General features: G+C 49.5%; 47 protein-coding genes and 1 tRNA gene (2 of these 48 cut by a window edge). 24 read left to right on the top strand and 24 right to left on the bottom strand.

The window, feature by feature from the left end; translation table 11 throughout:
• On the bottom strand, window positions 1-112 hold the 5' portion of the coding sequence (locus tag E5331_RS05910; RefSeq protein WP_123483746.1) for a 2-isopropylmalate synthase. 1,382 nt of this gene lie to the left of the window's left edge; 112 of the gene's 1,494 nt are visible here — the first part of the coding sequence; the start codon lies at window positions 110-112; its stop codon lies beyond the left edge, outside the window.
• An 84-nt stretch (window positions 113-196) separates the two neighbouring features.
• Window positions 197-2,410, bottom strand: a complete 2,214-nt coding sequence (locus E5331_RS05905) for a family 20 glycosylhydrolase (RefSeq protein ID WP_135984237.1) — start codon at window positions 2,408-2,410, stop codon at window positions 197-199.
• A 223-nt stretch (window positions 2,411-2,633) separates the two neighbouring features.
• Between E5331_RS05905 and E5331_RS05900 the strand changes: the two genes are divergently transcribed.
• From E5331_RS05900 to metG, 3 genes are all read left to right on the top strand, one after another.
• On the top strand, window positions 2,634-3,692 hold the full coding sequence (locus E5331_RS05900; protein WP_168355161.1) for a transposase: 1,059 nt from the start codon (window positions 2,634-2,636) through the stop codon (window positions 3,690-3,692).
• A gap of 220 nt (window positions 3,693-3,912) precedes the next feature.
• Entirely contained in the window at window positions 3,913-4,044 is a 132-nt protein-coding gene (locus tag E5331_RS20625; RefSeq protein WP_275441100.1) for a hypothetical protein, read from the top strand.
• Between the two features lie 38 nt (window positions 4,045-4,082).
• A complete protein-coding gene (metG, locus tag E5331_RS05890) occupies window positions 4,083-6,122 on the top strand; it encodes a methionine--tRNA ligase (RefSeq protein WP_123483742.1) in 2,040 nt (679 codons plus the stop codon).
• On the opposite strand, the gene E5331_RS05885 is transcribed toward metG, so the two are convergent.
• A complete protein-coding gene (locus E5331_RS05885) occupies window positions 6,085-6,801 on the bottom strand; it encodes a SprT-like domain-containing protein (protein WP_168355160.1) in 717 nt (238 codons plus the stop codon). The genes metG and E5331_RS05885 overlap by 38 nt on opposite strands.
• Window positions 6,802-7,134: 333 nt before the next feature.
• Between E5331_RS05885 and E5331_RS05880 the strand changes: the two genes are divergently transcribed.
• The 4 genes from E5331_RS05880 to E5331_RS05865 all read left to right on the top strand — a co-directional run bounded on the left by E5331_RS05880 (window position 7,135) and on the right by E5331_RS05865 (window position 12,318).
• Window positions 7,135-7,923: a glycosyltransferase family 2 protein gene (locus E5331_RS05880; RefSeq protein WP_135984231.1), complete on the top strand. Its 789-nt coding sequence runs from the start codon at window positions 7,135-7,137 to the stop codon at window positions 7,921-7,923.
• Window positions 7,924-7,995: 72 nt separating this feature from the next.
• Window positions 7,996-8,958 (top strand): M28 family peptidase, encoded by a 963-nt coding sequence (locus E5331_RS05875; protein WP_123483739.1) that lies wholly within the window; start codon window positions 7,996-7,998, stop codon window positions 8,956-8,958.
• Window positions 8,959-8,973: 15 nt separating this feature from the next.
• Window positions 8,974-10,266: a tyrosine--tRNA ligase gene (gene tyrS, locus E5331_RS05870; protein ID WP_123483738.1), complete on the top strand. Its 1,293-nt coding sequence runs from the start codon at window positions 8,974-8,976 to the stop codon at window positions 10,264-10,266.
• A gap of 84 nt (window positions 10,267-10,350) precedes the next feature.
• Window positions 10,351-12,318, top strand: a complete 1,968-nt coding sequence (locus E5331_RS05865) for a hypothetical protein (protein WP_135984229.1) — start codon at window positions 10,351-10,353, stop codon at window positions 12,316-12,318.
• 63 nt (window positions 12,319-12,381) lie between these two features.
• On the opposite strand, the gene pckA is transcribed toward E5331_RS05865, so the two are convergent.
• The 10 genes from pckA to E5331_RS05815 form a co-directional block, all read right to left on the bottom strand.
• Entirely contained in the window at window positions 12,382-13,989 is a 1,608-nt protein-coding gene (gene pckA, locus E5331_RS05860) for a phosphoenolpyruvate carboxykinase (ATP) (protein ID WP_123483736.1), read from the bottom strand.
• A gap of 367 nt (window positions 13,990-14,356) precedes the next feature.
• Entirely contained in the window at window positions 14,357-17,707 is a 3,351-nt protein-coding gene (locus E5331_RS05855; protein WP_135984227.1) for a hypothetical protein, read from the bottom strand.
• A 31-nt stretch (window positions 17,708-17,738) separates the two neighbouring features.
• Window positions 17,739-19,760, bottom strand: a complete 2,022-nt coding sequence (locus E5331_RS05850) for a hypothetical protein (RefSeq protein WP_136013225.1) — start codon at window positions 19,758-19,760, stop codon at window positions 17,739-17,741.
• A 15-nt stretch (window positions 19,761-19,775) separates the two neighbouring features.
• A complete protein-coding gene (locus E5331_RS05845) occupies window positions 19,776-20,849 on the bottom strand; it encodes a FimB/Mfa2 family fimbrial subunit (RefSeq protein WP_135984223.1) in 1,074 nt (357 codons plus the stop codon).
• Between the two features lie 397 nt (window positions 20,850-21,246).
• Entirely contained in the window at window positions 21,247-23,208 is a 1,962-nt protein-coding gene (locus E5331_RS05840; RefSeq protein ID WP_168355159.1) for an Mfa1 family fimbria major subunit, read from the bottom strand.
• A gap of 50 nt (window positions 23,209-23,258) precedes the next feature.
• The gene (locus tag E5331_RS05835; RefSeq protein WP_169477645.1) at window positions 23,259-24,704 is read right to left on the bottom strand and encodes a DUF3868 domain-containing protein; all 1,446 of its coding nucleotides are present in this window, start codon (window positions 24,702-24,704) and stop codon (window positions 23,259-23,261) included.
• 46 nt (window positions 24,705-24,750) lie between these two features.
• Window positions 24,751-25,335: a DUF3575 domain-containing protein gene (locus E5331_RS05830; protein ID WP_135984217.1), complete on the bottom strand. Its 585-nt coding sequence runs from the start codon at window positions 25,333-25,335 to the stop codon at window positions 24,751-24,753.
• Window positions 25,336-26,241: 906 nt separating this feature from the next.
• Entirely contained in the window at window positions 26,242-26,688 is a 447-nt protein-coding gene (locus E5331_RS05825; RefSeq protein WP_123483588.1) for a hypothetical protein, read from the bottom strand.
• 130 nt (window positions 26,689-26,818) lie between these two features.
• Window positions 26,819-27,313 (bottom strand): hypothetical protein, encoded by a 495-nt coding sequence (locus tag E5331_RS05820; RefSeq protein WP_135984215.1) that lies wholly within the window; start codon window positions 27,311-27,313, stop codon window positions 26,819-26,821.
• The gene (locus E5331_RS05815; RefSeq protein ID WP_123483590.1) at window positions 27,310-27,765 is read right to left on the bottom strand and encodes a hypothetical protein; all 456 of its coding nucleotides are present in this window, start codon (window positions 27,763-27,765) and stop codon (window positions 27,310-27,312) included. Before E5331_RS05815 ends, E5331_RS05820 begins: the two co-directional genes overlap by 4 nt.
• A gap of 136 nt (window positions 27,766-27,901) precedes the next feature.
• Here E5331_RS05815 and E5331_RS05810 point away from each other — a divergent pair, with 136 nt between their 5' ends.
• Window positions 27,902-28,561, top strand: a complete 660-nt coding sequence (locus E5331_RS05810; RefSeq protein WP_168355158.1) for a LexA family transcriptional regulator — start codon at window positions 27,902-27,904, stop codon at window positions 28,559-28,561.
• On the opposite strand, the gene E5331_RS05805 is transcribed toward E5331_RS05810, so the two are convergent.
• The 4 genes from E5331_RS05805 to E5331_RS05790 all read right to left on the bottom strand — a co-directional run bounded on the left by E5331_RS05805 (window position 28,539) and on the right by E5331_RS05790 (window position 31,739).
• The gene (locus E5331_RS05805) at window positions 28,539-29,111 is read right to left on the bottom strand and encodes a hypothetical protein (RefSeq protein WP_123483592.1); all 573 of its coding nucleotides are present in this window, start codon (window positions 29,109-29,111) and stop codon (window positions 28,539-28,541) included. The two genes, E5331_RS05810 and E5331_RS05805, sit on opposite strands and share 23 nt — an antisense overlap.
• Window positions 29,108-29,356 carry a hypothetical protein gene (locus E5331_RS05800; RefSeq protein WP_123483593.1) on the bottom strand — a complete coding sequence of 83 codons (249 nt, stop codon included), beginning with the start codon at window positions 29,354-29,356 and terminating at the stop codon, window positions 29,108-29,110. The genes E5331_RS05805 and E5331_RS05800 overlap by 4 nt, the downstream gene beginning before the upstream one ends.
• A 91-nt stretch (window positions 29,357-29,447) precedes the next feature.
• Window positions 29,448-30,962 carry a hypothetical protein gene (locus E5331_RS05795; RefSeq protein WP_136013224.1) on the bottom strand — a complete coding sequence of 505 codons (1,515 nt, stop codon included), beginning with the start codon at window positions 30,960-30,962 and terminating at the stop codon, window positions 29,448-29,450.
• Window positions 30,963-31,091: 129 nt separating this feature from the next.
• Window positions 31,092-31,739, bottom strand: a complete 648-nt coding sequence (locus E5331_RS05790; RefSeq protein ID WP_136013223.1) for a hypothetical protein — start codon at window positions 31,737-31,739, stop codon at window positions 31,092-31,094.
• A gap of 156 nt (window positions 31,740-31,895) precedes the next feature.
• Between E5331_RS05790 and E5331_RS05785 the strand changes: the two genes are divergently transcribed.
• A complete protein-coding gene (locus tag E5331_RS05785) occupies window positions 31,896-32,327 on the top strand; it encodes a hypothetical protein (RefSeq protein WP_136013222.1) in 432 nt (143 codons plus the stop codon).
• Window positions 32,327-34,390 (top strand): terminase large subunit, encoded by a 2,064-nt coding sequence (locus E5331_RS05780; RefSeq protein ID WP_275441099.1) that lies wholly within the window; start codon window positions 32,327-32,329, stop codon window positions 34,388-34,390. The genes E5331_RS05785 and E5331_RS05780 overlap by 1 nt, the downstream gene beginning before the upstream one ends.
• A 155-nt stretch (window positions 34,391-34,545) precedes the next feature.
• Here E5331_RS05780 and E5331_RS05775 read toward each other — a convergent pair whose 3' ends face one another.
• From E5331_RS05775 to E5331_RS05760, 4 genes are all read right to left on the bottom strand, one after another.
• Window positions 34,546-35,844, bottom strand: a complete 1,299-nt coding sequence (locus E5331_RS05775) for a portal protein (protein WP_136013220.1) — start codon at window positions 35,842-35,844, stop codon at window positions 34,546-34,548.
• Between the two features lie 204 nt (window positions 35,845-36,048).
• Window positions 36,049-38,466, bottom strand: a complete 2,418-nt coding sequence (locus E5331_RS05770) for a glycoside hydrolase family 31 protein (RefSeq protein WP_136013219.1) — start codon at window positions 38,464-38,466, stop codon at window positions 36,049-36,051.
• A 159-nt stretch (window positions 38,467-38,625) separates the two neighbouring features.
• On the bottom strand, window positions 38,626-39,822 hold the full coding sequence (locus E5331_RS05765; RefSeq protein ID WP_123483601.1) for a saccharopine dehydrogenase family protein: 1,197 nt from the start codon (window positions 39,820-39,822) through the stop codon (window positions 38,626-38,628).
• 216 nt (window positions 39,823-40,038) lie between these two features.
• Complete coding sequence (locus E5331_RS05760; RefSeq protein ID WP_135984201.1) at window positions 40,039-40,254, bottom strand: hypothetical protein; 216 nt, start codon at window positions 40,252-40,254, stop codon at window positions 40,039-40,041.
• 252 nt (window positions 40,255-40,506) lie between these two features.
• Between E5331_RS05760 and tsaE the strand changes: the two genes are divergently transcribed.
• The 7 genes from tsaE to E5331_RS05725 all read left to right on the top strand — a co-directional run bounded on the left by tsaE (window position 40,507) and on the right by E5331_RS05725 (window position 44,319).
• Window positions 40,507-40,914: a tRNA (adenosine(37)-N6)-threonylcarbamoyltransferase complex ATPase subunit type 1 TsaE gene (gene tsaE / locus E5331_RS05755; protein ID WP_135984199.1), complete on the top strand. Its 408-nt coding sequence runs from the start codon at window positions 40,507-40,509 to the stop codon at window positions 40,912-40,914.
• A 9-nt stretch (window positions 40,915-40,923) separates the two neighbouring features.
• The gene (locus E5331_RS05750) at window positions 40,924-41,652 is read left to right on the top strand and encodes a biotin--[acetyl-CoA-carboxylase] ligase (RefSeq protein ID WP_135984197.1); all 729 of its coding nucleotides are present in this window, start codon (window positions 40,924-40,926) and stop codon (window positions 41,650-41,652) included.
• Between the two features lie 107 nt (window positions 41,653-41,759).
• A complete protein-coding gene (locus tag E5331_RS05745) occupies window positions 41,760-42,794 on the top strand; it encodes a lysylphosphatidylglycerol synthase transmembrane domain-containing protein (RefSeq protein WP_123483605.1) in 1,035 nt (344 codons plus the stop codon).
• 152 nt (window positions 42,795-42,946) lie between these two features.
• Window positions 42,947-43,528, top strand: a complete 582-nt coding sequence (locus E5331_RS05740; protein ID WP_123483606.1) for a hypothetical protein — start codon at window positions 42,947-42,949, stop codon at window positions 43,526-43,528.
• A gap of 158 nt (window positions 43,529-43,686) precedes the next feature.
• Window positions 43,687-43,760: transfer RNA gene (locus E5331_RS05735), tRNA-Arg, on the top strand.
• A 74-nt stretch (window positions 43,761-43,834) separates the two neighbouring features.
• Window positions 43,835-44,032, top strand: a complete 198-nt coding sequence (locus E5331_RS05730) for a hypothetical protein (RefSeq protein ID WP_135984195.1) — start codon at window positions 43,835-43,837, stop codon at window positions 44,030-44,032.
• Window positions 44,033-44,034: 2 nt separating this feature from the next.
• Window positions 44,035-44,319, top strand: a complete 285-nt coding sequence (locus E5331_RS05725; RefSeq protein WP_169477643.1) for a type II toxin-antitoxin system YafQ family toxin — start codon at window positions 44,035-44,037, stop codon at window positions 44,317-44,319.
• Window positions 44,320-44,447: 128 nt separating this feature from the next.
• Here the strand turns inward: E5331_RS05725 and E5331_RS05720 are convergent, their stop codons facing one another.
• Both E5331_RS05720 and E5331_RS05715 read right to left on the bottom strand, forming a co-directional pair.
• A complete protein-coding gene (locus tag E5331_RS05720) occupies window positions 44,448-45,050 on the bottom strand; it encodes a TetR/AcrR family transcriptional regulator (RefSeq protein ID WP_123483609.1) in 603 nt (200 codons plus the stop codon).
• A 124-nt stretch (window positions 45,051-45,174) separates the two neighbouring features.
• Window positions 45,175-47,160, bottom strand: a complete 1,986-nt coding sequence (locus tag E5331_RS05715) for an Ig-like domain-containing domain (RefSeq protein WP_123483610.1) — start codon at window positions 47,158-47,160, stop codon at window positions 45,175-45,177.
• 231 nt (window positions 47,161-47,391) lie between these two features.
• Here E5331_RS05715 and secD point away from each other — a divergent pair, with 231 nt between their 5' ends.
• From secD to E5331_RS05680, 7 genes are all read left to right on the top strand, one after another.
• Window positions 47,392-50,361: a protein translocase subunit SecD gene (secD, locus tag E5331_RS05710; protein ID WP_135984193.1), complete on the top strand. Its 2,970-nt coding sequence runs from the start codon at window positions 47,392-47,394 to the stop codon at window positions 50,359-50,361.
• A 328-nt stretch (window positions 50,362-50,689) separates the two neighbouring features.
• The gene (locus E5331_RS05705) at window positions 50,690-51,472 is read left to right on the top strand and encodes a pyrroline-5-carboxylate reductase family protein (RefSeq protein WP_123483612.1); all 783 of its coding nucleotides are present in this window, start codon (window positions 50,690-50,692) and stop codon (window positions 51,470-51,472) included.
• A 59-nt stretch (window positions 51,473-51,531) separates the two neighbouring features.
• A complete protein-coding gene (proB, locus tag E5331_RS05700) occupies window positions 51,532-52,605 on the top strand; it encodes a glutamate 5-kinase (protein ID WP_123483613.1) in 1,074 nt (357 codons plus the stop codon).
• 17 nt (window positions 52,606-52,622) lie between these two features.
• A complete protein-coding gene (locus E5331_RS05695; protein WP_123483614.1) occupies window positions 52,623-53,867 on the top strand; it encodes a glutamate-5-semialdehyde dehydrogenase in 1,245 nt (414 codons plus the stop codon).
• A gap of 49 nt (window positions 53,868-53,916) precedes the next feature.
• The gene (locus E5331_RS05690; protein ID WP_123483615.1) at window positions 53,917-55,284 is read left to right on the top strand and encodes a UDP binding domain-containing protein; all 1,368 of its coding nucleotides are present in this window, start codon (window positions 53,917-53,919) and stop codon (window positions 55,282-55,284) included.
• A gap of 9 nt (window positions 55,285-55,293) precedes the next feature.
• Complete coding sequence (gmd, locus tag E5331_RS05685) at window positions 55,294-56,388, top strand: GDP-mannose 4,6-dehydratase (RefSeq protein ID WP_123483616.1); 1,095 nt, start codon at window positions 55,294-55,296, stop codon at window positions 56,386-56,388.
• The gene (locus E5331_RS05680; RefSeq protein WP_135984191.1) at window positions 56,385-57,209 is read left to right on the top strand and encodes a leucine-rich repeat domain-containing protein; all 825 of its coding nucleotides are present in this window, start codon (window positions 56,385-56,387) and stop codon (window positions 57,207-57,209) included. Before gmd ends, E5331_RS05680 begins: the two co-directional genes overlap by 4 nt.
• Before the next feature lie 17 nt (window positions 57,210-57,226).
• On the opposite strand, the gene E5331_RS05675 is transcribed toward E5331_RS05680, so the two are convergent.
• On the bottom strand, window positions 57,227-57,671 hold the 3' portion of the coding sequence (locus tag E5331_RS05675; RefSeq protein WP_123483618.1) for a two-component regulator propeller domain-containing protein. It continues 3,665 nt past the right edge of the window; the window shows 445 of its 4,110 coding nt (coding positions 3,666-4,110); its start codon lies beyond the right edge, outside the window — the gene reads right to left on this strand; it ends in the stop codon at window positions 57,227-57,229.

Below are 57,671 nucleotides of genomic sequence, written 5' to 3'. Positions count from 1 at the left end.
GTTCTTCAAGGGCTTTTGCCACCTCAATCTTCTCAACCGTGTTGAGCTGGCACCCCGGAACCTGTTCGCCGTCGCGGAGGGTTGTGTCAAAAATGTACAGTCTGTCGCTCATATTGTGTAGAAACTTGTTTTAAAACCGAAATTAAGTCGCAAATTTACAAATATTTTGTGTTTATGACAAAATATTGGCAATTTTTTATCTTTTCAGCAACGTTGTGACCGACCTGTATCCGTTTTTGTAGATTGCGGCACGTATTTCCTTCTCGCTGTCGTGCAATGTCAGACTGCCCGTATAGAGTGGGGAGGATTCTGTCGGGGTGCTTCCGTCGAGGGTATAGTGTATCTCCGCATCGGGATATGGGCTGTTGATGTAGGCTTTCCCGTCTTTTATCATGATGCCGGGAGCACGAACATGGAGGGTGACTCCAAGTCGTTCAAGACGGGGTAACTCCTTATCCCCTATAAGGATATTGAAATCGGCGGGGGTATATGTCGGAGTGCCGTTCCATCCGCGTTCGGCAAGTCCGAGCGACTTGGGGAAAAGTAGTTTCTCCATCTGTTCTTTGCTCAGGATAGTCTCTGCGAAGAGTTGCCCCGACACTCCGATAATTCTCCCTTTCGGATCTTTCTGCGGAGGGCAAAGTTTGTCGGGATAGCCGGAGAGTGCCTGCAATTCATCTACAAATCCGCCCCAATAGAGACCGCGCTCTTCGGGATGGGGCATGTAGAGCATATCCATATAGAAATAATCCACATTACTTAAAATCACAGGATAACCGGAGTTTATCCCTTTGATTGCCACATTCTTCTCCGGATCAAGGGAGCTTACCCAACAGTTGACCCCACCCACAAGCGGCGAGATCTCCGTATGGTATTCATCGTCATATCCGGTGTATATGTCTTGCCATCCGAAGATGGGGATATTCCTGTCGCGCATTATCCTCCCTACTTTCCTGACAAATTCTCCGTGCAGACCGTGCCGCCCGCTTACTCCACGTTCTTTTGCCATCTTCATGGCGGATGTGGAGCCGTCCCATGCGCCGTCGGGCACCTCATCGCCGCCGATGTGTATGCCGGGTAGCTTTACGCCTGCCTCATGATACATCGCCTCTACTTCATCCACTACCTTGGCAATGAATGAGTAGGTCGATGGGAGTGCCGGATTCATCAGATTGTCATGATATAGCTGCGCGGAGGTGTAGACGGATGTATCTCCCGGCTCGATGAGGCGATACGTGTCATCACCGGTGTTGCGGTAGCGTGCTTCCATGGCTTTTATTGCGGCGCGGGCATGTCCGGGTGATTCGATTTCCGGAATCACCTGTATGCCGATTGAATCGCAGTGACGGATGAAATCGATAAATTGTCGGCGAGTGAAGAAACCGTCGGCAGTGGTGGGATTATCGGAGAATATATGCGGCAGACGGTCGTGGCTGTCGGTGGTGTATCCACGTCGGCTTCCGATTTCCGTCAGTTCCGGCAGACCTGGAATCTCCAGCCTCCATCCTTCATCATCTGTGATGTGGAAATGTAGGGTATTCAGCCGATAATCAGCCATGAGTTCCGTAAGAGTGTGCATGGTTTCCGGAGTCTGGTAATTGCGGGCAATGTCAATCATAAGGGCACGGTAAGGATAGTCGGGCCAGTCCTCGATTACGGCGCAAGGTATAGTGCCGCCGTTCGGTTCGAGCAGACGACGGGTCAGGGTGCGCTTCGCCATATTTATGGCTTTCTGTGAGGCACCCTCAATAAGAGCCTTCCCCGGTTTGAGAGTGATGCGGTAATATTCCGGATTCTCATGCTTCACAATCACGGTGCTGATTTTGTCGCCGGATTTGAATGTACCCTTCGTCAGCTTCACCCTCTTGAATGAGGGAGCTATGTCAAACGGACCGGGCTTTCTGCCGGAAGCGAGGATTTCGTTGAGGCGATACAGCGAATCGGGGGCAATTGTCCATTCGCTCCATTCCGGATTGGATAACGAGGATTCGAGTATCGGGCTAAGGGATGCCTCTACGGGTATTATCCGGTTGCCCGGGGTGAGGGCATGGAAAGATACGGGCTGTTCGGCATCCGCGTTTATGTCCCAGGTATATTCCACGTCAATGATTGCCTGTGGAGAATTGGTGCCGAATTTTGGCGAAGTGAGATAGTAATAGCCGGCATTTAGCTCCACGATGGAATCACCTGCGGAGAGGGTTCTCATTCCGCGAGGTAATTGCGTGAAACATAGACGTGAGATTGAGTCAAGACCGTTTACGGTGAATCTACCCACCGATTTCCCGGTGCCGTAGATGTCGGGCGATAGTAATTCCCATTTCACGGAAGGGTTGGAGGCAGATACGTTTACACATGCCGAAGAGATCAGCGAAGAAGCCAGTAGAAAAGATATTGGTAATTTGAAGATCATAATAATCCGGATAAGATATAATAAGCAAAATTAGATAAAAATACTGAGATTTTAATCTTTCAGGATGAAAAAGGGATTCTGTCTGAGGAAAATTGATGAAAATTAGCGAAATAAAGCGAAAATGACCCCGTTAAGATTAAAGAGGCTTGCTTCGAAAGAAGCAAGATTGCGCTTCCATTTGCTTCGCGCTTCGCGCTCACACCCGGATCAAAACTGCTACGCCATGAAAGAAACTGCCAAAGATCAAAATAAAGACAGAGAGGCTTGTGATAACTGTGCTGATAACTGGAATCAAGACGGAGAGGCTTGTGAAAATCAGGCTGCTCACCGGAATCAAGACGGAGAGGCATGTGTCAAGAGAGATGAGTCATTGGATCGATATACACGCCGGAAGAAAGGACATGATTATCATGCGCCCTGTATCTATCATCTCATACTGAAGAAGAGGGAGGATGCCCAGGTTTTCGGTCATCTTACCGGAAGTCCATATATCCAGTCAGGTATGGAAGGTTGCGTCAAGATTGAAAAGACTGTCATAGGCACAGTAATTTCAAGATTCATATATAATCTGCCGAAACGTTACCCGATATTGAGACTACATCAATATATGGTAATGCCGGATCACGTCCACATTCTCTTGCAGGTATTGGAAAGATCGGAAAAAGCGTTGGGCTACTATGTCGCGGCATTGAAGGGAGAAATAAAAAAAGAATTGGAGAGGAGGTTGGGTAATGGCGATGTCTTTCAGAAGAATTATACAGATAGGATCATCCATCCGAGGCGTTCGCTGGATACCGTTTATAAATACATAAAAGATAATCCATATCGTCTGGCAGTAAGAAAGGCTTGTCCCGGTTTTTTCAGGAAAGTAAGAGATTTTGAGATAGAAGGGGAGCGGTATAATGCCTACGGAAATCTGTTTCATCTGAGGAATCCGTTTAAATCGGCAGTCATAGTGCACCGTAAGGACACTGATGAAGAATTTGCAAGGAAACAGGAGGATTGGCTTGGCTCAGTTATAGAAGGTGGAGTATTAGTATCGCCATTTATATCAAAGAGAGAGAAGGAGATTCGGTGTACGGCAGAATCTCTTGGTGGGCGGATCATACTGGTCAGCTCGGAGCCCATGGGAGAGCGGTTCAAGCCGGCAGAGCATGATTTCAATCTTTGTGCAGAAGGGCGGTTGCTCATCATCGCTCCACAAAAGCCCCTGGGAGAAGGGCTGACAAGAGCCATCTGTTACCGTCTCAATGCCCTTGCTGAAGCGATAGCAAAGCTATGATAGCTTTGCCATCCGGCTCATTTTTCGATTCGATTCGATTCGCGCTTCGCGCTTCGCGCTCACACCGGGATCAAAACGGCTGCGCCTTCTTCCCTTCTTTCGCTCGCTCTTTTCCAATTTCTTGCCGTTTGGAGGGCATAGCGCAGCCGTTTTGTTCCCGGTGTGAGCGCGAAGCGCGAAAGGAGCGGCAGGGAGATTCGCAGGAGGAGCAGGCGCGAGAGTGGCAGGGAGATTCGAAGGAGGAGCCAGAAGCGGAAGAGGGAGCGGAAGCGAGGAGCGGATCGGAAAGGAGCGGAGGGCGGAAGGAGAGAAAGATGGTTTTGATTTTGCGAATGTTGGGGAGATTGTGTAATTTTGTGGAATTTACAAGAGAATCTTATAATATTGACAATGGATAAGAAATTTAAACGCACGCTGATTACATCGGCGCTTCCCTATGCGAATGGTCCGGTACATATCGGGCATCTTGCCGGTGTGTATGTGCCGGCAGATATCTATGCCCGCTATCTTCGTCTGAAGGGTGAGGAGGTGATGTTTGTCGGTGGCAGTGATGAGCATGGTGTGCCTATCACGATAAAGGCTAAGAAGGAGGGCGTTACCCCTCAGGATATCGTTGACCGATACCATAATATCATCAAGGATTCGTTTGCCGAACTTGGCATCTCATTTGATGTCTATGGCAGAACTACGTCGGAAACCCACCGTAAGACGGCTTCCGATTTCTTCCGCACTTTATATGATAAGGGTGAGTTTGTGGAGAAAACGTCAATGCAGCTTTATGATGAGGAGGCGGGTGAGTTCCTTGCCGACCGCTACGTCACCGGCACATGTCCCCACTGCGGCAAGGATGGCGCGTATGGCGACCAGTGCGAGGCTTGCGGCACATCCCTCAATGCCACTGATCTGATCAATCCGAAATCCACCCTATCCGGAAGTGTCCCCGTGCTGCGTGAGACTTCCCATTGGTATCTCCCTCTCGACAAATGGGAGCCTACGTTAAGAAAGTGGATTCTCGAAGACCATAAGGAATGGCGTCCTAATGTGTATGGGCAGTGCAAGTCATGGCTCGACATGGGGCTTCAGCCGCGTGCTGTGAGCCGTGACCTTAAATGGGGTATCCCCGTGCCTGTGGAGGGTGCCGAAGGGAAGGTGCTTTACGTATGGTTTGACGCACCGATCGGCTATATCTCCAACACCATCGACGCCGATCCCGAGGGATGGGAGAAATGGTGGAAAGATCCGGAGACACGCATGCTCCACTTCATCGGCAAGGATAATATAGTGTTCCACTGCATCGTCTTCCCCGCCATGCTTATGGCACACGGCGGCTATAACCTGCCTGATAATGTGCCGGCGAATGAGTTCCTGAATCTGGAAGACGACAAGATCTCCACATCGCGCAACTGGGCTGTATGGCTCCATGAATATCTCCGCGAGCTTCCCGGCAAGCAGGACGTGCTTCGCTACGTGCTCACTGCCAACGCTCCCGAGGCAAAAGATAACAATTTCACTTGGAAAGATTTCCAGGCCCGCAATAATAATGAGCTTGTGGCAATTCTCGGCAATTTCGTCAACCGCGCTATGGTGCTCGTGCATAAATACTATGGCGGTGTGGTGCCCGTAGCCGGGGAATACACCGATGCCGACAAGGCAGTCGTGGAGGAGGTGCAGGCATCTGTGGCTGCTCTTTCCGACAACCTTGACCATTTCAAATTCCGCGAGGGCTTGAAGGATGCGATGAATATCGCACGTATCGGCAATAAATATCTTGCTGACTCCGAGCCGTGGAAACTGATAAAGACCGATCCGGAGCGCACTGCCACCATATTGAATGTCGCGCTTCAGATTTGCGCCAACCTGGCAGTGGTGTTCGAGCCGTTCACCCCCTTCATGTCGGCGAAACTTGCATCGCAGCTTCGTCTATCATCTCTCAATTGGGATATGGCAGGGCGTTTCGACCTCGTGTCAGACGGCATGGAGATCGGCAAACCCGAACTGCTGTTTGAGAAGGTGGAGGATTCCGTTGTCGAGGCACAGGTGCGCAAGCTCCAGGAGGCAAAGGAGAAGAACCTTCTCGACCAGTGGAAGCCTGCTGAGGTGAAGGCTGAGGTGGATTTCCCCACATTCGAGAAGATGGATATCCGTGTGGGCAAGGTGCTTGAATGTGAGAAAGTGCCCAAGGCAGATAAATTGCTTAAATTCAAGATTGATGACGGCATGGGCGGACGCACCATCGTCAGCGGTATCGCCAAATACTACAATCCGGAGGATCTTGTGGGTAAGGAAGTATGCTTCATCGCCAACTTCGCACCGCGCAAGCTGAAGGGCGTGGTTTCGCAGGGAATGATACTCAGCGCAGAGAATCCAGACGGTTCGCTCGTGGTGATCGGTCCTACGGGAGAAGTTCGTCCGGGTAGCTGCGTCGGTTGACGGGTACAATCCTGTCGGCGGTGCGCTGCAACTCGACGCCCCCCTTCAGATGAGGGAGAAGAGTCTCCCTGTCCGTGAGATAGAGTTTCAGTTTCTGCACTCTCGGAAATCTGTTGAACCAAGGGTCGATGCTCCCTATCCATTTTACCGACACGACATTTTCAAAATTATGGAATCCCTCCCATAGGGAGAATATCCGAGACTTGGCGACGGGCGCAACTCCAATGCGTCCGTCGCTAAATTTTGCGATACAGATATAATGGGCACGTATCCGGTTGTCGACATTCTTCCTTTCGCAATCCGAGGCATCCCCGGAGATAGAGATATGCCTGTGGTGGTGACGGTTGATCTCCGCCATGATTCTGCGGAACGCATCGCCATGAGAGGAGGTGTCGGTAATCCCCTTATGGGCGATATGGAGATGTATCATCTCGTGGATCACTACATCCTCCCATTCCTCCTGAGAGAAATCGAATACGGTGCTTATCCTCATCTCAAAGTCGAAGGCTTTCCTGATGATTCCCACTCTCTTTATCCTGTAGCACATCTTTCCGGAGAAGGTGCGTGCTTTGGTTAGGGTGAAGATGGGAGTGGGTAGATCGCCATTAAATATCTCGTCGTTGAAACGTAGGAATGTGCTGCGTATGAATGGTATGTCAGGTATCATTTCTGTATACACGGAATTTTTGATAAAATTACTGTTTTCTACTTGTAATTCTATAAAATTAATGTTAATTTTGTAAAACAAATAAGAAATATTTTCCCGAAGCATAATATCGTACTTAAATATCTTCTTTTTTACACTTAATTAACTGAAGTTTCGCAAGCTGCACTTCAGTGGTTTAAAGTTTATAGTTTATAGTTTAAGGTTTAAGATTTACGAAAATCCACGAATCTTTTCATTATACAAAATTTAATGATCATAAACCATAAACATTAAACCTTAAATTAATTAACCAAACATCATGGGGGTGATGCATAATAGCCCTTCTTTTGTAAAACATTAAGAATTATGGGAGTTTCAGTAGTAATCAGTACTTACAACTCATCCAAGAATTTGCAGAAAACGCTTGACTCTGTAAAGTGTTTTGATGAGATTATTGTCTGTGATATGGAATCGACAGACAATACTGTAGAAATTGCGCGCAAAAATGGAGTTCGCGTCTTGCCTTTCAAACGTAAGGAGAGAAACGATTTCATCAATGCCAAGAAATATGCCATTGGTCATGCCCGTCAGGAATGGATCCTTCTGTTGCATCCTGATGAACTCGTCCCCTCGGAGTTGCGTATATGGATTCATAAGTTCATAAGCAATCCCGGCAATGTGAGTGGTGTGTATGTTCCGCGTAAGACTTTTATATTCAACAGATTCCGTGAGGATTTATACCCCGGTTATGTCATGCGGCTTTTTGCTCGCGACTGCGTCTTGTGGACAGAAGATCCCAATGAAGACCTGCAGATTGATGGTGAGATATTTAAGGTGCCGTCAAATAAGCAAAATCTTGCGCTGATTCATGTTGGCAATTCTGTCGACAGCGTGTTTGACAGGGTGATGGCTCCGATTCCGATGCTTCAGCCGGATGATGAGAAAGTGACCGGTATGCAGGTGCTGCTCAGACCGTTCGGGACGTTCTTCTCGGAATATTTCGGTAAGGGTTCATTCCGATATGGCACTGCCGGACTGATTGCCTCCCTCAATGAGTCGATGGGTGAATTTTATAGGCTTGCACTTAAGTTTGAGAGGAGCAATCCGATCGATAATGAAACTCAAGGGTCTTCAAAAAAAAGGCATGAATTGTGATACGGAGTCAAAATTTTCAATAAAATTAATCCGACCGCTTAATTATTAAGTAAAAAGCAGTAATTTTGCAGTATGCAAAAGACTGCGTTAATACTTACTTCGGTGCTCGCTCTAACGGCGTGTGCCGGGAAAAAGACGGAGGTGGCGGCGTCAGACGACGTTGCCCCTGAAGTCGTGGTGAATTTTGATGCCGACAGCGCATATTCTTACGTTGAGCGTCAGGTGGCGTTCGGTCCGCGTGTTCCAAACACCGAGGCTCACCGCCGTTGTGGAGAATGGCTTGCATCAGAACTTCGGCGTCGTGGTGCCGACGTGACGGAGCAGCGTTCCGATCTTACGGCTTTCGACGGGACCGTGCTTAAGGCTGTCAATATATTGGGGCGGTTCAACACTGAATCGCCCGACCGCCTGTTGCTCCTTGCCCACTGGGACTGCCGTCCGTGGGCGGATCAGGATCCGAACCCCGACAACCGTAAAAAACCGGTGGATGGCGCAAACGATGGTGCCAGCGGTGTCGGCGTGCTTCTTGAGATCGCGCGTCAGTTGTCGGAGAAAGCTCCGGGGAAGGGTGTCGATATCCTTTTCGTGGATGCCGAAGACTGGGGCACGGAGGGGAGTGAGGATTCATGGGCATTAGGCGCACGATATTTCATGGAGCATCCCCCCGTCGAAGGCTATCTGCCCGATGAGGCTATACTGCTTGATATGGTAGGTGGGAAAGGTGCCGTGTTCTGCCGCGAATATTTCTCCGAACAGGCTGCCCCGCGTCTCGCACAGTCATTGTGGGGTATTGCCGCATCAAGAGGATATGGCGATCTGTTTCTTAATAAACTGGGAGGGGCAGTCACTGACGACCATGTGCAGCTTATAGAGAAGGGAGTGCCCGCTGTGGATATAATAGAGTATCATCCGGAGCAGGAGAGCGGTTTTAATCCGCATTGGCACACCGTCTCCGACAACATGGAGAATATCGACCGCGCCACACTAAAGGCAGTCGGTGAGACTGTGATGCAATATCTGATTACAAATTACTAAATATAATAAAGATAAATGGATTTTATAGAGGAACTTACCTGGCGAGGCATGGTCCACACGATGATGCCCGGTACAGACGAATTGCTTAAGAAGGGTATGACAACGGCTTATCTCGGTATTGACCCGACTGCCGATAGCCTTCATATCGGTCATCTGTGTGGCGTGATGATGTTGCGTCATTTCCAGCGTTGTGGTCATAAGCCGTTGGCTCTCGTCGGGGGTGCCACTGGCATGATCGGCGACCCTTCCGGCAAGAGTGCGGAGCGCAACCTGCTTGATGAGGCTACATTGCGCCACAATCAGGAGGCTATCAAACGTCAGCTTTCAAAATTCCTTGACTTTGAGAGCGATGCGCCCAACAAGGCAGAGATGGTGAACAACTATGACTGGACGAAAGACGTCACTTTCCTTGATTTCGCACGCGAGATCGGAAAGCATATCACCGTCAACTATATGATGGCTAAGGAGAGTGTGCAGAAACGCCTTAACGGTGAGGCACGCGACGGTCTTAGTTTCACGGAATTTACCTATCAGCTTCTCCAGGGATTCGATTTCCTTACTCTATATAAGGACAAGGATTGCAAATTGCAGCTCGGCGGCTCGGATCAGTGGGGCAACATCACTACCGGCACAGAGCTTATACGCCGTAAACTCGGCGGCGAGGCGTATGCCCTTACATGTCCGCTGATCACTAAGGCAGATGGCGGCAAGTTCGGTAAGACGGAGAGTGGCAACGTATGGCTTGATCCCCGCTACACTTCCCCGTATAAGTTCTATCAGTTCTGGGTGAACGTCAGTGATGCCGATGCAGAGAAATATCTAAAGATCTTCACGGCTCTCACCAAGGAGGAGATTGAGGCTCTCGTGGCTGAGCATCAGCAGGATCCTGGTCAGCGTCCGATGCAGAAGCGTCTGGCAAAGGAGGTGACAGTTATGGTTCACAGTGAGGATGACTATAATGCGGCTGTAGAGGCAAGCCAGATTCTTTTCAGCAATAAGGCTGACGAGATTCTTCACAATATAGATGAGAAGACGCTCCTTGAGGTGTTTGAGGGTGTACCCACATTCTCATTGCCGAAGGCTGACCTTGAGGCAGGTGTGCCGGTGCTTGATCTTCTTGCCACAAAGACAGGTGTATTCGCTTCAAAAGGTGAGGCAAGGAAGATGGTGCAGCAGGGTGGTGTAAGCATCAACAAGAAGAAAGTGACCGACCCCAACGCTGTCATCAATGCCGACGAATTGCTCAACGGAAAATATCTTCTCGCCCAGCGTGGTAAGAAGAATTATTTCCTATTGATAGCAGAATAACCTACCGGCTGGGGCTGGATCGTATCAGAATAAAATAAAGGCGCAGAGATGCGCCTTTATTTTTGCATAAAAATTTATTCTGATATGAAAAGATACGCAATACCATTCCGCCCCGCATCATCACGGAGCGATTTCGCCTGTAATGACGGGGAAGTGTCGATCGCCGATAATCTGATTGCAGATTTCTCAGAGAGCTCAGAGAACTCAGAGAGCTCTGGCTGCTCTGAAAACTCCGGCAGCTCTGAAGACTCCGGCGGAGTCAGGATGACTATGCCGCCGGCACCGGAGGCGGAGTTCCGGCTGAAATATGATGTGCTCGACGGATGGCACATTCACCCCGACATGCTCCCGTCGCGCCTCATGCCGAAGGGGGAGGGATCGGAAGCCGGATGGGGGAAGATCGCTTCGGCTGTTCTCGACCGGTTCCGTAAGGATGCAAGGCGACAGAACCTGTTTACCGAGCCATTTTTCGTGATATGCGCATTGAGGCTGAAAGGTGGTGAGCGGATCATGCCGTCGCCCACTATGTTGATGATCCCAAATTCCGAATCGGCTCCCGTGGCAGGTTCTACCGACTTCTCCGCCGACGAGATGAGGATGAGCGTGGCGGCTGCCGTCTGTCGGCTGCAATGGCGTGTGAGGATTCCGGATACGTTGCGCGATTTTGAGGAGGTGACGCATGTAGATATCCTTGTAAGCGATGAGATGCCGTTGTCCGATCGCAAATCAGAATGGAAAAGCTATCATCGTCTCTCGTTTGGCGGTTTCACCCATTCCCTCAGTCCGGATGGGGGGTGCGGAGAGAGAAGGATTACGGAAGATGCGCTTGTGCAATGCTGGCGACAGGAGCCGATGGATGAGGCGGATATGCTTGCCGCCATGCTTACTGCAAAGGATTACCGCGTAATTATGGAGATACCGGTGGAGAATGCGCGTTCGGTCGAGGAATGGGAGGATGTGGTGTTCAATTGCGGAGGACTGTCAAGTCTGTCGGCAAAGACACCCTATCGTCCCGACTATGCCCATCTGTCGGAAGTCGAGGCTGCCGGAATGACGGATATCTCCGGACGTGCCACTCTCTATGATTTCTCCATGATTTCACCGCTCCCGTTCGCACTGAGCCAGACTGCCCCATACGCCGACACGTCAGGATATGCACCCCGTTGGGTGTTCCATCCCGATCCGGAGGCACGTCAATATCTGTTTGAGCGTGATGGAGTCGTGCGGACTCTTCCCCTTTGGCGGCATCCCCATCTATATGGTTCGTACTACTGGTGCGGACTCGACCGTGATTCTGATTCTGACGTGAGGGTGGTGGATGATGAGGAGTTGATTTCCGGTTCATTATCCATAGCTGCACGTCGCCGTAGCTATCCCGGTGGTATCTGGCGGTCGTCGGTGGGGAGCTGCCTGCATTTCCCTGATTCGCTGTCGATGCAACTGCATGTGGGAAGGATCATTACCCTCGTAAGGGCATTCCGGTCATCCGGACTTGTGGCTACGACTGCCCCTACCGTCTATGCCTTCACCACAGATGGCGTATTCCTGCTCAAAGAGATGGAGGATGCCACATTCCGTGATGCCGGATTGGTATGCGGCTACGTCCCGAAGGATGCCGGCGCTGTCGAGTCGTTGGGACGTGGTGTGCGGTTCACGACCGCGTCAGGCGAGGTGGTGACGATAGAGGGCACATCGGTAAGGTTAGGGAACGCCACGGATAGACTCACCGGTGGCAGTGCGATAGGCACGATAGCTTATAAGGCGATTGATACCGCGAAAGAATGTCGGCTTGTGACGCGACCATTGAAATTCGGTGATTCCTCACGCAGCAAATGGCTGTGGGGAGTGGAAGCGGATGGCGACTACGACAGAAGCCGCATGATGATGACCGTATGGGGGAGCGTGAATCTGCGCGACTGGTACTGGATTGGAAGCGGAAGAGGTGGCGCGATAGGGTTATACGGTGCAGGGAGTCGTTATTGGCGGGTAGAGATGCGCCTTATGCTCAATCCCGGTGATAACATTCAGGGACTGCGTTGCTCCCTTCGATAACAAAAAAAGCATGGAGCGGAAGCCCCATGCTTTTTTTATGCTATTCTAATAGAATGGATTCGATTAGAGTTTCGGACCTGCAGCCACGAGAGCCTTGCCGGCAGGATTGAACTCGAATTTCTTGAAGTTCTTGATGAACATCTCAGCGAGCTTAGTAGCCTTCTCATTCCAAACAGCAGCGTCAGCGTAAGTGTCGCGCGGATCAAGGATGTTGGGATCTACACCGGGAAGTTCAGTAGGAACAGTGAAATCGAAGATAGGAATCTGCTTGGTGGGAGCAGAAAGGATAGAACCGTCGAGGATAGCGTCGATGATGCCACGAGTGTCGCGGATAGAGATACGCTTGCCTGTACCGTTCCAGCCTGTGTTTACGAGATAAGCCTTAGCGTCGTTAGCCTGCATCTTCTTAACGAGCTCCTCAGCATACTTAGTCGGGTGGAGTTCGAGGAACGCCTGACCGAAGCAAGCAGAGAAAGTAGGAGTGGGCTCAGTGATGCCACGCTCTGTGCCGGCGAGCTTGGAAGTAAAGCCGGAGAGGAAGTAGTACTGAGTCTGCTCCGGAGTCAGGATAGACACGGGAGGCAATACGCCGAATGCGTCAGCAGAAAGGAAGATCACGTTCTTAGCGGCAGGACCTGCAGAGATCGGTTTAACGATGCTCTCGATGTGGTCGATAGGATAAGATACGCGAGTGTTCTCAGTCACGCTCTTGTCAGCGAAATCAATCTTGCCATTCTCGTCAACAGTGACGTTCTCGAGAAGAGCGTCACGACGGATAGCTTTGTAGATATCGGGCTCGCTCTCCTTGTCAAGGTTGATAACCTTAGCGTAGCAGCCACCCTCGAAGTTGAAGACGCCGTTATCGTCCCAGCCGTGCTCGTCGTCACCGATGAGAAGACGTTTCGGGTCAGTAGAGAGGGTAGTCTTGCCTGTGCCGGAGAGACCGAAGAAGATAGCAGTGTTCTTGCCCTCTTTGTCAGTGTTGGCAGAGCAGTGCATAGAAGCGATGCCCTGCTGGGGAAGATAGTAGTTCATCATGGAGAACATACCCTTCTTCATCTCACCGCCATACCAAGTGTTGATGATAACCTGCTCACGAGAAGTAGTGTTGAACACAACGGCAGTCTCAGAGTTAAGACCGAGCTCCTTGTAGTTCTCAACTTTAGCCTTTGAAGCGTTGTATACAACGAAGTCAGGCTTGAAGTTCTCGAGCTCCTCAGCAGTAGGAGCGATGAACATATTTGTCACGAAATGAGCCTGCCAAGCCACTTCCATGATGAAGCGCACAGCCATGCGGGTGTCTTTGTTTGCGCCGCAGAAACGGTCAACCACGTAAAGTTTCTTGCCGCTGAGCTCTTTGATGGCTATCTCTTTGACAGCTTTCCAGCACTCCTCGGAAGCCGGCTTGTTGTCATTCTTATATTCTTCTGTAGTCCACCATACTTTGTCCTTTGAGTTGTCGTCAAGTACGATGAATTTGTCTTTGGGTGAACGGCCTGTGTAGACGCCTGTCATCACGTTGACAGCACCGAGTTCAGTCACTGTGCCTTTCTCAAAGCCCTCGAGAGAGGGATCTTCGGTTTCAGCTTTGAAAAGCTCCTCGTATGAGGGGTTGTAGATTACCTCTTTGACATCTTTGATGCCATACTGAGCCAAATCTATCTGTGCCATAATTGAATATATAAATTAAGAGTTTGAAAATTGTCGTAATCTTCGGGCGCATGGCGCGTATTTTCCACGGCAAAATTAACTATTTTATTTGATAAAACCCTATTAATTGAAGAAAAATTTCAGTATTTAGTGTTAATTAGTGTGAAATAGGCAGAGTTAGGCAATCTCACGGATGCATCCTTCATCGCTTTTGGTGTATAGCATAAGCAAGAGACAGCCTTGGGGGTCCGTCTCTTGCCGTAGAACCTGATGCCGCAGATGTATCATACATGTTGAATCCGACGCGGTGTCTCACTGATGCTTGTCGGTTGCATGCTGTGTCTGCTTCTGCTTATGAAAGGATTATATGAAGCCCATGTATGTCTGATCAGTCATTTCCGCTTCGTGTGACTGTCCTGACAAAACAGGCGTCTTGCCCTCCGCCGGTGTTGGCATAGTATAGCACATTTACGTCAAATGTGAAGTAATTGAAGTCTAAGGCATAAGCGATGGCTCCGTCATTGGTATCGGTGGTTGCGTTCCATTGGAGGAATTCCCCGGGTTTAACCTTATTCCTTGCCCAATAGACTGCGCCTGTTTTACGGTATAGGGAAACAAAAAGAGGAGCGTCTTTTGAAAATAGAGATGACTTGGGCTCAAAGCTTGTGCTGGCATATCTGAGGATGCCCTTGTTTATATTCTTTTCATCCTCAAGATAATTTTTTGTTCCCCACACACTTATGTAATAACCTTGTTTCCTATGTCCGAATCCTGATCTGCCTATAGGAAAGAAGATGTTTCTTCCATTATATGAATCAGTAGGTTTGTCACGGTTCCAATAATATGCGAACACACCTCTCATCCCTTTCTCATTTGCCTCCGGGGATGTATCCCGTCTGTACCATCCGTATGCCATGTTTATGTCAGACTGTGTCTCTGTCGCTCCGTCTGCATACAGCACTCCGTATCCGAACTGCACATGATCTGAAAGATAGAGTTGTTCGAAATCCCTGACTGTCGCGGTCTTTGTGGTCTCATCAGTAAGGCCGTCACGGTCAAATCCATTGTCATTACTCTTTATTCCCGACCATGTTTTCTTGGTGCTTTTAAAATTCCCATTTTCATCAGTTATCTGAAATTCCTCCGGAGTCTGGTCAATGAATTCATTGTCCGTTGGAGTGGTGTAGAATTCTACTCCTCCATGGCTGTATGCATTGTTGATGGCATCTATCGGGTCTTCTGAGTTTCCGAACTTAAATAAGGAACCCTCATCTCTCGGATCACTCGCCATGAGATTTTTGCTGATCATGTTGAATGTGTTCCATTTGGTGGTTGTAGATGTCGTGGTCGGAATGGCATTTTCTCCTTCGCCGACCAGAGGATATTGTTTGCCTTCGTAGGCAATGTCTTGCGGGGCATATCCTTGTCTTACAAATATGAGGTGGGTGCAGGTGTAGTTATGATACTTTATTCTCACCACTGCGTTCTTATTACCGGTACTCATGCGGTTGAACCGGATATTGAAATCAATGTCACTGCCTGTTGAACCGGATGTGGTTTGTTTTCCATCAAGAGTTATGAAATTGGCATCACCGATAATCTCGGCTTTCCAGGGTCCGCGTGATTTGATTATTTCGAACTTTGCGTCCGCCTCATCGCTTGAGAGATACATCATTCTGACGTGGAATGGAGCGAAGTTGCCGTTTTTGCGATATACCCCTTTCGGATTAACCACACGCCGTACCTGTACTACGTTTATATCTGCATCTTTCGTGAGCGTTTCTGTACCTCCTATTTTCCGGATAGTGGCGGTGATTTTCACGCGGGCCACACGCTGATATCCGACAAATGGATTATTGCCTGAATATCCGGTCTGTTTCACCATTATCTTGGGACGTGTGAAGAGAGGAATTGAAAAACTATACTTCTCTCCATCTTTTTTATAAGAGAATTTGTCAATTTCACCTTGCGCATCATCCTTAATGATTTTGTCTTCCATATATATGCGCCGGTCGCGGGCCATACCTCCGTTTGCGCCTGTATAATACTGGTTGTTGATATTATGTGCGCCTTTGTTATATCCCGGAAATGTATTTCCGGAAGCATCGATGTCGGTAATTACAATCTTGTCTGTCTGTCGCAAGGAAAGGAACCCATTACCGGGGTCTCTATTGTCCGGATCTTTATATGGATCGGGATTGTCCCCGCTCGGCGTGGTTGAGGTTAGAGGCTTTTTGCTATCGTTTAGATCCTCAACGCCCAGGCCTGTAGGATACCACGGATTTTCGGTGATTTCAGCCTTCATCCCGGTGACTTCATACCCTTCCGGTGGAATATATTTGAATGGAAGGGTTGCATCATGATTATATAGATATGATACATACCAAGGATTGGGCACATCAAAACCGGGCTCTTCGTTATAGTCGATATGCCAGTCGTAGTCGTTGCCGTTGCCACGGAGTCTCAGTGTGAGTTTGTAGTGATAATTGCGTTCTGCATCACAATTTACAGTGACATCCTTACCGATCATGAATCGGTATTTGATATCATAGTCAGCAAGATTGGAATTGTCGTTGGATTTGTAATGTGCTACAACTTCAATATATGTTCCGAATTCCTTGCCATCTTTTTTTATATCGGCTCCGGCAACACTTCCTGTGTTTATATCAAAATGAGGGATCTTGCTTTCGCCTTCAGGCAGATCTCCTTGCATGTTTTCATAAAAGTAGAGGGCGTTGGCATCTTCATTATGGAAATTTTCCTGACCGTTCAGATACGGATCACCCTTTGTGATGCATGGCCATGAAATATATTCAATATTTTTGGATTCGGTGTCAGGGTTTTCTTTATCTGTCAGATATGATATCGACTGATTGTTGCTTTCATTTTCCAGTAGATCCTCTTTTTTTTTGGCGGAATTATTATAGTCGGTCTCGTTTTCATTGTTGGAGGAGGCTGCTCCGAAACCGAGCGTGCAATTCTTGGTTATATCATAAATTCGTGCTTCCTTTATATACACATATATGTTTTCGCGTAAGCCGCTGCCATCAAAATCTATTGTAATTTTTGATGCACACCGACGAAGCCATGCACGCAGTTTGATGCCGGGACGGTTTATTTGTACCTTTTGGAAGGAAGAGGAACTCCTTGGAGGGTCTGCATTTTCCGATGCAAAATATCCGAGCATCTCTCCATTATTGGCGATGTCGGAACTGTCCCATTCCATTTTCATGCCTCGCAATCCATCAAGAGTATTGCAATCGGTTTTGTTATTCTGAAGGAATTCCATTGTGCCACCCTTGATATTGGCTACAGCTACGATATAGTATTCTCCAAATGGAAGGGTGAGACTGATGCCGTTGACGGATTTTGTCGTTGTTTCGGCAGATGCGCCGTTGCTGGCATTTGTGTCATCTCTTTCTACATCAGCAACTGTATAATCATTTAAATTTATCTCGTTTATGTATTCCTTTCCATCTCTGTCTTTAAGCAGAATACCATCCTTGTCATAGACGAGGATACAGAGGTCGTTAAGTTTGTCAAGAATTTTTCCATCAGTTCCTGAGGCACGGGTGAGGTCTCCTTCCGAAAATGGGGAGAAAGAGGCTTCAAGCGAGACAGTTGTTTCACCATCACGGAAGTTGTCTGAAAATCCGAGTCCGTCATCCACACATCCGTGAAATACAATTGTCATGAATACGAGAAGCAATGGATATGTATGTTTTATATATCGTGTCATATTAAAGATTTATAATCTTTTTTGATTCTTATTATTCAGAGGGTTGGGTTGTGTCTTTCTCTATAAATTTACTTACAGAGTCTATCCCGGAACAGTTTTTGCCTGTATGGTCAGCTTTCTGATAAGTGAGGACAATCACATCCTGACCTATGAGACGTTTATCTTCTGTAGTAGGCTCTTTGCCTAATTCCTTTCTGATCTGTTCTTCTGTTATTTTTTTTATTTCTTTCCGTGATTTCTCATACCAGAATGTTTTGGATTCCTCATCCCATGATTCTACCAAAAGTCGATTGGTGTTGTCGCCTTGTTTGAAAATCATTCTTCCTTCCGGATCTATTACAACAGAGGAGTGGTCATGATTGTGTTGCAGACGACGGTCATTATACTTGTCTTTATGATATGTGATGGATGTCAGACCGGAATAATCGGTCACTTCCCTTGTGCTGCAGTTTTCAGAATTGTCATCCTTTTCTGCATAATTTGTCAGAATTTTGCATCCTTGTGCATCCTTTAGCCATATCTCCGCATTTTTAATGTCGCCGTCATTGCCTAATACGATTGCATAATAGTCATTTTTTTCAGTTTTCAGTTTGTTGCCATCCTTGTCTTTCGGCCATTCCTTATCTTTCATATAATCAAGGAAAAAGTCAGGAAGATTACCTTCGTTGTTGGGATATAGTTCTTTATCCGGGAGGACCATGAGGTCGCCGCGTTCGTCGCGCATCAGTCCGAGGTCATAACTGAGCGACACTGAGGCGTAGGGCTGCACATCTACCCGGCAGTCCATTGAAGCCGTCATGCCGGTGATGGTGAAGCGGTAGATGTTGTTGCGCTCTATGTTGTAGCGGCCGGGTTTATCTTTTTCTGCCTGAGCATCGTTTTTATTTGCCGCTTCTGATCCGTTGGTGGAGAAGTAGATGTTGCGCTCTTTCTGTGCCATTTCCCATTCTTGCTCTCCATCTTGGGAAAAACCTTCCGGTTTCTTTAACTTCACAGAGATGAAAGTGACATCATATTCTGATATATTATTTTGCTCATCACTGATATTCCGGTATTCCGGCACGTAGGCAATCCAGCGTTTCGTGTATTTGCCATCTGTCCCTTTGGTTCTTCTCATAGGAATGGAGATATAGTCATAGTCGTCTTTCCTGTCGGGAAGGTGCAATTTGTGGATAAAATCTTTATCCCAGTCATAATCATGAAAATAGTCGGAGTGCTGCAACGCATCCGGTGCGCAGAAGCCTTTGTAATTGACCTTATCAATTATGACGGTATCGAAGTCGGCAACCGGATTGTCAAGTATTACCTCCACCTTCGCCATAGCACGCAGGAGAGGTAGGGGTGTGGGTTTGGTTGCGTTGTTCTTGCTCAGGTCAATGCGGATATTGCCGTGTATCTTGCCATCCTTTATGTCGGAGGGATCCACATAATCGGTCAGGTCATAGCTCCTGACACCATAGAATGGCATCAGTTGTTTATGTTCTATACTTAGCCATGTGCCGTCGTCAAGAGAGGTGATTTTGTCGAACTGTGCATAGGCATGATTGCAGATGTCGGAGATGGTGGTCTTCTCTTTCACGAGCTGATATTCTCCGGTGGTGACTTCCGCAGCTACTTCCGGATATTTAGGCCAGTTGGCGAGCACAACTATCTTGAATTTCAGCGGAAGACCTGCGGGTGCCTCGCCGAGCAGTGAGTAGGTGTAATTTATGGCAGAACCATTGCTCTCCGTTGATGAGAACAAGGGGCGGGTCATCGGTTTGAATGTGGCTATGTATGTGTTGTCCTTATCCTGCTCGCCTGTCTTGTCAGCTGTGAAGAAATATATCCGGTAGTTGTCATTCGGGATGTCGATATAATTCTCCAGCCCCTCGCCTGACTGGAATGTACCGGCATCTGTGCCGTCTGCGGCACGGGAGGCACCCTCCAGCCCTATAGTTATGCTAAGTGTAGGCATGACGTCATGCTCCGGTTCCGGATTGTCAAACCGGTCGGAGGCACATCCCGCCATCATCAAGGCAGCTACAGGTAATATAAATTTTCTCGGATTCATTTCATTGATGATTCATTAATTCAGGTCGGTGGGGTTGAGCACCACGCGCCATGAGTTGATGATGATTGTTGTTGCGAGCCAGCGGTTGTTCTCGTCGAGGAAGAATGTCATGTTGTATTCATCCTGACGGTCGAGATATTCCTGGTCGCTCATCTCACGGTTGTAGTTACCTTTCACGAGCAGGGCGTAGTCGATTATGGGGATACGAGCCACGAGATTGTCCTCACCCGCTTTGGGGTGGGTCTTGCGGATTACGAGCACCGGCTTCGCATCCTTCGTCCAGTCGCGCTGCATGAGCCGGCTCACGGTCAACTCCGCCACAGCCACCTTCACGTCGGTAATGGCGCGTGAGCCGTCGCCGTTCTCCGGGAGGTCTACACCGGCGGAGCCGGAATACTTGCTCCATGCGTGATAAGTGATCTTCTCATCCTGCCGCATTGAGTTGTCGTGGTTCAGCCAGCCGTTGTTGTCCTCGATTTTGAAGGAGAAGTCGTCGGCATCAATATCCTCACCGGAGAGGTGCTGGAGCACGATGCGGAATACGTTGGTATCCTTCATAAGGGGCATTATATAGGTGTAGTCGCCGCCGTCGGGATTCTCCGGTAGCGAGACGTTGAGGGTGCCATGGAAGAGATGGTGTAGGTCATCGGTGGATACGGCACCATCCTCGGGATGGGATGTGCGGTTTAGGCGGCAGTGGAGCAGTTCGGGTGTCTCGCCGTTGGAGATCTCCGGTACGGTGAACGACTCACCGTTGTCGAGACCGCACCAAGCCATGAGGCTGTAGTCGCCGGCTTCGAGAGGGAGTATTATCTCATATCCCTCCTGAGCGAGATGGTCGCCGCTGTCGGTGGTCTGCCAAACGAGTTTCCCCTCGTCGGAGAATACGTATAGATGCACTGACTTCACCTCATGGGGGAATGCATCGGCGAATTTCATGTTCATGTCATAACGGAAACGGAGATGGTATCTGACTTCGCAGTCCCCCTCCTCGTCATATATGGCATTGTCGCATGATGCGAGGGTCATGCTTGCCACGATAAAGGTGGCAGCCGCCATGAAACGTTTGATGTAGGTTCTTATGTTCATTTTGCTGTATCTTTTTCCTGTTGTTTTTCTTTCCCCGGCTTTTGGCGGGGTGATTCAGTGAGGGGAGGGGATATATGGTGAGGCGGGAGAGCCGCCGTTGATTTCAGATTTGGGGACCGTAAGGCTATTCTTACAGGCTGGATTTAGAATCGAACCTTTGGTCCGATCACTCAACACAAAAAGCATTTGTATCGGCTGTATCGGTTGAAACAGTTGAAACAGCTGAAACAGTTGAAACAGCTGTTGCGGTTGTAGTTTTTAAAGAGCGGGTCGCTCTATGGTTGTGTGGGAGAGGGGAGGTAAGCCGACGGGGACAGGCGGAGCGAGTCTCCGCCGGCTTCTGTTGGTTAGATTACCGGTTGCCATCGGCAATCGGTAAGGAGAGTTTCAATGATGATTACCAATCGAGAGAGACATTATCATTTTTGACAATACGCCAAGAGAGAATGTTGAGGCGTGCACCAAGGAAATAGGCTGTTGGTGATGGTTTCTGAGGAATGATATTTTCCCAATCCTTGTGGTCTTCATCAAACTCGTATGAAAGAACAGGTGTGCCAAGACCATATACGGTGTTGAGAGAAACTTCATATATATGATTACGGACTACACCGTATTTAAATGGCGTCTCATCTGCTGATACACCGGTTTTCCCGAGATGATCAAGTTCGTGATAGTAGTAGGTGTCGCCACCATCCCATACTTTTGTTCCACCAATAGATTCAAGAGCGTCATTTACTCCTTTTTGATCAACCGGGACATAGACGTTATTCCCTTCATCATTTTTCATTTGCTTGTAGAGCTGCTTTCCGTCCGTTTCATCGTACTTCCCTGGAAGCAAATTTACATAACTGAGGTATCTGGGACTTGTTTCTGCTGTTGTATCTGCCATGTCAGCCACAAGTGCAGGGACAAGTTCCAAGTCTGCTGTTGTGAGAGGGTTGAATTTGTAGGCGGTTGATTCAGATTCAATTATGCTTCCGTCATCAGGGTTTACAACGGGAGGATTCTCTGTATCAGTTATCTCCAAAAAGAAGAACTGATTTACATTGGGTTCGAACATGGCTGTAAGCACATTAGACTTAGTGTATTTCCTACCTCCCCATTCAGCAAGGTCAACGGGAGTAGCAGTAGCATTGTCTGCTTCATTGTCAAGGGTGACAAGTTTTGCCTTTAGATATACGAGTGTGCGGTTTGATGTTTTTGTATTAGGATCATAGTCATTCTTGAAACCTTTAAGATTGTCGGAATCGCCTGCATTTTCAAGACAGTATGCCGTATATTCTTTATAATCCTGTTTTTCTCCTTTACCATCACCAAATTTGCGGCTCGGATAATCATGTCTGTGTTTAGCAAGATTAACGTTTGTAGGATTAACTGCCCAGTATGAACGATGATTAAGCTGATCATTCCAACCTGTGAATATCTCAGTCCAGTTGTCAACTTTCTTGAAAAGATAGCTCTTGTCTGCTGTCCACCAAAGATCCCAGTTTTGGAATATTACATATATCTGCTTAGCATCATCCTTGTCACTTTCGAGAAGAGGCTTTTTAGTGTTCTTATCTGTAAGTGCCACTGCAATGTATCCTGTTTCTTTTGTAATATTGCCGTCGTTATCTTTATATTGTAGAGTTATGTCGTTGAAAAATTTCATGCTACTGCTATCCCAATCTTGGGTGACACGGACTTTAGCGACAACTCTCTCTACATATACATCTACAGGATGGGTTTCCGCAAGCTCTCTGGTGCTTTGAATGTCAGTGTCTTTGATATCTACAGCTACACCTTGGTTTTTGTCAAAGCCATCATTGTAGAAGGCAGAACTTGTCATTAGGAACCCATTTTGAGTTGCAGCAGCCTCTTTGTTTACAATACCTGTAAGTTCATGGAGTGAAAAATTTTTCTCATTTTTCAGGTCTTCTATCCCATCGAAATTGACAATAGCAACCATTTTCTTGATCTTGTCTGGTGAACCATTTTCAAGATTGGTGTTGATGACGATAACAGCGTTAAGAATCTTTTCAACATTAGGCATATTGACGGAATCTTTTGGAACAGAGATATCATTCCCTTCGCAGTTGTAATAGTTCTTTCCTCCAAAAGTGATAGGAGCCGGGTTTCCTTCTTCATCGAAGAAGTAGAAACGGAGGGATTTTACATTGTTCTCTCCATAGTATCCCTCTTCAAAATCACCGTTTTGATCACCGGCAGCACGGGTGCTGGGAGAGACATTCCGGATTGAGACCGACATGTAGCGGGGATCACCCTCTTCTGGAGTGAGTGGTTTGTCGGGTATCACCTCCTCAGAGGAGCAGGCGGTGAGGGCGAGTGCGCCCATTATACCCATGAATAATTTTTTCATTTTCATGTTGTTTGTGTTATTTGTTATTTTTATTTATTATTCTCTTTCGTTTATTTTAATTCTATCTTTGTTACCTTTTGTTGTTTGTTGGCGCGTATGCGTGCGATCTCATCGAGGGTGGCACGGGAAGCGGGTATGGAGGAGGCGTCCTGCATCAGCTGCTCGGCACGGTCGTAGTCTCCCTGTATGAAGGCGAGAGATCCGCGTGCGTAGATGGCTTCGGGTGAGTTGCCTGCGCGGCTGAGATACTGTTCCGCAGTGGTGTAGTCCCCGCGTTGGAGTGCGGCATTGGCGGCGTTGATGTTGGCGGTCTCGTTGTCAGGGTACATCCTTACGGCTGTCTCAAACACCTCGTTGAACTCGTCGCTGCCGGGCTGGCAGGCGTTGCCGAGGAGAAGGAACTCGCGGAGCGTCAGCCTGCTGGGCTTGGTGCGCATCGTCTCTCGTATCTTATTGATGTCGTCGGTGCGGTTTATCTCGTATGTCACGCGGTATTCCGTGTGGCGGAGTGCCGGATAGTAGGTCTGGAGCATGAAGCGGTATTCCTCCGGATATCTTTTCTTGATGAGAGCCTCCTTGGGGTCGGGTTCCATGTCGGAGTCTATGAGCGCGAGTATCTCGCTCTTGTGGTCAATGTTTGATCTCTCCACGAATCGTCGGAGTCCCTCCCAGTCCTCCGGCTCATAGTCGGTGGATATTATGTCGCCCTTGAAATTGTAGAGCTGGTTGAGATACTTCTTCAGAGCGGCGGTACGTCCGATCGCGAGGTCTGTATTGTGAGAATAGGGGCTCTCCGGTGAAGCGAAGCCCTTCAGCCACACTCCTGTGATTGTCACGTCCTTGTCGTTGAGCACGGTGTCGATAGACGACTGTATCTTCAGCAACTCCTGCGGGTTGCGGCGGTAGTTGGGCTCGATGTTGGTCTTGTCGACGATGAAGTCGATGTATGCTGCGCCCTCGAGGGTCTCCACCACCGGACCGGTGTCCTTCGCCTCGAAATATATGATCTCCGGGATACCGGGCATCGGCTGGAAGTATGTGGTCACGGGATCGACACGTTCCTCTATCAGGCAGTCGGCACATCCGTATAGACGGCGGCGCAGCACGAGCTGCGAGTTTGCCATCCAGTCCTGATAGGGGGTGAGTGTGTGATATGGCAGGTCGGCGGGACGGTTTCCGGATCTGATTATCTCCTCCACTCCACGGCTGAGGGGCTGGCGGTCATGGCGCAGGTACTGGAGGTAACGCTGACGTCCGTAGACGCCGACGGAGGGTAGGAAGATGGTATCCCCCTGCTCTGAGAGTATCATGGGGGTAAGGATCTGGGCGCGTGCGCTCTGCACGTCGGTGGGTGTCAGGTCGAGTTTCATGTCAACGGCGATGTAGTCGCCGTGACGGTCGAAGGATATGCTGTCGACTCCGACAGGCGATATCCCCTTCGCGGAAGCCGTGCAGATGCATGCCGCCGCAGATAGTGTTATGATGGCCTTGTTCATTTCTGTCAGTGATTGGGATGGTTGCGAGGTTATCAGACGTTTTCAATCAGAAAAGGTATACGAGGTTGATTGCAGCCTTAGTCACGCCGAAATAATTGTGGGGCTTGTTCTCCTCGATCTTCTTTCCGCATCCGGAGCAACGGAAGCGGTCGAAACGGGTGTAGGTCCAACCTATTCCGATCTCCCCCTCTATGTTCCAGTGTTCGGCTATTGCCCATGCATATCCGTAGGCGACACCGAGACCTCCGAACCATCCCTGGTAGCGGGTATCCTTAAGTTTCTTGAAGTCTGTTCCCAGGAAAGAGAAAGGGATGTCGATACCGCCGACGTTATACTGTCCGCCGAGCAGGTGCGCACCGACGAAGTGTCCGGCGAATCGGTCGCAGAACCAGTATCTGATTTCCGGCTGCACGACCCAATGCTTCCACTTGCGGTCGTGTGAGAGGTTCCAGGTGTTGAATTGTCCGGATACGTCAATTGTCCAGCGTGGCGCGAGTGCCACTTCTGCCGCAAGGTTAGGGTTTAAGAAGGCATCGCTAAGGAGGTTTGTCTTCAGGGCTACCTCTTGTGCCTTTGCTCCGCATATCCCGCAACAGAGGAATAATAGGAATGTTAAAAATTTGAATTTCATCGGGGATGGTTATTTGTCAGAAAAGTGTCGACAATATGTATCGTAGAAATCGTCAATATAGTGTGCCGACATTGGATGCCGGGAAGTGCTATGTGAGGATGGAGTATATATATGAAGTATCGGCTTGCGGTGTGTGAATCGCAAACAGATTGACGTTGAATTGATAACTGCTTGATTTATAACAAATTGATAGTCGGGGGGGGGTAAAGCAGGATTTTCCCTCCGATCGCCGATTGATGGATGTCGGTTTGTGTGCTAAAAATGTCATAACCCCTTTTATCTGTATGGATGTAAGCAAGTGATATCTTATAATTTTACATTATTTAAGTTTCGCAAGTTTTTCAACTTGCTTTACTTAAATGGTTTAAGGTTTAATGTTTATGGTTTAAGATCATTAAATTTTGTATAATGAAAAGATTCGTAGATTTTCGAGAATCTTAAACCTTAAACTGTAAACTTTAAACCACTGAAGTGCAGCTTGCGAAACTTCAGTTACATTATAAGTTAATCTCAGAAGACTTGCAAGATGTGCAATAAATCCGGTGCAAAGGTAGTGATAATTTCGTTCCTGAGCAAATAAAATTATAAATTTATTTAAAATTTTTTAATCTTTGCCATAGAAGTCACTTAAATGGTTTATGGTTTAAGGTTTAAGGTTTATGGTTTAGGGTTTAGGGTTTAGGGTTTAGGGTTTAAGGTTTATGGTTTAAGGTTTAAGGTTTATGGTTTAAGGTTTAGGGTTTATGGTTTATGGTTTAAGGTTTAGGGTTTATGGTTTAGGGTTTATGATCATTAAATTTTGTATAATGAAAAGATTCGTGGATTTTCGAGAATCTTAAACCTTAAACTATAAACTTTAACCCACTGAAGTGCCGCTTGCGAAACTTCAGTAAGATTGTGGTGGGGTCAGAATGGGGAGATACGCCGGATGCCGACAGAGAGAGGAGGAGAGGAGTTGAGGTCGGAAAGGAGCAGATCGGCGCGTTGCCGCCATGTGGGTGCGGCTGCCGGAAGGGTTACGGATAACCAGCCGTGGAGCACACGGCAGATTATGTATTCCCTGGCAGTCTCCTGTATGCGAAGTATGGCGGCGGAGTGCAGTCGCTTGTCGGTGATGTGCAGCGTGGGATCGATGGCTGCGATGGGTTGTGCAACGGCTGCCAGACTGCCGGCGACCTCACTGAAGGCAAGGTCGATCAGGTTGTTCACCCGATGGATGTTCTCTCCTTCGCAGATGTCGAATGTCTGGTGGAGCCTGTGATCGGCTCCTTCTTCTGATGCTACATCGGCTGCTATGTATGCAATTTCTGCGATTGCAAGATGCAGCGATTTTCGTGGGAATAGGATTTTCATGATTTTTTTTTGATTATAAGTAGTCTTAGTGGTCCAAGAAGTCTTAGTGGTCTTGGGACTTCTTGGACCTCTTGGACTACTTGGACTTCTTGGGCTTCTTGGACTTCTTGGACCTCTTGGACTTCTTGGACTACTTGGGCTCTGCGATGATTCTCACGGGGCGGAGTCGCTTGTTGATTGCTTCGGAGATTACTTTCAGGCAGACGTCGGCAAGAGCGGTGTATTGCTGGCTGTCGGGCTTGTTGGTTATCGCAAACCATTCTGCCACGGTTGTGCTGACGATGTACTGGTGGGCTGCCGAGGCGATCGTGTCGGTGGTGGCGTTGTTGTAGTTGGAGGGCATCTGGAGGGCTATCGCCAGGGTGCTGTCGCGGGTCAGTAGCTCATTGTTGCCGGAGAGCACGTTGTTGTCGATATATTCGCCCAGTTTTGTCTTCAGGGTGTTGAATGCTATCGAGACGCTGCGCAGGATCTGGTTTGCGCTTTCTTCGTCGTCGTTCGCCTGCATGTTGGCGACTTGCTCATGATTTGTGCCGTCGTGGCGGCTTCGACCTGTAAGATAGGTCTTGTTCTGGATGTCGTATATGATCTCGTTGAGATCGAGTGTGATGCTGATTGTCTTCATGATTTTCTTAATCTAATGGGTGGACGGTGATAAAGTAGCTTGGCTGTCACTTCCGATATGTGGCGCATGGCGTCGGCTTCGTAGCCGGCGGCGCGTTGCTGCCACGTGATGCCAAACCATCGGGCTGCCATGACTGATATTATATAGGAGAAGATATCGGTCTGTATGGAGGCTATGAGGGAATCGTCGGAGGAGGTGCCTGCCGCGAGGGTCAGGCATATATCCTCTTCAGAAACGTCGAATGTGACCAAGAAACGGCGCAGCCGTTCGAGAAGTCGGGAGAGGGCGATGTCGCGGTAGCGCGACAGTAGCGGAAGGTCTGCCTCTACGGTCGCCACGCGATCAAGGCAGTCGTTGCTATCCTGCTCGTTTTTGATACCGGCATACGCCGTTATCTTCTGCAACTCGCGGAAAAGATCCGCGCTGCGGATGGAAATTTTAATTGTTTTCATAATTTTGCTTGCGGTAGATTGAAATTATTTATAACTTTGCTATAATTTTGTAGTAGACTTCCACTTTACCCCCTGAATGTGGGAGCTGAAGATTCATATTAAACCTCCCCATCAGGGGGCGGGGGATAACGTTATTATGACAGTAAAAGATCGTCTGCTGAGTTTTCTTCGGGCTGAGGGCATCAACAACAGTGAGTTTGCCCGAAGGATGGGTGTGTCGGTGGCATATCTTGGCGCGATGCGCAAGTCTATGCCGGAGGAGAAGGTGGCGAAACTCATGCAGGAGTTTCCGAAACTAAACCGCGACTGGCTGCTTTATGGTGAGGGGGAGATGCTTCTTCCTCATGATGATGCTCCGAAGGTGGCTACGGTTGAGAGACCCGGCATGGAGGATTATATGGTGCCGTTGCTGCCGGTGGAGGCGTTTGCCGGTAATCTGCAGGTGTGGTCGGAGGGGATATTGCCCGATGAATGCCGACGAGTGCTCGCGCCTCTGAAGGGGGCTGAGATGGCGATACAGGTGACGGGCGACAGCATGGAGCCTAACATACCCAACGGTGCGATGCTCTTCATAAAGCGTATCAACGACAGGGCATTCATCCCATGGGGACATCCGATGGTTATTGATACGGAGAACGGTGTGCTGGTTAAGGTGGTGCAACCCTCGGCAGAAGGTTCGTCCTATATTGAGGCACAGAGTTATAATGATAAGTATGCACCGATACAGATTCCAAAGGATTGCCTTTACGGTCTTTACCGGGTCATGGCGGTGCTCACCACGATGTGCACTCTCTGATTCTTTCGGCTATCAGGCGTAGCGTGCGGTGATAAGCGGCGGGTGGGATATCTATCTCGCCCGCTTTTATTTTCGGGGCTGGCATATACCATCCCTCTGTCATCCGGTCGTCGGCGGAAGCGGGAAGCATCCGCAGTGCGCGGTGTCCGTTTTCATCAAGACCCTCGATTATGATGGGACGGAGAGGCGTGGCGTAGATTCCCGACCACGGGGCGCGTATGTGGGTTGCCGAAGGATGATCTGCCGGGAGCGACGCTGTGACGTCGCGTTGCCATCCCGACAGGCGGAGTGAGAAAAGCATCAGAAAATCATCGGGTAGAGGCAGTAGTGCGGAGTTCCCGTCTATGGTCATACTGTCGTCGGGGAGCAGCCGCCAGCCTGTCAGCTGCATACGCGGGGTGGAGAGGATTGCCTCGGCGGCACACGATTCTATCTCAAGGAGGATATGCGCGGCAAGCGGCGACGTGACACCGGCGTTGCCGGGTGCCATCCCCTCGGGTGTTGTCCCGAGGAGAATGGCGGTGTCGGATATTATTCTGTCGGTGGTCATGATCGCGGTGCATGCTTGTCGTCGGAGAAGTCCTCTCTCAGAAGGATGATCCGTTTGTTTTTGTAATAACGGCAGTTCTCGATGATGTGCTGTAGGGCAGGGTTGGCTGTTGTGAGCCGGGCGGGCTGTATTCCGCCCGAACCCATCTTTCCGCCAGTGAATGTCAGAGTCACGAGCGCGTCCCCTACGGGAAGTGACAGGTGCCATTCAAGCATGCCACGCGCTCCGTATGTTTTTGTTGTCATGATTTTTTTTGTGATTTTTGGGGTTAAGGTCATTAAAGTCCTTAATGTCCTTAATGTCAATTTGTCAGTAATGACAGTAATGTCAATAGGGTCAGATTATGCCGGATGCTTGTGTCCATGTGCCGTCGGGTCCCGTCTTCCAGATCTGTCCGGCGCGTGCGAGGGGTGAGATTTCGGGACAATCTTTCGTGAGGTAGTAGTTGGTGCCTTCCACTGCATCTTCGGGAGCATTCTCCGATTCCCAGAGCACGATGCGCGATGTGCCGGTAGTGGCAGTCTCTTTCTCGCCGTCAATCCATACGTGGCATGTGCCTTTGAGTGCTACGGCATCCCAGATTAGAAGCCCGTTGCGGGTGGCTTCCTCCCCCTCCACGCGGTCTTCGAAGGAGTGCTCTGCGGAGTAGACGTAATGCACAAGTCGGTTCTCGCCTATCAATGCGCCGGAATTGCTCCATCCGAGACGGTCGAGGGTGGGCTCGCGCTTTATCTCTATGTCGCCGAAGACGGTATGGAAGTTGGTGACGGTCCAGCCTACGGAGTTTGTCTTCGTGGTGATGTGTATCTCCGGATGATTGGCATAGTTGATCTTCTGTATCGACTCCAGAAGGTTCTTTCCGGCGAGGAGTATTGCGCTTTTGGGGACATCCTCCCCCGTGAAGAACATTTTCGCGAGTGCGATGATCTTGTCGACGGTCCACTCGCCGCGCTCCTGTATCTCGCGCTTGAATTGCCAGCGCAGACCTTCGGTAGTGTAGACGTACTGCATACCCATCTTGGAAACGTTGATCTTGAACTTCCCGGCGCGCCCTGCCCAAAGGGTGCGGTTGCCTCTTACCTTGAAGTTGGCTATCGCCTGCTCAGCGATAACTGCCTTTGAGAAGGGGAGATGCTTGCGCTGGCTCTCGAAGTAGTCGCTGACCACCTGGTTCATGCCGCGCTTCTGAAGGAATATGCGCGACGGCTGGGGGAGGATGAGGTCGGGATCCACCTCTTTCTGGGTCTCATAGAGGGAGTTGGCGAGAATAACGATGGTCGTGCCTGCCGGGATTATTGGTATTGTGCCGAACTCATCCTCCGGAGTAGTTTTCTCCCCGTTGACGGCACGCACCACAGGATTTGTTGATGCCGGATCTTGTCCGGTGACGAACAGCATGAGGTCTTTTCCGGGAGTCTTCTCCTTGCCGTCGGCGTCATATCCGTCGATGCCTTTCACGAGGAGAGTGGTAAAGGGACGGATCACGTTGCCGTCGTTCTCTTCCAGGCTGAGCACGCAGTAAACTTTCCTGCCGCCTCCGCAGCTATCCGTAGTCACTACTGTTGAGCGTGCCTCGTCGATCATGTAATGGTCCACCTCCGGACTGTTGACGTTTACGCGCTTTGCACGTAGCATGAGGTTCATGAGGGGAGTGTCCTCACTGTTGAAGCGGAAAAGCTCATCGTCAACGGCTGCTCCAAGGAATGAGCCGGAACCAATGCCTCCGGTGGCTGCTGCTGCGTTGCTTACTGTGGTGGCGTGTCCGGGAAGCTGGGTCGATGCTCCGGATGTGTCGGGTTTCAGGGTCGGGGTCTTGATTCCCTCTACGTTGATTGTTTCGTTTGTTGCCATGTTTTTTGTGGGTTAAAGTTTTTAAAGTCTTTAAGGTCATTAAGGTCAATTTGTCGAGTTGTCAAATTGTCAATTTGTCAGTAATGTCATTATTGTCGGATTGTCAATATTGTCGGGATTGTCCTTGCGTCAGAGTAGAGGGGTGTCGGTGCCGGCGTCTTTGGCTATTGAGAAGATGCTTGTGGTGCCGGTGGCGGAGGTGGTGCCTCGCGTCAGGTGAGGGGGACGGGAGTCTTGTGCGGGGAAGTGTTCCTCTATTATGCGGGCATTTCTGCCGTCGAGTTCCCCTTGTCGGTATGCCTCTTCTCTCATGCGTTCGAAACTGAATATCTTCAGCAACGCTTCCAGAACGTTCTCGCTCACTTTACCTTTCAGCGTGCCGATTGCCATTTCCGCGAGAAGGGTGAGGAGGGCACGTATCATTGTGGCGGCGAGGTCATGTTTCTCTGCAAACCGGCGAATCTCCTGAAGGGATGCGACGATATTCCTCTTCATTGCGTAGGGACAGCATTCCTTTTTCTCCTTATTGTCATTATTGTCATTAATGACAGTATTGTCAGGATCGTCCTTGTTGGCTGGATTTCCGGCGGCGCGATTGATGAGCGTCGTCATGGTCTCCGGGGGCGGGATGGAGGGGAGTGGTGTCTTCTCGATCTCGTGGAGGTGGAGGATGTCGCGGATCCATGCCAGAATCCCTTTTCTGTCGGGAATCTCTTTCCTTTCGGAATTCCCGTTGCTGTCGGGAATCTTTTTTGTGTCGTTGTCTTTCTGTGTCATAACCATTTAGTTTTGGTGGTTTCGATTTTGATAGTGCAAAGTTATAAATTGTTTAAGCAATGCTATTGTTATTTTAAAACTTTTGCTTAAATTTGCTGTCGGGAATAATTCCTATATTTACGGGATTATAACCTTAAAATATTAAAAATCAAAGTTATGAAAAAGAAAAATTCAACAGCAGAATTTGGTAAGGAGAGGAACGAATTTCTCATCCGTGCTTTCAGGGAGTCGATTGCGGCACAATCGCGCATCTCAATCAACAATGCGTTCAAACAGGCGGCAGAGGCGCCTGCTCCACGTTTCTGGGTGAGTGAGGCTCGGGCTGCCGTAGTGCTCGGAAAGATAGCGGCGGGGGAGGATCCTACCGAGTCGATGTTTCCGGAGAAACGGGATATGTATCGCGAGATGTTTGCCCGTTTCTTGGAGTTGCGTGAGCAGTATCCCGATACGTCGGTAAATGAACTTGTGTTTCGAGTGGTGAATGATGAGGCACCGCGTTCATATCTGTCGTGGCATCGCGCACGCGTGATCATATTCTCTGAAATGAGTCGTCTGAAAAGGGAAAGGAGGAAGAGATGGTCGGAGTGATGGAATTGCTTAGAGAGAACAGGCGCAGGATGGAGGAGAGCACCGCACCATACGACCCCATTTCCGGACACGATGAACCGGGACGCTATTATTTCCCGGTGAAGGGGTTGGAATGTTGGTTGCCTCTGGAGATGAGGAGAGAAGAATTGGTGATTGAGCTAAGTCGCTTAGGGAGCCTTGATGAATATTTTGCGGAGATGGGAGGCGCGGGTAGCGACGAGATGCGGGAGAGGGTGATGGAGCAGTGGACCCGTCTGCGTTGCCGTCATGATTTCCCATTCTGGGCGGCTACCTTCGCCTATATAAAGAGGAAGGGTGGTGGCGACGATGTCCCCTTCATTCTCAATCGTCCGCAGCGGCGTCTTGTCGGGGTGTTGGAGGGGATGCGTCGCGCACAGCGTCCCATTCGCCTTATCCTGCTGAAGGCACGGCAGTGGGGAGGGAGCACGTGCGTGCAGCTATATATGGCATGGCTTCAGCTTGTGCATGAGAAGGGGTTGAACTCATTGATAGTGGCGCATCAGGGGACCGCCACCGATGAGATAATGGATATGTTTGACCGTATGCTCTCGCATTATCCTGCCAAATACCTTCATGAACAGGATGAGGATTACTCTGACGATGAGAAAAAATTGGTGCGGGCAGGTGGGTTCGGTTCAGCATTCCGTGTTGTGGCACGCAACTGCAAGGTGAAGGTCGGCACAGCCGAGCGTCCTAATTCCTGCCGTGGGGGCGACTACAACCTCGTACACTGTTCGGAGGTGGGCTTGTGGCCTTCGACGAAGCGTAAGACGCCGGAAGACTTGGCGCGAGCCGCCACTGCCGGAGTGCTATTGCGCCCTATGACAATGATTGTGTATGAATCGACGGCAAACGGCACCGGCAATTTCTTCCATACCGAATGGAATGCGGCGAAGAGTGGTGAGAGCCAGTTTGCACCGATGTTTGTGGCGTGGTATGAGATAGAGCAGAACTCACTCCCATTCTCATCGCCCGAAGAGGAGGAGAGGTTTGCGGCAGATCTTATCGCCGGACGTGAGGCGGAGCAGCCGTTGAGCAGTCGCCGTCAACCGGGGCAGTATCTATGGTGGCTCTGGGAGAAGGGTGCGACGCTTGAGGCGATACATTGGTACGTCAGCGAACGCGCAAAGTATTCCGACCACGGACAGATGGCGTCGGAATGTCCGTCGGACGACGTTGAGGCATTCGTGCATTCAGGTGCGCGGGTGTTCGACAAGTATAAGGTGGAGGCTTTGCGTGCGGGATGCTGTGCGCCGGCGATGCGCGGAGAGATAGATGGCGACAAACCATCGGGGGAGGGTTCGTTGAAGAACGTGAGATTCAATGCCGATCCGCATGGTGCGTTGGCAATGTGGCGCGACAGGGAGATCACGACGATGGAGCGCGTGACCGACAGGTATCTGGTCGTGGTAGACATTGGCGGACGTTCGCTGACGGCTGACTGGTCGGTGATCGTGGTGTTTGATCGCGCACCGATGGCACATGGCGAGGGTCCGGAGGTGGTGGCGCAATGGCGCGGACATACCGACTTTGATCTCCTGGCATGGAATGCCGCCAGGATTGCAAAATATTATGACAATGCACTCCTCGTCATAGAGAGCAACACGCTTGAGACGCATGATCCCGACAGGAGTGGGGGTAGTGAGCAATCATCCTTCATCCTCAATCGGTTGCGTGATGCCTATGATAATCTCTATGCACGTAAGCGGAACGAGGATGAGATACGTCAGGGCGCACCGGTGAGATACGGTTTCCATACGAATGTAAACACCAAGCCGATGGTCATATCGATGCTTGTGCAGGCGATACGCGAGGGGCAGTATGTGGAGCGTGACGAGGGTTGTCTTGCGGAATATATGGTATATGAGCAGCGGCAGAACGGAAGCTACGGTGCGTTGCCGGGACATCATGACGATATGCTGATGACGCGTGCCATAGGACTCCACATCTGTTATCAGGAGATGCCTACGCCGCGCATCGTCATGCGTACCTCCGGGGGCAATCCCTACTGCCCGCGTCCCGTCTCCGCCGCTGTCTTCTGACCCATAATCAAAACCACGGAGAACGCGGCTGTAATTTAAACCACTGATAGCGCGCTGTAATTTAAACCACGGAGAGCACAGAGAACACAGAGAATTTATTATATTAAGAATCAATTTTTAATAAAAATCTCCGCGCTCTCCGTGTTCTTCGTGGTTTATATTGTGAGTTTGGTGGTGATTTCGGAGATGAATGAGGCGAACGTGTCGAGCAGGTCACTGAGGGATATGAGCGCGTTCTGCGTCTGCTGGTTGTAGAGGGTGCCGCTTATGGAGTTGTTTGCGAGATTCCCTTGCAGAGCACCGTTGACCCCCGACACGTCTTCAAGCATCTTCAACTGGATATCGAGGAGTTCGCTGATTCCAATATTCGTAGCGTTGCCGCTCACTTGTTTGGGATCCGGATAACCGGGGCGTGGGCGATATACGATGACACCGTTGAAGCGGCTCCACTGGTCAACCACGTTCTGCATGTTCTCCGGGTCGACAGCACCCTCCGGCATAAGCAGCACACCCTTCGCCGAAGCCCGCATTATCCAGTCGTACATCGTGATAAGACGGTTTGTGTAACGTTGCTGGTCGATGATATCAGCCACGAAGCTATGTATCTCCCCATCGAGGAAGGGATAGCATTTGAATACGAAGGGGTGTCCGCCATCGGGTAGCGGACTGTCGCCCGACGATAGGATTCTCCCTTCCGAATCAATGAAATAGTATCGCCACACGTCGGCTATATGCCAGCTTGACGGGAGAGAGCGTATCTCGCGCGGGAGCTTAACCCCATCATCTGCTACTATTACAGAACCTTTACGGGAATCATGATACACGTGACGTCCCACGCGTTCATGCCGCCATATCTCCACCACTCGGATCGGTTCGCCGGAGTTGCAACGTGTGGCGATGCGTTCATAATCCTCCTGCGTCTGCACAAAGGCATCGCAATAATCGGGGAAGGAGAGATCGTGAAGCTGACCGACGAGATTAGCGTCACGTCCGCAGATGTCGCGTGCGCCCTTATCGAAAAAGAAGTCCTGTGGCGACACACTGTCGCATGCCACAGGCTTCCCATCCGAATGCCACACCTTATGCACCGCCATGCCGGATATCAGAAACTCCTCCATGGTGCGCGACAGAAGTTCATACATTCGGTTATGAGCGGCTATCTGCTGCAATGATTCGCTCCATCCCTCCATCTTCTCCGCAAGTTGACGTCGGAACACTCCCACCACATTACGCACGATACGGCGTATGAGATTATTCTTCAGGGGTAGACTACCCTCCGACACGATATAATCATACTCCGTCATCCGACGACCATTCACGGAGATGACGTCACACCATTGCCTGCCGAAAGTATAATTCTTATTACGAGTGCGTTCGCGGCGGAACTCCGACAGCGACTGCCAATTCTGCATCGCCTCCTCAAGAAGCGGTATGCCATAAAAAGAAAGTGCCATAGTTTTTTTCCTGCAAAACTACGGCACTTTCTCTTATTTGCTGCTTTATTCTGAAACTGAGTAGGAGGCTTAGGAATCCTAAGACTTCTTGGACTTCTTGGACTTCTTGGACAGCTTGGGCTGCTTGGACTTCTTGGACTTCTTGGACTTCTTGGACTTCTTGGACAGCTTGGACTTCTTGGACTTCTTGGACTTCTAATCTGCTCAATCTTTAATTGTGATTGATTGCTTGCTATAGTCCCAGGGGAGCCGCACGTAGAGGCTGCGTGATGCCTCGTCGTAGGCCCAGCCATATTGCCTGATTGCCATCACCGACATCTCCTCGTCGAGATTGGTGCCGTCGGAAAGGGTAACGCCCTTCGGTTTCTCCACACCGATTATGCGGAAGGTCATCATGCGTATTTCCGGCATATCGGCGTAGCTGCCTCCGTTTGTGCTCATATTGATTGTGAGCTTCCCGTCTGACGGGTCAGCGGAGAGATACGTGAGCTGATACTTGCCGTCGGAGAGCGACGTGGGGGAGAGACGGTTGTCGTCAAACATCGTATATTCCGATTTATCCTTTGATGGATAGTAGCTTATAGTGATAAACTGCGGGTCATACTGCATGACATTTTCTATCTCGGCATCATATAGAGGTATGAACGATCCGGCACGCACGAACATCGGCAATTCCTCAAGAGGAGCCTTAACCGTTGCTTCGCTGCCACCCTTATAGCGATTCTCCGGATGGTTATAGTCGATCCATTCTCCGGCAGGGAAGAGCACCTTACGTTCACGTGCGCCCTGCTCCATGACGGGAGCCACAAGCACCTCGTTGCCCCACATGTATTCATCTGTCAGCGACGCATACTTCTCACCGGGGTTCTCTCCGTTGAAGTTGAGCGGACGGGCAAGCGGACGACCGAAGGCAGAGTTCTCGTAGGCAAGCGTGTAGTTGTAGGGGAGCCACTGATAGCGCATCTTGACGAATCTCTTCAGAATCTCCTCGCTTCCCGGATAATGGTAAGGCTCAGGCTGCTGCTGGGCATGAGTGCGCATCACGGGAGTGAACGCGCCCATCTGCACCCAACGCACGTAAAGTTCCTCGTCGCGTGGATGCTCAGGATCTACGGCAAAGCCGCCGAGGTCAGAACTCATGTAGCCGAGTCCGGAGAGTCCGGAGTTGAGCATAAGGTTTACCTGTGGCTGAAGACCACCCCATGAGCGCGACACGTCGGTGGTCCATGGGAACACGCTGTAACGCTGAAGACCTGCTGTGCCGCCGCGCATCATGATGAGCGGACGCATCTCCGGGAAATCCTTTCGCAAGCCCTCATATATCAGGCGCGACCATTCATTACAGTAGGTGTTGTGGTATTGCGGTGCGGTCTCACCGTTGGCGTGCATGATGCTTCGCGGATGCACCTCAGGTTCGCCCAAGTCGCCCCACCATCCGGCGATACCCTCGGCAGTGAGTCCCTTCAGACGGTTCCAGAGCCATTCCCGCGTATCGGGATTGCTCACGTCAAACATTCCGGCGTCTCCCACCCATGTGGTGACGTCGTGTGTGCCGCCGGCAGAGTCGCGTGTCAGCATTTTCTTCTCTGCAAGGAGATTATAATTGTCGATTGCACCCTTTTTATTGATATACGGCTGATGGATAAGCACAAGGTTTACCCCCTGACGTTTCAGCGAATCGATCATGCTCTTATGGTCAGGCCATTGCTTCTTATCCCATTCAAGCCGCCCCATGTCGGTCTCCACACCATACCAGTAGAGGTCGAGCACCATGCCGTCTACAGGATAACCGCGGGTCTTTAGCGAGTCGATTGCTCCGAGAGCCTCACGCTGGTTGTGGTAGCCATATTTGGAGGTGATATATCCAAGGCTCCAGAAGGGTGGGAGGTCCTGACGTCCGGTCAGAAGCGTATAGCCCTCAGTGGTGCCCTCAAGAGAATGATTACCGTTGATGAAATAATAGGAGAGTGGAGCGGGTGTGTCGGAGGTATAAGAGATTGTGTCGCCGAGCACAAGAAGAGCCTCGTTGTAGTCATCGAACAGCACGCCATACCCCTTGTCGGAAGCGAAATATGGTGCCGTGATACCCATCTGCGAGATTCGCGGGTCGCCGGCTGTATAGCCATAATTCTGGCGGTTATACATCACGAGGGAATCCCCGTTTAAGCGGAGGGAATGTCCGCGTTCTCCGGCACCGTAAAGCTCACCCGGAGCTGTGCCATCGAAAGTTACTCTCTTCACATCGCCGGAATTGTCTACCCCCTCCGTCTCGGAGAGGAGCAGTTTGCCTTCTTTGTCAAGAAACGATACGCGCCCCGTCTGGCGGTCAACCTTTATCGTTGTGGTGACGCCGGCGAGAGTATAGTCCTCCTTGTCGGAAGATGCCTTTATCTTTGTGTCAGACGGAGAGAGAATGGCCGACTGCGACGGGCGATAGGTCAGTTCGGCATCCGCAGGACGCGTGGTGATGCGGAAAATATCGTCAGAGAGAGGCGTGACCGACACGATACCCTTGTCGGTGGTCAGTTCGAAAGTGCCGTCTTTTTCGTTGATCCCTTCATGGGAAGCGCAGGCTCCGAAAATCCCGAGCGCGGCTATCGGCAGAAAAAATTTGAAATTCATGGTGAATTCTATTTAGTTAAAGCAAATTGAGAGGATGATATTGCCGTCATTTCAGTCAATTCTGTCATTATCGTCATTATTGTCATTACCGTCAATAATGACAAATTGACAATAATGACAGTAATGACGATAATGACAAATTGACAATAACGAAATTGCTTATAGCTCAAGATCTCCGTCCACGATTACGTGCCAGGGAAGTCCGCTGTGGGCAAGTTTCTCCAGGAACGGATCCGGATCAAACTCCTCTACGTTATGCACACCCGGTTTCACCCATTTCCCCGTAAGGAACATGTAGGCTCCGACCATTGCCGGCACACCGGTGGTGTAGCTCACCGCCTGTGCACCTGTCTCCTTATAGGCTGCCTCATGCGAGCAGTTGTTGTAGATGTAATATGTGGATTCCTTACCCTCCTTGTCGAGTCCGGAGATACGGCAACCGATGGAGGTCTCGCCGGTGTAGTTCTCTCCGAGCGAACCGGGATCGGGAAGAACCGCCTTCAGGAACTGGATAGGCACGATCTCCTTACCCTCATACATCACGGGGTCGATACGCGCCATGCCTATATCCTGGATCACACGGAGATGAGTGAGATATTCCTGTCCGAAAGTCATCCAGAAACGTGCGCGACGGATTGTCGGGAAATTGATCACGAGGCTCTCAAGCTCCTCATGATAGAGAAGATACGACTCGCGTTCGCCGATGTTGGGATAGTTGAGCGGGCGGTGCACCTCCAGATTTTCTGTCTCCACCCATTTGCCATCTTCCCAATATTTACCCTTCTGGGTGATCTCGCGGATATTGATTTCCGGATTGAAGTTTGTTGCGAACGCTTTTCCGTGGTTTCCGGCGTTGCAGTCAACAATGTCGAGATAGCGCATCTCTGAGAAATGATGCTTTGCGGCATACGCCACGAACACTGCCGACACACCCGGGTCGAACCCGCATCCGAGAATTGCGGTCAGACCTGCCTTCTCGAAACGCTCGCGGTAAGCCCACTGCCAGCTATATTCGAAATGAGCCTCATCCTCCGGCTCATAGTTGGCGGTGTCGAGATAGTTGACGCCACACTGAAGGCATGCCTCCATGATGGTCAGATCCTGATAGGGGAGAGCTACATTGATACAGATATCGGGCTTGTGACGGTTGAAAAGCTCACAGAGCTGCTCAACAGAGTTGGCATCCACTTGATCGGTGGTGATGTTGGGCGCACCGATACGTGCTGCAAGACGGTCGCATTTCTCTTTCGTGCGCGACGCTATGACGATTTCCGTGAAAACGTCAGGATTCTGGGCACATTTCGCTGCCACTACTGTGCCGACGCCTCCGGCGCCGATGATAACAACTTTTCCCATGATAGATATTGTGTATAAAAATATGATATGTTGCAATCTTGCCACCACGCATTGCAGCCGGAATCGCTTCAATACGCATATATAGATTGCAAAGATAATGATTTTTGTCAATCTTTTTAAGAATCGATATGACAAAATATGTGAAAAAAGGTATAACCGTCGTCCCCACGACTGTGAAAACGACGGTTATACCTTTCCCCTTTGCCTTGCAGACGGTCAGATGAGCCCGTCAGTTGCCTTGTTAAGTTGCTTGATACGGTAGGAGATGGAGATACGGAACACTCCGAACGTTATCAGCGAAACGCCTAAGTAAAGCCATCCGGCTATCGCCATTGATACCGGCGACGAGATGAACATTATCGCGAAATAGATGGTGGCGACGAGCATGATGACGGAGAACACCGTCCACCAGAAGGAGTTGCCACTCTTCAAAAAATAACTTGTTAAAGTTATAAATGTAAATTTTTTCTTGTGGCAGCATCTTTCCGGTGCTTTCGGAGTAAGGAAGATGCGCCAAACTTTCACAACTTATTTTTTTACGATTACTTAATGATTTGTTATGAAATATTAACGCTTTAGCACTCCGAAAGTTGCTAAAGAATACTTCTTAATAATTATTTCAAGTTTTTTTTGTAATTTTGCAATGTGTCTTCCGTGTGGATGACGCTTCGCAAAATTTATATTATGGAATTGATATTCACTCTTCAGCAGCTGCCGGATGCAGCTCGCGACTTCATAAAGGCGATGGGCGACAATCGGCTGTTTGCCTTCAACGGCGACATGGGTGCCGGCAAGACCACGTTCATTACGGAGGTATGCCGTCAGCTTGGGGCTGCCGACGACTCCGGAAGCCCTACCTTCAGCATTGTGAATGAGTATCTCGCTTCTGACGGCAAACCGATATATCATTTTGACTTCTACCGTATTGATAGTCCGCAGGAGGCTCTTGACCTCGGTGCGGAGGATTATTTCTATTCCGGACATCTCTGCCTGATGGAATGGGCGGAACGTATCGGCGATCTGTTGCCGGAAGAGACCGTTGAGGTGAGCATATCGGAGCTTCCCGACGGTTCGCGTAAAATAGAATGGTGACGATTGCCTATGATGACGCTACGGATTGAAGAGGTGGATTCGACAAATTCCTGGGTTAAGGAGCATGAGAGTAGGTTGCAGCTCACCTTCCTGGTCTTTGCCGACCGACAGACAGCAGGAAGAGGTCAGCGTGGAAACTCATGGGAGTCGGAGCCATACATGAATCTGACAGCCTCTATTTGCCTGCGACCCGAAGGGATACTCCCTTCGGAGCAGTTCCTGATATCGGAGGCGGTGTCGATGGCTGTCGTCGACCTGCTTGCGGAGTTAGGGGTGGAGACAAAGGTGAAATGGCCAAACGATATCTATGCAGGCGACATGAAGATATGCGGCATCCTGATAGAACATTCCATCATGCCTGACCGCATATTACGCACAATTGCCGGGGTAGGGGTCAACGTCAACCAGACGCGTTTTGTCAGCGATGCCCCGAATCCTGTGTCGGTGAAGCAGCTGACCGGAGAGTCGCATGAGATCGGCACTGTGGCGCGACGCCTTGCCGAACTTGTTGAGATGAGGATGGCGGGCATGTATGCCGATAAGAGGGCTACGCATGAGGAATACATGAGCCGGCTATGGCGTGCCGACGGCACATTCCATCCATTCCTTGACTGCCGCACTAATGAGAAGATATCGGCGCGTATCGCCGATGTGGCCCCCGACGGTATGCTGACTTTGGAGACGGATGGTGGCGAAAGCCGACGGTATGCCTTCAAGGAGGTGAGCTTCATGCTTTAGATTACTACGTGCAACGTGGAATATGGAGAGAATTAACATTATTATTAACCGTTTAAATACTTGCCCTGCTATTGGTTGACCATGCTGAAGACTGCAGGGACCCTTATATGCAAAAGATATTAAATATCGCTGTGCGTTACTTGCTGCCGTTGGCGTTGACGGTGTTGCTCGTGACCTATATGTTCAAGAAAGTGAATTTCTCGGAGATGTGGGACCTTATAAAACATGGAGTTGACTATTGGTGGATTATCCTTGCAATGGTCATCAGCGTGTTCTCCCACGTGTTTCGTGCTGCACGCTGGCGTCTTCAGCTGGATGCCTTGGGTATACGTCCTCCGTTTATGGCACTATGTTGCAGCATATTCGGCTGCTATGCTCTCAATCTGGTGTTCCCAAGACTTGGGGAGGTGTGGCGATGCACCTATATTGCATCATCGGAAAAGGCTTCGTTCACCTCTGTGCTTGGGTCGATGATAGGCGACCGTCTTGCCGACACTCTCATGGTGCTTCTTCTTCTGCTGCTCTGTCTTGTGGTGGCAGCTCCGGCTTTGGAGGCATTCATGACGAAATATCCTGTCGGACGCGACTTGGTGGCGTTGATAGGCGAGTGGTGGTTTTGGGCTGCCATAGTGGGTGGCGTCATACTCGTGTGGGTGCTCCTGAGAGTGTTCCGCGACACTAAGGTAGTGGAGAAACTGAAGGGTATGGCTCTTAATATGTGGGAAGGCTTTTCAGTCGTTGCTCGTATGAAGGGACGCTGGCAGTTCCTTATCCTTACCCTTTGCATCTGGGGATGCTATTTCACCCAGCTTTACGTGGCGTTCTATGCTTTCGGATTTACCCGAGCACTATGTCATGAGCCGGGATTGGCAGCCGGACTCACACCATGCCTTGTAGCATTCGTACTCAGCTCGATAGGTATGGCGATACCATCCAACGGTGGACTTGGACCGTGGAATCTCGCAGTCATGTTCGGTCTCGCGATATACGGCATAAGCGATGCGGAAGGCACAGCCTTCTCCATGCTCCAATGGAGCGGTCAGACTGTCATGCTTATAATCCTTGGCATCTACACGATGGTCTATATCTCATTAAGGAAAAAAGAGACAAAATCAGCTGCACCCACTTCCCGTTCCTTCTAAGCAGTTGTCTGGAGTCCTGTGCCCTCTGAATTTCCAGTCGTCTGGAGTTCTGTGCCCAGCGCCCATGGGCGAGGGATCCTGTCCGGTCTCTCAGATCAACCAGAATAATACAGATAACAATAAAATCATAAACAATAAAAAACACAACCCCAATGCTATTAACTCCAAAAGACGAAAAAGAGGATAATGATTTTTTCGAAAGTGATGAAGAAATCCCTGAGGTGCGTGTGAAGCGCCCCAAGAAACCGTCATATCGTCCGGACGATCCAAATTATTGGGATCAGGAAGAATCGGAATGGGAGCATCTGAAGCCGCGTCCACGCCTTGCTATGTGGCTATGGATAGGTGGTGTCGTGGTGCTGATCGCCCTTATAATAGGCTGCTGGTTCAGATACTTCTCCCCATACGTGGATGATGCCATTCAATTCGGATACGTGGAGAATATAGAGCGTCGGGGCACAGTGTTCAAGACGTTTGAAGGTGTGCTGATACCATATAAGGAGCTTATGGACACCACGCGGATATATAGCCGAGACTTCATATTCACGGCAGTGGATGAGAAGGTGGCGACACGATTGAAGCGGGCGCAGATCAGTGCGGAGCCTGTACGTGTAGGATACCGGAAATATCATGCCACTCTACCGTGGAGAGGAGCCTCGAAGATTGTAGTGACCTCTGTAGACAGCGTGAATCCCGACAAGATACTCCCTCCCGAATTTGCCCCGCACAGATAGCATGCGCAATTCTTTTGCAGACTACAATCAATGAAGATCTCAAAGCGAAACGCAATTTTCGTCAGGACAAAAAACTTTTCATCAAAAAAATTTTGATGACTGAAAAATAATAACTAACTTTGCAGTCCGAAGAGAGAATGTGGATCATTCTTGAGGCAGGTCTGGTAGCTCAGCTGGATAGAGCAACAGCCTTCTAAGCTGTGGGTCTTGGGTTCGAATCCCAACCGGATCACATTGAAACCTGCGAAGGCGAGAGTCAAACCGACTCCCGCCTTTTTCGTTATAACAATAAAAATCTCTCTTGATATGACACAATTAGTATTAAACATTGAAGACCCCAAAGCTGCTGCTGCCCTGAAAAAAATAATAAGTATGATGAATGGCATATCAATCTCCAAGCCAAAACGGAAAACAAGCTACGAGCGTGCTTGCGAAGACATTGATGCTGGCCGTATCACCTATTGTGAAAGTGTTGAGGATATGTTTGATAAATTAAACAGCTGATAATGTATCAAGTAGCATTCGCAAATAGCTTCAAAAAGGCATATAAAAAATGTGTCAAGAGGGGCTTACCTGTTGAAGATCTTCAGGCGACTATCACATTGCTTGTTCAAAACGGATCGCTTCCTCCGGAATATAAACCTCATAAATTGCAAGGTAAAAGGAAAGGGCAATGGGAATGCCATATAGGAGGTATAGGAAGTGATTGGTTGTTGGTTTGGGAGCAACATGATGATACATTATTAATGATTATGGTAGACACCGGCACGCATGCAGATATCTTTGGTTAGAATAAAAACTCTGCTGATATGTCAGAAGAATAATTCAACTATAAATGAGAAATAGGCTGTCTGACCCGGTTTGTCAGACAGCCTATTATGTGTAGTGTGCCACTTGCTTGTCGGTTGACGCGATGGCGTCAGCGGCGGATGGCATTGTAGAGCCCTTCGAGCACACGTCGGAGCGGCTCTGCATCCGGGAAAGTCTTCTCATGGGCTCCTGAATAGAAGATGCCCATCGACATCGTGTGAAACAGGAGTGCCGTCTCCTTCGGGTCTATGTCTGCACGGAGCTCACCGGATGCTATGGAATTGCGTATGACCTCTTCCCATACCTTCTTCTCCTCTTCAAGAGCAAGCAATTCCCGCTCCTTAAACTCAGGGATAAATTGCATTGCGTTGTGATCGATGTTGAGATTCGCTTCTGCTACGTTCGGTATCTGATAAGCTTTCATCCTGCGGATGTTGGCATCATAGAAATTGACAGCCGCATTATAGAAAATCTTTAGGGAAGTGCGCAATTCTGAGGGAAGTGCCGAGACGTAGGAGGCTCCATAGAAGAACTCATCCAGTACTGCACTGAAAATTCCCTCTTTATTCTTGAAATAATATACCATTGACCCACGGCTGATGCCGGTGGCCTCCTCAAGTAATGAATATGATACGTCAGGATAAGAGTATGTGGCAAATAGCTTAAATGCCACTTCAAGTATTTTCCGACGTGATTTGATGCCTTTTTCCATGATAATGTTGTTAGAGATATGGGAGTGTGATTTTTTATTGATATATGAGGAGAAAGATAAATCGTCTTGCTTGTTGGCAAGACATTGACCGCTTATTCAAAAAGCAGATTATGTCGACTGTGCCTTAATATGATCTTCTGCGTCCCTTGTCGTTGGGATCAAACGGGTTACGGGTCGGGTCAAAATAATCCTCATCCTCTTCTTCTTCGTTATTCTTTTCATTCTTCTTATTGCGGTTGCGTTTGTCGGCGGCGGGTTTGTTCTTCTTGATTGCCTCCGGCTTCATCATGTCGACGGCTGTCTCAAATACGTTCCACGATTCCGATTTCTCCCAATTCTTTTTCAGATTGATGAGTTTGGGATAATAGTATGCCACGTCGGGCTGACGTCCTTCCGTGTAGTCGCCGGTGTCATATATGCCGTTGCCATTATTGTCTTCAAATATGCGTGCGTAATATTTCCCAGGTGCGAGATAACGGAAGGTGACGCTCCCGTTCACTACGGGTTCTCGTCTGACGACGGCATCCGATCCGTTTACAAGCTCCACGAATGCCGGCACCGTGTCGGTGAAATTGGTTATGTTGAAGGTGAGGGCACAATAATCCTCCTCCGATTTAGTCTTAAACTTATGCTCGGTCGGGTTGGTATGCAGCCCGTAGATGCCGGTGGCGGCAAGTGTGTCTATCATAAGACGATATTCCGTGGCATATTCCCAAGGATAGCTGATTCGGAAAAGCCGTGGATTGAGAGTGTCGGAGCGTTCCGGTTTCCATCCCGATGTTATGGGGGTCCATACGGTGTCTACCTTCATATCCAGGTGAAAGGCGGCAGTGTCAAGGCGCGTTATCGGGGTGTCAAACTCCATGAGCAACGGCATATACACTTCCTGTGTGGATGAGGTGACCATGCGTAGTCCGAGAGGAGGTATCACCGGGGGCAAAGTGTCGGTCTCCTCCTCATTCTTCTTCTTTTTCTCCTTCTTTTTCACCGCTTTGGGACGCTGGGTGTAGAAACGCAGCGTGTCGGTGGCTTCCGTCAGGTTCTGGGCGGAGTCGGTGCGCAGATATGTCGTGGCTATGCGGAGACTGTCGACTGCCACAAGCCCCGGAGGGGTGATCCAGTAGGTGAGGGTGTCGTTCTTGGCAGAGCGTTCGAGCACCCACCAATCTTTATATCCCTCTATATTCACAGGCTCGATCTTAGGCAGGACGTCTGACGGGGCATTGAAGATGAATTGCAGTCTGGTGGAGTCCACTCTCTCATATTTCTGAAGGAACTGCGATTTGTAGTCGCTCTCGAATGAGCGCAGTAGTATGTCGTTGGGGAGGAAACGGGTCCTCTCGCGGTTGAGCACAGTGTCCACCTCCCCTGTAAGAAGGTTAAACACCGTGTCGACGGCATTGACGCGTTCGGAGGTGGGGGAGAGGGTGACGTCATAGAATGCCATTGCCTCTTCCGGATTGGCACGTTTGTAGTCGTTGTCCACATCTGCAAGGGCGAAGATGCGGTATTCTCCGGGCGCAAGACCCTGCACAGAGAAGCGTCCGCGGTCATCTGTCTTTGTGACGCGTTCGAAGGGGAGGGTGGAGAAGGCGGAGTCTGCAAGGTTGGAATACACTCCCACCAGCATCCCCTGTTGTGGCTCAAGAGCGTCGGCGGAAAGAACCATTCCGGAGATCTGGAGTGTGTCAAGCACGTCGCCTGTTGAGAAGGAGTAGGTGAATCCCTGTAGCTTGTTGTTCTCGTTGTTATCCTCTATGGCGTCTGCAAAGTCTATTGTATAGGTGGTGTTGGGGACGAGTGTATCGGTAAACTGCACGATTACCTTGCGTCCTTGTGAAGAGACGCGGGGCACGGACTTCGACACCGGCGACACCACTACTTTTGAGAAAGCATCCTTGACGTTGACGAGCTCATCAAATTCCAGTTCTACTTTCTGCTTCTTCACGTTGAGTGCCCCCGGCGCGGGATTTCCTTTCACGAATATGGGCGGGTCTTCATCGCGCGGTCCTCCCGAAGGGTTTCCTATAGAGGCACATGAGACAAGGACTCCTGTCGCAACAAGAGCCCAAAGCAGGTAAATTAAATCTCTTTTCCCTCCGGTCTTCATCTTTCTTTGTCGTTTTCAGACTTCAAAAGTAGCAAATAAATTTCATATATAGCTAAGTAAGGTGTGAATTTTGTTTAAAATGAGAGAAAAAGCCATTTTTACCTACTTAAATGTGTCATAGGTCAAAATTTTAAGCTATATTTGCAAGCTGAAAAAGTAGACAGACCCGGAATAGGGCCTGGCTCTTCGTATACCTGACAAAAATCAATAAACACAATAAAACAACAAAACATGCAGAACAAAGGGTTTATCAGCACCATTGCCGTCCTTTTGGTCTTGATTTGCGGATTTTATATCTCCTTCTCTTTTGTGACCTCTCACTATGAGAAGAAGGCAGAGGAATATGCCGCGATGATGTCCAAGACAAGCGACGTAACCAATGATGCCTACAAACAGAATCTAAAGCAGTTTAACGATTCTATCGACAAAGAGAAAGTCTATCTGGGCTACACCTACAATCAGGTACGCAAACTTGAGATCGGTCTTGGTCTTGACCTGAAGGGTGGTATGAACGTGGTGCTCGAAATCTCGGTGCCTGACATACTACGTCAGTATGCGTCGGGTGAGCAGCAGCTCCGTCAGATCAACAGCACAATTGCAAAGGTGCAGTCCGACGGTGTGAAAGGCAGCGATAAGAATTTTATCTCTAAGTTCACGTCTTACATCCAGCCGGGCGCGATGGTCGGATTGTTCACTCGTGAGGGTGAGTATATGGGTAAGGTGAAGAGCAATGCTTCTAATGAGGAAGTGGCTGATGCGCTTCAGAAGCAGATCGACAGTCAGGTAGACGCAGCCTTCAATATCTTCCGCACACGTATCGACCAGTTTGGTGTCGTTGCTCCGAATATCCAGAAACTTCAGGATAAGAACGGACAGATCCTTCTTGAACTCCCGGGCGTGAAAGAGCCGGAGCGTGTCACTGAGTTGTTGAAATCTTCAGCCAACCTTGAGTTCTTTGAGGTATATAATTATAATGAAATAGCCAACGATCTTTCTGCTTTCGCTCAGGCTTGGGCTCAGCAGGACACCATTAACCATACAAATATCATCGAGCTTCTCGGTGGTCCGCAGCGTGCCGGCAGCCCCGTGATCGGTATGGTGACGCCCCGCAACAAGGCAGTGGTCGACAGTATCCTCTCGTCTCCTCTTGCCAAGCAGAAGCTCCCCAGCGATTTCTCTGCCGTATGGAGCGTGAAGCCGGTGGATTTCCCCGTGTATGATGCGCAGGGCAACGTGGTGAAGAAGGCTAACGGTGAAGACCGCACTACCCCTTACTGGGAGCTCGTGGCTCTCAAGGGTGAGGCTGCCCTTCAGGGCGATGTCGTGACTTCTGCTTCAAGCGAATACGACAATATGCGTGGCAACACTGTCAACATGCGAATGAACGATGCCGGTGCTCAGGCTTGGGCTACTCTTACCCGCAACAACATCGGACGCCCCATCGCAATCGTGCTTGATAACAATGTATACTCATTCCCCAATGTAAACAACGAGATCACCGGCGGCTCTTCCGAAATCACCGGTAACTTCACTCCCGAAGAGGCTAACGACCTTGCAAACGTGCTCAAATCCGGTAAGATGAGCGCGAAGGTTGACGTAGTGAGCAACAACGTTATCGGTCCGAGCCTTGGTGCTGAGGCTGTGCAGCAGGGTTTCCTCTCTTTCGTCGTGGCAATCATCCTTCTGATGATCTTCATGATCCTTATATATGGTGTGATTCCCGGTCTTGTGGCTAACGTAGGTCTTATCCTCAACCTTTACTTCACTCTCGGTATCCTTGCCTCTTTCCAGGCTGTGCTTACTCTGTCAGGTATTGCCGGTATCGTCCTCTCCCTCGGTATGGCTGTCGATGCCAACGTGCTTATCTTCGAGCGTACTAAAGAGGAATTGCGTCTTGGCAAGAAACTCCGTCAGGCTATCTCTGAAGGCTACAGCAACGCATTCTCCGCAATCTTCGACTCAAACCTCACTTCTGTCATCACAGGTGTGATCCTCCTGATCTTCGGTTCAGGTCCTATCAAGGGTTTTGCCACTACTCTTATCATCGGTCTTGTATGCTCATTCTTCACAGCTGTGTTCCTCACCCGCATTGCGTTTGAACTCATCACGAAGAATGGTCGTTGCGAGAATATGACGTTTGATACAGGCATCAGCCGCAACCTTTTCTCCGGCACCAAGTTTAATTTCCTCGGTCAGTGGAAGACCGCCTCTATCGTATGGCTCGCCCTTATCGTGATATCGGTGGCTTCGCTCATATTCCGTGGAATGAATCAGGGTATTGACTTCTCCGGTGGTCGCAACTATGTGGTGCAGTTCGACAAATCTGTAAATCCTGCCGACATTCAGGCACGTCTTCTCAGTGAGCTTCAGAAAGAGGCTGACGACAAGACTGTCAGCGTGGGGGTGATCACGATTGACAACGACACTAAGGTGCGTATCTCTACCAACTATAAGATTGATGCAGAAGACGCAAATATCGACAATGAGATTTCTGCACTTCTCTATAAGAATCTTAAGCCTGAGCTTACCGGCGCTGACGGTAAGGTGATGGATGAGAATGCTTTTGCCGTGGCTGACGAAAACCGTGGTATCATCTCTATCCAAAAGGTGGGTCCCTCTGTGGCTGACGATATGAAGCGTGATGCCGTATGGGCTGTTGGTATCGCTGTAGTATGTATGTTCCTTTACATCCTCGTGCGTTTCCACAACATCGCCTTCTCTGTCGGTGCGGTTTGTGCCGTGGCTCTCACAGCATTCCTCATCATCGGCTTCTATTCTATCTGCTGGGGCTTCTTGCCGTTCTCAATGGAGATCGACCAGTCGTTTATCGCAGCTGTCCTCACCATCATCGGTTATCAGATCAACGATACTGTGGTGGTATTCGACCGTGTGCGTGAGATGATGAAGCTCTATCCGAAAGAGGATCGCTACGAGACGTTCAACAAGAGTCTTAACACAACTCTTACACGTACAGTGATGACCTCATTCTCAACATTGCTCGTGCTCTGCTGCATTTTCTTCCTCGGTGGCGACACTATCCGCAGCTTCACATTCGCAATGATCTTCGGCGTGATTGTAGGTACGTTCTGCTCACTCTACTGCGCAGCTCCCATCGCCTACAATATCATCAAGAGAAACACTAAGAAAGTGGCAGCCGACAACGGCAAGCCCGCTCTTGAAGGCAACCGCCGTTTCAAATAAAACGAAAAGCAAAAGTCATATACAGTATAAGCATAAATTGTATAAAATGTTGTGTCGGATTGCCCGTGAGGGTAGTCCGGCTTTTTTTTTATGTGATATCATTAATGTCCCTAATGACAATAATGACAGTAATGACATTTAAGTCCTCAAACCTTATTTTGGATAGCTTATCATGACTGTAAATGATGCCTAATCTTGTTGAAAAAACAAGATTATCACAAGAATCCCACATCTAATGGTTACAATAGTAGGTATGATACAATAAAATGGTAATTTTTTCTTTTTAAATATATGATTACCTCTCAATTTTTTAATATTAATCAAAAGAATGAAGAAAATCGCCATAATAGGAGCTGGAAACATGGGGGGTGCTATAGCAGCCTCTCTTGTCGGTGCCGACTTCCGGGTAGTATGCACTGCAAAGACAAAGATTACCATTGACAGAATCCATAAGGAGATTCCCGGAGTGGAGATTACGCAGTCAAATGTGGTGGCTGTCTCTGATGCCGATATTATTGTATTGGCTGTGAAACCCTATATTTCTGCCGGTGTAATTGAGGAGATAAACCCTGTAATAAAGCCGGGGGCGATTGTTCTCTCTGTTGTGGCTACGTTGTCGCTCGCTGATCTTAACTGTTTGCTTCATTCCTCCGAGAGGGAGATGAAGATTATGAGGGTCATACCGAATACCGCCATACGCTTAGGCAAGAGCGTTACATTTATAGCTCCCGATAGCAACGTTGATGCCGACACGCTGGCAGTGGCGGAGGGTATCTTCAACCGTTCCGGAAAGGCTTTCGTAATAGAGGAGAAAAGCATGGGGGCTTGTATGGCACTCGCATCATGCGGTATAGCCTATTTCCTTAGATTTATTCGTGCTGCTGCTGAAGGTAGTGTAGAACTGGGACTTCGTCCGACATTCGCCACTCAGATTGCAGCCCTCACTGCCGAGGGTGCGGCGGCATTGCTTGCCGATGGCGCACATCCCGAAGCGGAAATTGACAAAGTGACCACCCCGGGCGGCATAACGATTAAAGGATTGAACGCTTTGGAGGCAAACGGATTCACGAATGCTGTCATAGAGGCTCTGCGTGCATCCTGTGTGAAATAGGACTCCTTAGACTCCTTAGACGTCTAAGAAGTCTAAGGAGTCTAATTAAAAAATAGCTGATGAAAACAATTGTAGTTAAAATAGGAAGTAATGTGCTGACCCGAAATGACGGTTCGCTCGACGGCACAAGAATGTCGGCTATCGTTGATCAGGTGGCGGCAATTCGCAAACGTGGTGATAGGGTAGTGCTGGTATCTTCCGGTGCGGTGGCGGCGGGACGCAATGAGGTGCGTGCCCGTTATGCTCTTGATACTGTATCTGCACGGCAACTTTATTCCACCGTCGGACAGGCAAAACTCATAAACCGATATTACGAATTGTTTCGTGACTACGGGATGACGTGCGGACAGGTGCTCACCACTAAGGAGGGTTTCGGATCGCGCACGCATTATCTCAACCAGCGTCATTGCATAGAGGTGCTCCTGATGCATGATGTAATACCGATAATCAATGAGAATGATGCCGTATCCGTCACCGAACTTATGTTTACCGACAACGATGAACTGTCAGGACTCGTGGCTGCAATGGTGGATGCCGACATGCTTATAATCTTGAGTAATATCGACGGTATTTATAATGGCAATCCTGCTGACCCGACATCGGAGGTGATTCGGGTGGTTGAGCCGTCGGTGAAAGACCTGTCAGACGTGGTAGTCGCCGGAAAATCAAGTTTCGGACGCGGAGGTATGCTGACGAAGAGCCGTATCGCTCTTCAGGCTGCTTCCGAAGGTATAGAAGTGGTGGTGGCGAATGGTAAGCGCGACGACATACTGCTATCCGTGCTCGATGACCCCGACACTTTATGCACCCGCATATTGCCGGGCGAACACGTGAATGGTGTCAAGAAATGGATAGCACATTCCGGCGATTTCACCAAGGGGGAACTCTATATCAACGACGGGGCGGAGCGCACACTGTTCTCTCCCGATCATGCTGCCAGCCTTCTCCCTGTGGGGATAGAGGAGGTAAGCGGCAACTTTAGGAAAGGGGATCTGGTCGACGTGATAAGCTCACGTGGAGGGCATCTCGGGGTAGGCTGTTGTGAATATTCCTCTTCAGAACTCAAGGAGGTGATAGGGAAGAAGGGTATGCGGCCTGCCATACATTACGATTACCTGCATCTCGATTTGTAAAATAAAAATGATTATATATGATTTCAGGATTATTACGGGAAGTTAAGGAAGCGTCTGTCACTCTTCCGCTTCTCCCGCCCGAGAGAATTGAGGAGATTCTTTTGAAGGTGGCTGATAAGATAGAGGAACAGACTGAGACTATCCTGGCAGCCAATGCAGTTGACTTGTCGGGAATGTCATCAGGCAATCCTGATTATGACCGTCTTATGCTTACACCCGAACGTATTGCCGATATTGCCGCCGACATGAGAAGGGTGGCTCAGTTGCCGTCACCCTACGGACGCCAGATATCAAAGACGGTACGCCCTAACGGGATGGTGATACGCAAGATCTCCGTACCGTTCGGAGTGATAGGGGTGATTTACGAGGCGCGTCCCAACGTGACCGCCGACGTGTTTGGACTTTGCTTCAAGAGCGGGAGTGCATGCGTGCTGAAAGGTGGACATGATGCCGATAATTCCTCACGTGCAATTGTCGATGTGATATGTGGAGTGTTGCGTGAAGAGGGACTTCCAGAGGTATTATGCACATTGCTTCCTGCAAACAGGGAGAGTGCCGCCGAGATGATGGAGGCAGTTGGGGATATTGATGTGATAATACCGCGAGGCGGACGCGGACTGATAGATTTTGTCAGAAAAAATTCGCGTGTGCCGGTGATTGAGACCGGTGCCGGAGTGTGCCACACATATATTGATCTCTCTGCCGATATTGAAAAATCGGCACGGGTTGTATGCAACGCCAAGACGCGGCGTGTGAGTGTATGTAATGCCCTCGATTGCCTTATCATACATAAGGAACGGCTTGCATCCCTTCCCGATATCTGTCTGCCGCTTTCCGAGAAGGGGGTGATGATATATGCCGACGAGCCGGCTTACGATGCGCTTAGAGGAAAATACCCCGACACATTGCTGCTGAAGGCGGATGAGAGAAGCTACGGTACAGAATTCCGCGACTACAAGATGGCGGTTAAGACGGTCGGGTCGATGGAGGAGGCTATGATGCATATTGCCCGTCATGGTTCACACCACAGCGAATGTATCATGAGTGAGAATCCCGACAACATAACACGTTTTCAGGCAGGTGTGGATGCCGCTTGTGTATATGCCAACGTCTCCACAGCCTTCACCGACGGCGGACAATTTGGATTCGGCGCAGAAATCGGCATTTCTACCCAGAAACTCCACGCACGCGGACCGATGGGACTCCCCGAACTCACCACCTACAAATATTTCATCTCCGGCGACGGTCAAACCCGCCAATAATGACAATAATGACAACGCCCACAACGTTCTTTCAAAAAAAGAAATTGAGATGAATATAGCCGTAGCCGGAACAGGATACGTGGGTCTTTCAATAGCCACTCTCCTCGCTCAACATAATCACGTCACTGCCGTAGACGTTATTCCCGAAAAGGTGGAACTTATCAATGCCGGTAAGTCGCCCATACAGGATGAATACATCGAGATATATCTCCGTGAGAAGGAACTTGATCTCCGCGCCACTCTCGATGGAGCGGCGGCATATCGTGATGCTGACTTCGTGGTCATTGCCACTCCTACAAACTATGATCCCGTGACAAATTGTTTCGACACTCATAATATAGAGGATGTCATAGATCTTGTGCTCAGCGTTAACCCGGAGGCGGTAATGGTGATTAAATCTACCATTCCCGTAGGCTATTGCAGATCGCTATATCTCAAATATGCCCGGCAAGGCGTAAAACGGTTGAATCTTCTCTTCTCCCCCGAATTTCTCCGCGAGAGCAAAGCCTTGTATGATAACCTGTACCCTTCACGCATAATCGTCGGCTATCCAAAGATGATAGGGAAGAGTGAACGTTATGATGCTCTTGACGCAGAGAACGAGGCAATTGGAGAAATTGCCGATATACCATTCCTTGAGAAAAAGGCTCATGAATTTGCCGACCTTCTCAAGCAAGGCGCAATCGGACCACAGGGATCCGACAAACCAACCCCACAACCCCGGTCTTCCACTATCCCCACTCTCTTCATGGGCTTGAAGGAGGCAGAGGCTGTCAAACTATTCGCCAATACCTATCTCGCTTTACGTGTCAGCTACTTCAACGAACTCGACACTTACGCCGAGGTAAAGGGGCTTGACTCCAAGGCTATCATAGAGGGGATTGGTCTTGACCCCCGTATCGGCACTCACTACAACAATCCATCCTTCGGCTACGGTGGCTACTGTCTGCCTAAGGATACAAAGCAGTTACTCGCTAACTACAACAACGTGCCGCAGAACATGATGTCGGCTATCGTGGATAGCAACCGCACGCGAAAGGACTTCATCGCCGACCAGGTGCTCAAAATGGCAGGCTGGTACGATTATACACAGGCTCCCCAGCCCCCTAAAGGGGGAGTGGATATGGTGCCCTCCCCGATAGTCGGAGTTTACAGACTGACGATGAAATCCAATTCCGACAATTTCCGTCAATCCTCCATACAGGGTGTGATGAAGCGCATAAAGGCAAAGGGTGCCACTGTCATTATATATGAGCCGACACTTCCTGACGGCACTACCTTCTTCGGCAGTCGTGTGGTGAACGACCTGGAGAAGTTCAAGAGGGAATCACAGGCGATTCTTGCCAACCGCTCGAATGTGGAACTGGAGGATGTCAAAGAAAAAGTATATACGCGTGATATTTTCTCACGAGATTGAACCTAAATTATGAAGAAAAAAGCATTGATAACCGGTGTCACCGGTCAGGATGGGTCATATCTCTCTGAATTGCTTCTTGAAAAGGGATATGATGTGCATGGTATAATACGCCGTTCATCGGTCGACTTCCGGGAGCGTATAGCTCATCTGGAGGGGCATCCTAATTTTCATCTGCATTACGGGGATCTGGGTGATTCCATGTCGATACTTCAGGTGATCGGGCGAGTTCGTCCCGATGAGATCTACAATCTTGCCGCACAGAGCCATGTGCAGGTGAGCTTCGATGCTCCGGAATATACTGCCAATGTTGATGCCACAGGAGTGTTGCGTATCCTTGAGGCGGTGAGACAATGCGGACTTGCCGACACATGCCGCATATATCAGGCTTCCACATCCGAGCTATATGGGAAGGTGGAGCAGGTGCCGCAGAATGAGGAGACTCCGTTCCATCCCTACAGCCCGTATGCCGTGGCAAAACTTTACGGATTCTGGATTGTGAGGGAATACCGCGAGGCTTACAATATGTACTGCTGCTCCGGCATTCTGTTCAACCATGAGTCGGAGCGTCGCGGTGAGACCTTCGTGACGCGTAAGATCACCCTTGCCGCCGCACGTATCGCGCAAGGTAAGCAGGAGAAACTATATCTCGGTAATCTATCCTCCCTCCGCGACTGGGGATATGCCAAGGACTACGTGGAATGTATGTGGCTTATCCTTCAGCAGCCACGTCCGGATGACTATGTGATCGCCACAGGTGAACAACATTCCGTGCGAGAGTTCTGTCTACTGGCATTCAAGCGCGCCGGTATCGACCTGCGTTTTGAGGGTGAGGGTGAGAATGAGAAGGGTATCGATGTTAAGACCGGGAAAGTGCTCGTGGAGGTGTCACCCGACTTCTACCGTCCGACTGATGTGGTCAATCTGTGGGGCGACCCCTCTAAGGCGAAGCGTGAACTTGGTTGGAACCCTACCGAAAAGACAAGTTTTGAAGATCTCGTGAATTTGATGGTGGATGCCGACATGGCAAAGGTGGCTGTAGAGCGTGCCGGAGATCATGTCCGCATGAACCTTGCCGAATATCTTGAGAAGGGGATTGTGAAATGATACGCTGTCTGATCGCAACTATATTCCTGTTGGTCTCCGTCATAAACTCATACTCCTATACCCGTTCTGACTTCGCGGTCTCGGTATGCGGAACGGATGCCGCTGATTCTGTAGCCGTGGTGCCCGCTGGTGTGACGGCTATCCCTGATTTCGCTTTTGCCGACAATGCAAATATCCGTAATGTGATATTGCCGGAGGGGTTGGAGACGATAGGGGAGTATGCGTTCTTAGGCTGCACCTCGCTTGAATCCCTGACACTACCCTCATCCTTGAAAACTATTGGTGAGGGTGCATTCCGGGAGTGTACCGCCCTGGAATCACTGACCATACCGTCGGGAGTGACGGTGGTGCCGCGATATCTGTGTGCATGGTCAACCTCACTCGAATCGGTATCCCTTCCCGACAATCTCAAAGACATAGCAAGCCATGCGTTTGCCTACTGTGCGTCATTACAGAGAATAGAGATACCATCCGGAGTCAAGCATATAGGAAGCAACGTGTTCAGCGAATGTCATTCATTAGAAGAGATAGAACTCCCCACCTCAATCGAGGAACTCGAATCGTATGCATTCTCTGGATGCAGATCCCTGCGGAAAGCCGTACTCCCCGCCAACGACAAACTCCTCGGAGAATACCTCTTCACCGGATGCCAGGCATTACAGGAGATAATATGCCAAAGCCGGAAGCCCGCACCCTTCGATTGCGGCACCCCCTTCTTCGATCCGTCAGAATCTGCGCTCTACACCAGTTGCCGTCTGATAGTCCCCGCCTCCAGCCGCCACCTCTACCGCTGCTCCCCCGTCTGGTCCCTTTTCCTTTGACATACGGCTGTGTCGGATTATTCCTCCGTTCTGATCCCAACGGTATGCAGAAATTCAGAGGCAGTTATCCCAAACTCTTTCTTAAACGCTTTGGCAAAGGATGAGTGGGTGCTGAAGCCTGTCTCAAAAGCGATATCGGTTATCGACAGCTTTCTTTCCATAAGCAGTTCCTTTGCTTTTTGCAGGCGTATGGTGCGGATATATTCATTGGTCGACACTCCGAGCACAGCCATTACTTTGCGATAGAGTGTTGAATTGCTCATGCACATCTTGTCTGCAAGGAAATTGACACCCAGATCCGGATTTGAAATGTTCTTGTTGATTGTCGATACAATCTTTTCAAGAAATTCTCGGTCAAGAGGAGACAGAATGCTTATATTCACACCGTTCCCGGCACTTTTTGTGGAATTTGGATTATTATCGGATGGATTCTCTTTTATCTGTTTATCCACGGGATTGGAT

It is taken from the genome of Lepagella muris, from assembly GCF_004793975.1.
Classification (GTDB): Bacteria; Bacteroidota; Bacteroidia; order Bacteroidales; family Muribaculaceae; genus Lepagella; species Lepagella muris.
The sequence above is the reverse complement of the archived record's forward strand: the minus strand, read 5'-3'. Positions and strand labels throughout refer to the sequence as shown.

What these genes read in the sequence shown, in the direction of transcription:
- E5331_RS05905 (WP_135984237.1), bottom strand. Translation starts at nt 2,410, where the DNA reads ATGATCTTCAAATTACCAATATCTTTTCTACTGGCTTCTTCGCTGATC.
- E5331_RS05900 (WP_168355161.1), top strand. Translation starts at nt 2,634, where the DNA reads ATGAAAGAAACTGCCAAAGATCAAAATAAAGACAGAGAGGCTTGTGAT.
- metG (WP_123483742.1), top strand. Translation starts at nt 4,083, where the DNA reads ATGGATAAGAAATTTAAACGCACGCTGATTACATCGGCGCTTCCCTAT.
- E5331_RS05880 (WP_135984231.1), top strand. Translation starts at nt 7,135, where the DNA reads ATGGGAGTTTCAGTAGTAATCAGTACTTACAACTCATCCAAGAATTTG.
- E5331_RS05875 (WP_123483739.1), top strand. Translation starts at nt 7,996, where the DNA reads ATGCAAAAGACTGCGTTAATACTTACTTCGGTGCTCGCTCTAACGGCG.
- tyrS (WP_123483738.1), top strand. Translation starts at nt 8,974, where the DNA reads ATGGATTTTATAGAGGAACTTACCTGGCGAGGCATGGTCCACACGATG.
- E5331_RS05865 (WP_135984229.1), top strand. Translation starts at nt 10,351, where the DNA reads ATGAAAAGATACGCAATACCATTCCGCCCCGCATCATCACGGAGCGAT.
- pckA (WP_123483736.1), bottom strand. Translation starts at nt 13,989, where the DNA reads ATGGCACAGATAGATTTGGCTCAGTATGGCATCAAAGATGTCAAAGAG.
- E5331_RS05855 (WP_135984227.1), bottom strand. Translation starts at nt 17,707, where the DNA reads ATGACACGATATATAAAACATACATATCCATTGCTTCTCGTATTCATG.
- E5331_RS05850 (WP_136013225.1), bottom strand. Translation starts at nt 19,760, where the DNA reads ATGAATCCGAGAAAATTTATATTACCTGTAGCTGCCTTGATGATGGCG.
- E5331_RS05845 (WP_135984223.1), bottom strand. Translation starts at nt 20,849, where the DNA reads ATGAACATAAGAACCTACATCAAACGTTTCATGGCGGCTGCCACCTTT.
- E5331_RS05840 (WP_168355159.1), bottom strand. Translation starts at nt 23,208, where the DNA reads ATGAAAAAATTATTCATGGGTATAATGGGCGCACTCGCCCTCACCGCC.
- E5331_RS05835 (WP_169477645.1), bottom strand. Translation starts at nt 24,704, where the DNA reads ATGAACAAGGCCATCATAACACTATCTGCGGCGGCATGCATCTGCACG.
- E5331_RS05830 (WP_135984217.1), bottom strand. Translation starts at nt 25,335, where the DNA reads ATGAAATTCAAATTTTTAACATTCCTATTATTCCTCTGTTGCGGGATA.
- E5331_RS05825 (WP_123483588.1), bottom strand. Translation starts at nt 26,688, where the DNA reads ATGAAAATCCTATTCCCACGAAAATCGCTGCATCTTGCAATCGCAGAA.
- E5331_RS05820 (WP_135984215.1), bottom strand. Translation starts at nt 27,313, where the DNA reads ATGAAGACAATCAGCATCACACTCGATCTCAACGAGATCATATACGAC.
- E5331_RS05815 (WP_123483590.1), bottom strand. Translation starts at nt 27,765, where the DNA reads ATGAAAACAATTAAAATTTCCATCCGCAGCGCGGATCTTTTCCGCGAG.
- E5331_RS05810 (WP_168355158.1), top strand. Translation starts at nt 27,902, where the DNA reads ATGACAGTAAAAGATCGTCTGCTGAGTTTTCTTCGGGCTGAGGGCATC.
- E5331_RS05805 (WP_123483592.1), bottom strand. Translation starts at nt 29,111, where the DNA reads ATGACCACCGACAGAATAATATCCGACACCGCCATTCTCCTCGGGACA.
- E5331_RS05800 (WP_123483593.1), bottom strand. Translation starts at nt 29,356, where the DNA reads ATGACAACAAAAACATACGGAGCGCGTGGCATGCTTGAATGGCACCTG.
- E5331_RS05795 (WP_136013224.1), bottom strand. Translation starts at nt 30,962, where the DNA reads ATGGCAACAAACGAAACAATCAACGTAGAGGGAATCAAGACCCCGACC.
- E5331_RS05790 (WP_136013223.1), bottom strand. Translation starts at nt 31,739, where the DNA reads ATGACACAGAAAGACAACGACACAAAAAAGATTCCCGACAGCAACGGG.
- E5331_RS05785 (WP_136013222.1), top strand. Translation starts at nt 31,896, where the DNA reads ATGAAAAAGAAAAATTCAACAGCAGAATTTGGTAAGGAGAGGAACGAA.
- E5331_RS05780 (WP_275441099.1), top strand. Translation starts at nt 32,327, where the DNA reads ATGGAATTGCTTAGAGAGAACAGGCGCAGGATGGAGGAGAGCACCGCA.
- E5331_RS05775 (WP_136013220.1), bottom strand. Translation starts at nt 35,844, where the DNA reads ATGGCACTTTCTTTTTATGGCATACCGCTTCTTGAGGAGGCGATGCAG.
- E5331_RS05770 (WP_136013219.1), bottom strand. Translation starts at nt 38,466, where the DNA reads ATGAATTTCAAATTTTTTCTGCCGATAGCCGCGCTCGGGATTTTCGGA.
- E5331_RS05765 (WP_123483601.1), bottom strand. Translation starts at nt 39,822, where the DNA reads ATGGGAAAAGTTGTTATCATCGGCGCCGGAGGCGTCGGCACAGTAGTG.
- tsaE (WP_135984199.1), top strand. Translation starts at nt 40,507, where the DNA reads ATGGAATTGATATTCACTCTTCAGCAGCTGCCGGATGCAGCTCGCGAC.
- E5331_RS05750 (WP_135984197.1), top strand. Translation starts at nt 40,924, where the DNA reads ATGATGACGCTACGGATTGAAGAGGTGGATTCGACAAATTCCTGGGTT.
- E5331_RS05745 (WP_123483605.1), top strand. Translation starts at nt 41,760, where the DNA reads ATGCAAAAGATATTAAATATCGCTGTGCGTTACTTGCTGCCGTTGGCG.
- E5331_RS05740 (WP_123483606.1), top strand. Translation starts at nt 42,947, where the DNA reads ATGCTATTAACTCCAAAAGACGAAAAAGAGGATAATGATTTTTTCGAA.
- E5331_RS05730 (WP_135984195.1), top strand. Translation starts at nt 43,835, where the DNA reads ATGACACAATTAGTATTAAACATTGAAGACCCCAAAGCTGCTGCTGCC.
- E5331_RS05725 (WP_169477643.1), top strand. Translation starts at nt 44,035, where the DNA reads ATGTATCAAGTAGCATTCGCAAATAGCTTCAAAAAGGCATATAAAAAA.
- E5331_RS05720 (WP_123483609.1), bottom strand. Translation starts at nt 45,050, where the DNA reads ATGGAAAAAGGCATCAAATCACGTCGGAAAATACTTGAAGTGGCATTT.
- E5331_RS05715 (WP_123483610.1), bottom strand. Translation starts at nt 47,160, where the DNA reads ATGAAGACCGGAGGGAAAAGAGATTTAATTTACCTGCTTTGGGCTCTT.
- secD (WP_135984193.1), top strand. Translation starts at nt 47,392, where the DNA reads ATGCAGAACAAAGGGTTTATCAGCACCATTGCCGTCCTTTTGGTCTTG.
- E5331_RS05705 (WP_123483612.1), top strand. Translation starts at nt 50,690, where the DNA reads ATGAAGAAAATCGCCATAATAGGAGCTGGAAACATGGGGGGTGCTATA.
- proB (WP_123483613.1), top strand. Translation starts at nt 51,532, where the DNA reads ATGAAAACAATTGTAGTTAAAATAGGAAGTAATGTGCTGACCCGAAAT.
- E5331_RS05695 (WP_123483614.1), top strand. Translation starts at nt 52,623, where the DNA reads ATGATTTCAGGATTATTACGGGAAGTTAAGGAAGCGTCTGTCACTCTT.
- E5331_RS05690 (WP_123483615.1), top strand. Translation starts at nt 53,917, where the DNA reads ATGAATATAGCCGTAGCCGGAACAGGATACGTGGGTCTTTCAATAGCC.
- gmd (WP_123483616.1), top strand. Translation starts at nt 55,294, where the DNA reads ATGAAGAAAAAAGCATTGATAACCGGTGTCACCGGTCAGGATGGGTCA.
- E5331_RS05680 (WP_135984191.1), top strand. Translation starts at nt 56,385, where the DNA reads ATGATACGCTGTCTGATCGCAACTATATTCCTGTTGGTCTCCGTCATA.